We start from the raw sequence: 41,668 nt of genomic DNA, 5'->3' as shown, positions 1-41,668 counted from the left end.
TCTTCCGATCTAACTGCACCGCGACGGCATGGAGCTGCTTGCCGAACTGGGCGAGCACGGCGTGCGCGGTGTGCGGCTGGTCGAGATCGAAGCGCAGGCCCTTGGCCGTCGCGGTCATGGGACCGGAGGCGCCCCAGGCGACGGGGCGGTCGATGTCGGCGAGGGTCAGCTGGATGGGCGGCTCGCGGGGCGTCGCCGAGTCGACCTGGAGCAGGCCGCCGGGCATGCGCTTCGTGCGGCTCGGCTCGAGCCACCAGGCGTCCGCCTCGGCGAAAGGATGCAGTTGCCAGGACAGGGGCGCGAGCGACGGCGCCTTCAGCAGCTGGCGCGCCTGCTCCTGCTGGGCGGCCGAGAATCCGGCGACGCCGAGACGGAGGACGGGAAGCTCGATGGGCATGGTGCGATGCTCTCGCCGCACGGGATGCGCGGCTCGCGCCCAATTTGCCACGCGCCCATTGCCCGATCACCAGACAATGGTCTCATCGATGCCTCGCCCCACCGTGCGGATCAACGCGCGCGTCGCGCTGCCACCGCGGCCGAGAGCGCGTCGAGCACCTGGAGCGAATCGCCCCAGCCGATGCACGCATCGGTGATGCTCTGGCCGTATTCGAGCGTGCCCGCATCGTCCTTGCCCGGCGTGAACTTCTGCGCGCCCGCGACGAGGTGGCTCTCGACCATCACGCCGAACACGCTGCGCGAACCGGCGGCGATCTGCTTGCCGATCTCGCGCGCCACCTCGACCTGTTTCTCGTGCTGCTTGCTGCTGTTCGCGTGGCTGCAGTCGACCATGAGCGTGGGCGCGAGTTTCGCGGCCGCGAGTTCCTTGCAGGCGGCGGCCACGCTGGGCGCGTCGTAGTTGGGCGCCTTGCCTCCGCGCAGGATGACGTGGCAGTCCTTGTTGCCGTTGGTCTGCACGATGGCGACCTGGCCGTTCTTGTGGACGGACAGGAAGTGGTGGCCGCGCGCGGCGGCCTGGATGGCGTCGGTCGCGATCTTGATGTTGCCGTCGGTGCCGTTCTTGAAGCCGATGGGCGCGGACAGCCCCGAGGCGAGTTCGCGGTGGACCTGGCTCTCGGTCGTGCGCGCGCCGATGGCACCCCACGCGATCAGGTCGCCGATGTACTGCGGCGAGATCACGTCGAGGAACTCGCTGCCCGCCGGCAGGCCGATCCGGTTGATCTCGATCAGGAGCTGCCGCGCGATGCGCAGGCCCTCGTCGATGCGGTAGCTCTCGTCGAGGTAGGGGTCGTTGATGAGGCCTTTCCAGCCCACCGTCGTGCGCGGCTTCTCGAAGTACACGCGCATCACGATCTCCAGCGTGTCGGCGTACTTCGTCCGGACCTCCTTCAGGCGGCGCGCGTAGTCGAGCGCGGCGGCGGGGTCGTGGATGGAGCACGGGCCGATCACCACCAGCAGGCGGTCGTCCTGCCCCGCCATGATGTTGTGGATGCGGCGGCGCGTGTCGGCGATCAGCGTTTCCACGGGCGTGCCGCGGATGGGGAAGAAGCGGATCAGGTGTTCGGGAGGCGGCAGCACGGTGATGTCCTTGATGCGTTCGTCGTCGGTCTTGCTGGTCTTGTCGACGGGATGCGCATACCAGGTGTCGCTGGCGGCGGGTTTCGGGCTCATCGCGGGGTCCTCTCGAGTGCGTTGATCGGTGAATTCCAAAGAATCGCGGGCATAAAAAAACCGCCGGGGGTCCGGCGGTTGGTTCGTTCGTTCCTGCGTTACCTGCTGTTCGTACGCGTGGACCTCTCGACCGCCGGTGGCGTGGAGAACCAAAAGTAGGAAAAGAAGAAATGGGACGCGGGACGCATTGCAGGGAAATGTATCACAAGCGCAGACGCTTCCACCACTGGATCGCGCGGCGCACCTGCGGCTCCTCGAGCGCGCCCAAGGCCGACGTGGGTGGCGGGTCGGCAGCGCCCGGCGCGTTCGACTCCTGGCCGATCCACTGCTCGTACATGTCGATCATCAGCATGCCCTCGCCCAGCGTGCGCCAGGCGACGAGTTCGAAATCCTCGGCCGTGAGCGCGAGCTCGGTGCTTGCCGAGCCGCCTTCGAGCAGCCACTGGCCGATCAGCACGCGGAAGTTGTTGAGCGCCTGCAGGTAGCCCGCGTACTCGTACAGCCCGCGCCACGGCAGTTCGAGCGCCACGATCATCTGCCGGTGGGCGCGCAGCACCGTCAGCAGGTCCACGAGCAGCGGCGCGACCTGCGCGCGGATGCGATTGAGCCGCAGCGCCGCGACGATCGCCTCCACGTGCGAGGCAAGCTGGCTCAGGCTCTCGGAGACGCGCCGGCTGTCGTCGTCCGCATTCGCCGCCCGAAGGAACTGGCTCAGTTCCCCGAAGGTGTTGATGCTCGGGAAATTCGATTGCGGGTCGATCCGCAGCCGCGACGATCTCATCGCGGCGCACGCTTCAAGCGGATCACGCCGTGCCGCCGACCGTCAGCGCGTCGATGCGCAGCGTCGGCTGCCCCACGCCCACCGGCACGCTCTGGCCTTCCTTGCCGCACGTGCCTACGCCGGTGTCGAGCCTCATGTCGTTGCCGATCATGCTCACGCGGGTGAGCGCATCGGGTCCGTTGCCGACGATGGTCGCGCCCTTCACGGGATACAGGATCTTGCCGTTCTCGACCCAGAAGGCCTCGCTCGCCGAGAAGACGAACTTGCCGGAAGTGATGTCGACCTGGCCGCCGCCGAAGTTGGTGGCGTACAGGCCCTTCTTGATGCTCGCCACGATCTCCTGCGGATCGCGCTCGCCGCCGAGCATGTAGGTGTTGGTCATGCGCGGCATGGGGATGTGCGCGTAGCTCTCGCGGCGGCCGTTGCCGGTGGGCGCGACGCCCGAGAGGCGGGCATTCAGCGAATCCTGGATGTAGCCGCGCAGGATGCCGTCCTCGATCAGCACGTTGCGCTGCGAGGTGTTGCCCTCGTCGTCGACGTTCAGCGAGCCCCGGCGGTCGGCGATGGTGCCGTCGTCGAGCACGGTCACGCCCTTGGCCGCGACGCGCTCGCCGATGCGGCCCGAGAACGCGCTCGAGCCCTTGCGGTTGAAGTCGCCCTCGAGGCCGTGGCCCACCGCCTCGTGCAGCAGCACGCCGGGCCAGCCGGGGCCGAGCACCACGGTCATCTCGCCGGCCGGCGCGGGGCGCGACTCGAGGTTGGTGAGCGCGGCCTTCACCGCGTCGGACACGTAAGCGTCGATCTGCCCGTCGTCGAAATAGGCGAGGCCGAAGCGCCCGCCGCCGCCGCCCGAGCCCATCTCGCGGCGGCCGTCCTGCTCGGCGATGACCGTGACCGACAGGCGCACCAGCGGCCGCACGTCGGCGGCCAGCGTGCCGTCGGCGCGCGCGACCATCACCACGTCGTATTCGCTCGCGAGGCCGGCCATCACCTGCACGATGCGCGGGTCGCGCCTGCGCGCTTCCTGCTCGACCTTCTCCAGCAGCTTCACCTTGGCCGTGCTGTCGAGCGTGGAGATGGGGTCGACGCCGTTGTAGAGGGAGCGGCTCCGCGCGATCTTCTGCGCGGGCACCTTCACCCGCGCGTTCTTCGCCACGCTCGCGATGGTGCGCACGGTGCGCGCCGCGTCGAGCAGCGACGCTTCGGAAATGTCGTCGGAATACGCGAAGGCGGTCTTCTCGCCGGTCACCGCGCGCACGCCGACGCCCTGGTCGATGCTGAAACTGCCGGTCTTGACGATGCCCTCTTCGAGGCTCCAGCCCTCGCTGCGCGTGTACTGGAAGTACAGGTCGGCGTCGTCCACCTTGTGCGCGTGGATCTCGGCCAGCGCGCGCGAGAGATGGGTCTCGTCGAGGCCGAAAGGCTCCAGCAGGAGCGAGCGGGCGACGGCGAGGCGTTCGATGGTGGGTTCGCGGGCGATCATGGAATCATTCTAGGCGGGTGGGAACCGCGACGCGCTTCACGTCTGCACGAGCCGCTTCGCCTTGGCGATGGACATCAGGATGCCGAGCGCCATGCCCAGCGTCACCATCGCGGTGCCGCCGTAGCTGATGAATGGCAGAGGCACCCCCACCACCGGCAGGATGCCGCTGACCATGCCCATGTTCACGAAGGCATAGGTGAAGAAGATCATGGTCACGGCGCCGGCGAGCAGCCGCGAAAACAGCGTCGAGGCCTCGAGCGCGATGGCCAGCCCGCGCAGGATGAGGAAGATGAAGCCGGCGATCAGGCAGAGGTTGCCGATGAGTCCGAACTCCTCGGAAAACGCGGCGAAGATGAAGTCGGTGGTCCGCTCGGGGATGAACTCCAGGTGCGTCTGCGTCCCCTGCATGAAGCCCTTGCCGAAGATGCCGCCCGAACCGATGGCGATCATGCCCTGGATGATGTGGAAGCCCTTGCCCAGCGGGTCCTTCGTGGGGTCGAGCAGCGTGCAGATGCGCTGCTGCTGGTAGTCGTGCAGGATCGGCCAGCGGTTGCCCTCCGCGCACAGCTGGGGCTCGAAGACCACGATCAGAACCAACGCGACGAGGCCCAGGACCACCGGCGGCACGATGAGCTTCCAGGACAGGCCGGCAAAGAAAATCACCGAAAGGCCGGCGGCGAGCACGAGCAGCGACGTGCCGAGGTCGGGCTGCTTCATGATGAGCCCGACCGGCAGCGCGAGCAGCGCGCCGCCCACGAGGAAATCGAGCGGGCGCAACTGGCCCTCCCGCTTCTGGAACCACCAGGCGAGCATCAGCGGCACGGCGATCTTGAGCATCTCGCTCGGCTGGATCACCACGCCCACGTTCACCCAGCGCTTCGCCCCCTTCTTGGTGATGCCGAAGATGGCCACCGCGATCAGCAGCGCGACGCCCAGCGTGTAAAGCGGAATCGCGAAGCTCATCAGCCGCTGCGGCGGGATCTGGGCGATCACGAACATCAGCACGCCGGCGATGAGCATGTTGCGGCCATGATCGAAGAACCGCGTTCCGTGGTCGAAGCCGGACGAATACATGGTCAGCAGCCCGGCCATGGCAAGGAGGAACACGGCGAACGCGAGCGGGCCGTCGAAGCCCTGCAGCAGGGGTGCGAGCCGGTGGCGCAGCGTGGGGTTCTCGAAGACGGCGGACATCGGAGCCGATTATCTCCGGTGGCATGATCGCCGGGTCGATGACCGCACGCCCCGTTACTCATCTGCTGTACCTCCATGGCTTTCGCTCGTCCCCGCAGTCGACGAAGGCGTTGCAGGTGGCGCAGCGCATGCGCGAGCGCCATCCCGACGTGGTGTGGTGGTGCCCGCAGCTGCCGCCTTCGCCGAGGGCCGCCCTGTCGATGCTGATGGCGGGCATCGCGTCCTGGCCCCGCGAAACCATGGGCGTGATCGGCTCCTCGCTCGGCGGCTTTTATGCGACCCACGTGGCCGAGCGCACGGGCTGCCGGGCGGTGCTCCTCAATCCGGCCGTCCACGCCTCGCGCGACCTGGCGAAGTACGTCGGCGAGCAGGCGTCGTGGCACGATCCGGCCGAGCGCTTCCATTTCGCGCCGGAATTCGTGGACGAGTTGCGCGCGCTCGAATGCGGGCCCGTGAAACACCCCGAGAGTTATTTCGCGGTCATCGCCAAGGGCGACGAGGTGCTCGACTGGCGCGAGATGACCGGGCGCTATCCGGGCGCGCGGGTGAAGTTGCTCGAAGGCAGCGACCACGCGCTCTCGGATTTCGACGACCACGTCGACGAGGTGTTCGCCTTCCTCGGCCTTTCCTGAAAGCCCCGGGTCCCCGCTTTCGCCGGGACGACGACGGCTCGTCATCGCCCCCATGGGAGAATCCCTCATGTACGTTCTGTTCGAAGAAGGCGGCAAATTCCAGGCCGGCCGGGTGTTGTCCGAAGCGGAGTCGTCCCTGCAGGTCGAGCTCGACAGCGGCAAGCGCGTGAAGGTCAAGGGCGCGAACGCCCTGCTGAAGTTCGACAAGCCCCAGCCCGCCGAGCTGCTGCGCGAGGCGGGCGAGATCGCGCAGTCGATCGAACTCGACATCGCCTGGGAATTCGCGCCCGAAGAGGAGTTCGGCTTCGCCGACCTGGCGCGCGACTATTTCAGCGACAAGGCCACGCTCGCGCAGCAGGCGGCCGCGCTCTTGCGCCTGTTCGAAGCGCCGCACTATTTCCGGCGCGCCGGCAAGGGGCGCTTTCGCAAGGCGCCGGCCGAGATCGTCAAGCAGGCACTCGTCGCCATCGAGAAGAAGCAGCAGCAGCAGGCGCAGATCGCGGCCTGGGCGAGCGAGCTGGCGGCGGGCAGCTGCCCGCCCGCGATCCGCGAGCAACTGTTCAAGATCCTCTTCAAGCCCGACAAGAACGCGCCCGAATACAAGGCGGTGGTCGAGGCTTCGCGCGGCACGCACAAGGCGCCGCTCGACCTGCTGCACGACGCAGGGGCGATCGACTCGCCCTACCAGTTCCACTTCCGGCGCTTCATGCTGGAATTCTTCCCGCGCGGCGCCGGCTTCGCGCCGCTGGCCGCGCCCGCCATCGCGGAAGAGCTGCCGCTCGCCCCCGCCGCCGCGTTCTCGATCGATGACTCGGCCACGACCGAGATCGACGACGCGCTCTCCGTGCAGGGCCTGGGCAGCGGGGAGGTCACCGTGGGCGTCCACATCGCCGCCCCGGGTCTCGCCATCGCGCCGGGGACGCCGCTCGACCAGATCGCTCGCCAGCGCCTGTCGACGGTCTACATGCCCGGCTACAAGATCACCATGCTGCCCGACGACGTGGTGCAGACGTACACGCTCCAGGAAGGCCGCGACTGCCCCGCCGTGTCGCTGTACGTCACGTTCGACGAGGCCAGCCTGCTGCCGAAGTCGAGCGAGACGCGTCTCGAGCGGGTCCCCATCGCCGCCAACCTGCGGCACGACCAGCTCGATGCGCACGTCACCGAGGACTGGCTCGCAGACCCCGCTTCGCCCGGCACCGCGCCCGAGGCCGCGGCGCGCTTCCGTCCCGAGCTCTCCTTCCTGTTTCGCCTCGCGCGGCAGCTGAAGTCGCTGCGCGAGGTCGTGCGCGGCAAGCCCGAGACCTTCAACCGCCCCGACTACAACTTCCGCCTCGCGGGCCACGACGGCGCGGAGCCGGTGGGCGACGAGACGGTGGAGATCACGACCCGCCGCCGCGGCGCGCCGCTCGACCTGATCGTGGCCGAGGCGATGATCCTCGCCAACAGCAGCTGGGGCCAGTGGCTCGCCGACCTCGGCGTGCCCGCGATCTACCGCAGCCAGGCGAGCCTCGCGCCGGGCGTGAAGGTGCGGATGGGCACGAAGTCGCTGCCGCACGCGGGCATCGGCGTGAAGAGCTATGCCTGGAGCACCTCGCCGCTGCGCCGCTACACCGACCTCGTGAACCAGTGGCAGATCATCGCTGCGGCCCGGCACGGCCGCACGGCGGCGCTCGCCGCGCCGTTCAAGCCCAAGGACGCCGAACTCTTTTCCATCATTTCCGGCTTCGACGCCGCCTATGGCGCGTACAACGGCCACCAGGCGACGATGGAGCGGTTCTGGACGCTCAAGTACCTCGAGCAGCACGGTCTGGACGAGATCACCGGCGTCGTCTTCAAGGACGGCCTGGTGCGCGCCGACGACCTGCCCCTCGTCGTGCCGGTGCTCGGCGCCAACGATCTGCCGCGCGGCGCGCGGGTTCGCGTGAAGCTGGGCGAGATCGACCCCATCGCGCTGGACGTGCGCGGCACCGTCGTCGAGCGGCTCGACACCGCGGCCGGGACTGCCGAGGCCCTGCCTGCGGAGGAGGAGGACGGCGAGCAGGAACCCGTCGCCGGTCCGATCGCGATCGCCGTCGATGTCGGCGAGGCCGAGGCCGTGCCGGGCGATAATCCGGCCTCGTGAAGCCCCCCAGCACACTGCAGATCGCGCTTGGCGTTTCCGTCGCCGTCCATGCCGCCCTGTTGACGCTGCGCTTCGTCGACCCCGAAGGTTTCAACCGCGTGTTCCAGGACACCCCGCTCGAGGTGATCCTGGTCAACGCGCACTCCAGCGAGCGGCCCGACCGCGCGCAGGCCATCGCGCAGCGCTCGCTCGCGGGCGGCGGCGACGTCGAGAAGGGCCGCGCCACTTCGCCCCTGCCGCCATCGGCGCTTTCCGAAATCGGCGATTCGGCCGAGGAGGCCAACCGGCGCGTCGAGGCGATGCAGGAGCAGCAGATGCTGCTGCTCGCGCAGATCAAGCAGGCGCTGGCCGCCATGCCCCCGCCCGACCCGCTCGTCGCCTCGCAAAACCCGGAGGCGCAGGCGCGCGAGGAGAAGCGGCGGCACCTTGTCAAGCTGCTGGCCGAGATCGAGCGGCGCATCAACGAGGAAAACTCCAAGCCGCGCAAGCGCTACATCAGCCCCGCGACGCGCGAGGAGGTGTATGCGGTCTACTACGACGCGCTGCGCCGCCGCATCGAGGATCGCGGCACGCAGAATTTCCCCGAGGCCGCGGGCAAGAAGATGTATGGCGAGCTGACGATGATCGTCACCGTCAACCACGACGGTCAGGTGCTCGACACCGAAGTGGTCGAGACCTCGGGCAATCTCACGCTCGACCGCCGCGCGCAGAGCATCGCGCGCGCCGCGGCGCCCTTCGGTCGGTTCAGCGATGCGATGCGACGGCGCGCCGACCAGATCGTGGTGGTGTCGCGCTTCAAGTTCACGCGCGAAGAGACGCTCGAGACGAAACTCACCTCGCGCTAGCGCTAGCGCTTCTTTTTTTCGGACACCATGGACTCCTACTACGTGCTGGGCAACCCGGTCGAACACAGCAAGTCGCCGTGGATCCACGCGCGCTTCGCCGAACTCACGGGCCAGGCCATGCGGTACGGCAAGCGGCTCGCGCCGCTCGACGGCTTCGCGGCCACGGTGCGCGAACTCCGCGCCGAAGGCGCGCGCGGCTGCAACGTCACCGTGCCCTTCAAGTTCGAGGCGCACGGCGTCGCCACCGAGCTTTCGCCCCGCGCGCGCCTCGCCGGCGCATGCAACACCCTGCGGTTCGACGGCGACGCGATTCACGGCGACAACACCGACGGCGTCGGTCTCGTCGACGACATCGTGCGCAATGCCGGCGTGGAACTCGCGGGCGCGCAGGTGCTGCTGGTCGGCGCGGGCGGCGCGGCGGCCGGCGTGCTGGGTCCGCTGCTCGAGGCGCGTCCCGCGCGCATCGTGGTCGTCAACCGCACGGTCGGCAAGGCCAACGAACTGGTCGCGCATCACCGTGCGCTCGCGCAGGCGCAGGGCGTGACGCTCGAGGTCGAGCCGATCGAGGCCGTGCGCGAGCCGTTCGACGTCGTCGTGAATGCGACCGCGGCCAGCCTGAGCGGCGCGGCGGTACCCGTTGCGCCCTCCGTGCTGCGCGCGGGCGCGCTGGCCTACGACATGATGTACGGCCCGGCCGCGGCCGGCTTCGCGGCCTGGGCGAGCGAACACGGCGCGGTCGCGCGCGACGGCCTGGGCATGCTCGTCGAGCAGGCCGCCGAGTCATTCTTCGTCTGGCGCGGCGTGCGCCCGCCCGCCGCGCAGGTGCTCGGCGAGTTGCGCGCCACGCTCGGCTGACACTGGCCGCCATGCGCGCCCTCCTGCGTTGGCTCCTGCTGGTGCTCGTCGCCGCCGCCGCATTGCAGCTTTTCTTCCTGGCGCGCATCGCGATGGCCGCCGCGATCGACCCGGAGTCCACGACGTTCCAGCGCTCCGAAGCATGGCGCATCGCTTCCGAGAAGGGGCGGCTGCCGTGGCGGCAGCAGTGGGTGCCCTATGCGAGCGTGTCGGACAACCTCAAGCGCGCCGTGATCGCCTCGGAGGACGATGGCTTCACCGGACACGACGGCGTGGACTGGGAGGCGATCGAGAAGGCGTGGGAGCGCAACGCAAAGGCCGAGGCGCAGGCGGCGAAGCGCGCCTCGCGGCCCAATGCCGCCCCGGCGCGTGCGCCGAAGATCGTGGGTGGATCGACGATCACGCAGCAGCTCGCCAAGAATCTGCTCCTGTCCGGCGAGCGCACGCTGCTGCGCAAGGGGCAGGAGTTCGTGCTGGCGTTCGCGCTGGAGCGCATGCTGTCGAAACGGCGCATCCTGGAGATCTACCTCAACAGCGTCGAATGGGGCGAAGGCGTATTCGGCGCCGAGGCGGCGGCGCAGCACTATTTCCGCAAGCCGGCGGCGCGGCTGTCGGCCTACGAGGCGGCGCGGCTCGCGGTGATGCTGCCCCGGCCGAAGTATTTCGAGAAGGTGCCGAATTCGGGCTACCTGGCGAGCCGCGCCTCGACGATCGTGGCGCGGATGGCAAGCGCCCAGTTGCCCTGAGCGTGCGCCGGAGCTTCAGACGCCGCAGAACATCTGCGAGGACGGCGCGGTCGAGTGCCGTCTCCACAGCGCTTCCATTCCCGCGCGATTGTCGTCCCGGAGAACCTGCATCGACGGCAGCGTCGATGCGCTCGGTGGCGCCTTGTCCTGCAATGGGGGGGTAAGGGGCGAAAAGGGAAGCGCGGTGATCGGGTTGATGGGCACGATTCGATCCTCGAAGAAAAATCTCAGGCGAACTGCCCGACGGACGCGTTGTCCCTCGGGCTCCGGGCGGAGCCATTCGCCGCGTTGTCGACGAAGTCGGCCCACAGGCTCGCGATGCTCGCCAGCCGGGCGATCGCGGACTCGAGCCGCAGGCCTTGCGCCTCGTCGAGCGGGAGGTCGCGCACGACATAGACCGTGTCGTCCGGGCTGCACAGCGCCATGCGCGCGCCCGCCGTGTCGGCCGACATGAAGTTGAACATCATGAGCATCTTGAGGACCTCGGCCGGCCCGCACTGCGGGAAAGCACAGACCTCGACCATGATCTCGACGCGAGGCGGCTCCTCGCGCGCGGAGACGTGAACGCGCCGGCCGCCCTCGTATTCGAGCGCCCAGCTGGCCAGGCCGTCCTGCATCACGATGGTGAAATCGCGCGCGCGCGGGCCGATCTCGTCCATCAGGAGGCAAAGCGTGTCGAAGCGGGGGTCCATGGGTCGGCGACGTCGTTGGGGCGCAGCGTGCGCCTTCGCGAGCGACACCGCAACGATACGGCCGTATGGGCCTAGGCGTACCGGGCGGCAAGCGTCACGACGAGCGCGCCCAGCGAAGCCACGGCGAACGCGCCCACGGCGAGCAGCCAGGCGCCCCGCCGCCACCCCGCCACCGCCTGCGGCGTGCCGGCCGCCCACGCCAGCAGCAGCGCCGGCCCGAGGAAATAGCGGCCCTGCACGCCCTGCACCGTGCTCGCGGGATGGGGCGTCCACGAGACGAGCAGTGCGAGGAACACCATCAGTCCGCTGGCAAGTCCGCAGAACACGAGCAGCGCACGCCAGCCGCCGTCGGGCACGCGGTCGCGCAGGAAGGCGGAGACCACGACGAGCAGCGCGAGGCCAAGCCACAGGGCGGGATAGGCCGGCGACGGCAAGCGCGTATCGAGCCAGGCCAGCACGCCGATGAAGGAGTCCGCATAGAAGCGGCCGAGTTGCGGATCGGCAACGCTTCGCCGCACGACCTCGACGAAGGCGAGCGGATCGCGCAGGTAGAAGGCCAGGATCTGCGCCGCGCCCGCGCCCTTGTCGACGCGCGTGTCGACCGCCGTCGCCATCGCGAACGCGAGCCAGCCGCCGACGGCCGCGAGCGTGACCATGCCCGCGAGGCCTTCGCGTCCCGAGCGCCGCCGCCAGGCCGCGAACAGCGGCAAGGCCAGCAGCGGCAGCATGTGCAGGCGAGTGGTGCAGACCAGCACGCAGCACAGGCACATCGCCATGAACAGGCCACGCTCCGCCCCTTCTGATCTCCCCTCCCGCGCCGGCACCAGGCGCTGGCAGCACGCCAGCGCCAGCAGGGTGAGCGCCATCGTCAGGCCGTCGATGGTGGGCGACAGCGCCTGGAACACCGACATGGGCAGCAGGAGCACGGCCATGGCCGCGGGCGGAGGCCGCGCGATCCGCATCGCGGCGGCAACCAGACCCACGCACACGGCGATGCAGAAGAGGCGCGCGAGCCAGTAGGTATGAAACACGCTCAGGTCGATCGCGCGGCCCAGCGCGAAGGCCGCCACCTGGGGCAGGTACACCGCCGGGAAGTAGAACCCCGCGCCGTGCAGCGGCTGGAACGCGCGCTCGCCGCTCCAGCGCAGCGCCCGCACCTCGGCCTGCTGCGCCGCATCGAGGCGCGCGTCGTAGCGCACCGCGACCGTCTTCAGGTAGGCGTCGAAGAACTTCGGCAGCGCCGCGTCCACGTACCCGCCCGGACCCTGCGCGGGCGAGCCGTTCACCGAAACCTCGCCCGCCGACAGCAGGTACACCCGCGCGAGATGGCTGTGCTCGTCCGGCGACTGAACCGGCGGAATGAGCGCCGCTATGATCCACGCGATGACGAAAACGATGGCCGCCGCGACCCCCGACATCGCGCTGGCCGCCGGGGGCGGACGCTGCGGCATCTGCGCGGGGCCGCTACGCACGGGGCTGGCGCCGTGGCACCGGGAATGCGCCGCCTGCGGCTACGAATCCGCCAGCCTGCGGCCCGCGATCAACACGCACGACACCGAAACCGCGATCGACGAAGCGTCGCGCGAGATCGGCCTGAAGGCGCTGCGCCAGCACAACTTCCGGCTGCTGCTCGATCGCATCTGCGAGCGCCTGGCCGAAGGCGGGCGCACGCCGCGCGAGGCCCGCCTGCTGGACGTGGGCGCGGCCCATGGCTGGTTCGTGCGGACGGCGCGCGAGCGTCTCCAGGCCATCGGCCTCGAGCCCGACGATCACGTGCGCGCGATGGCGCGCGCGGCCGGCGTCGAGCTCGTGGGCGGCTATTTTCCGCAGGCGCTCGACACCGGCGAGCGTTTCGACGTCATCACGTTCAACGACGTCTTCGAGCACCTGCCCGATCCGCACGCGGCGCTCGACGCATGCCGCGCGCACCTCGACCCGGGCGGCCTGCTCGTGCTCAACCTGCCGTGCAGCGACGGCGCGATCTACCGCGCAGCGAAGCTGCTGCACCGCCTCGGCCTGCGCGGGCCGTTCGAGCGAATGTGGCAAAAGGGGTTGGTGTCGCCGCACCTGCATTACTTTAACAAGGACAACCTCGCGCGCCTGCTGGCCGTCCACGGCTTCGGCGAGCCGCGCTTTTCCACGCTGCCCGCCGTGCGGCTGCGCGGGCTGTACCACCGCATGCGGCACAGCGCCTCCATCGGCGTCCCCCGCGCGCTCGCGGCCTGCATCGTGGTGGGCGCCGCGGTGCCCTTCCTGCGCTTTTTTCCGAGCGACATCCTCGTGGTGACGGCGCGACGGAGCTGAAGCGGTGGAGTTTCGAGCGATCCCCGCCGACGACACGTGGCTGACTCGCCACGCCGCCCTCATGGCGGCGTGCTTTCCGGGCACGGCGAAATTCACGGTGCCCTATCTTCGCTGGCTCTACCTCGACAACCCCGACGGACCCGTCGCCGGCTTCGACGCGCACGAGGGCGACACCCTCGCCGCGCACTATGCCTGCATACCCGCCACGGCCATGATCGACGGACGCGCTTCGCGCGTGCTGCTGTCGCTGAACACGGCGACGCACCCTGCGCATCAGGGCCGGGGACTGTTCACGCGGCTGGCGCAGGCGACGTACGACGCGGCGGCGCAGGCCGGGTTCTCGGCGGTCTACGGCGTCGCGAATGCGAACAGCACGCCGGGATTCGTGCGCAAGCTCGGCTTCCAGCTCGTGCGGCCGCTCGACGCGCAAATCGGCGTGGGCGCCATCGGGATCGATGCCGCCGCCATCGCATCGGCGGCGTTTCGCCGCACCTGGTCGCCCGCCGCGGCCGGCTGGCGCGCGTCGAGCCCGGCGAACGAGGTCCATGCGCGCGTCGCGCACGGCGTGCTGCAATGCCACGCGCGTGCAGCGGGGCCGCTGCTCTCCGCGTACTGCGAATATCCGCTCGATCATGCGCCGGACATGGCCCGCTCGCACTCCGCGCCCGGTCCGCTGCGCCTGCACCTCGGCTTGCAGACTCGTGCGCGCCGACCTCGCACGTACGTCGCCATTCCCGAGCGGCTGAAGCCTTCGCCGCTGAACCTGATCTACCTCTCTCTCGACGGACGCCACGCTCGGCTGGCCGCCGACGACGTGAGCTTCACCTTCCTCGATTTCGATGCCTATTGACCTGCCGCACGGCCGCGCGGTCTTCTTCTTCGCGCACCAGGACGACGAGTTCGGCGTGTTCCGCCAGCTCGAGGCGGAGCGCGCCGCGGGGCGCGCTGTCGAATGCATCTACCTCACCGACGGCGAGTGCCGCGGCGTGACTTCACAGGAGCGCGATGCGGAGAGCCTGTCGGTCCTCGCGGCGCTGGGCGTGCGTGCCGATGCAGTGCGCTTCGCGGGCCGCGAACTCGGTATCGGCGACGGCGCGATCGCCGAACGCGCGGCAGATGCGACTCACTGGATCGAGCGACGCCTGGCTGCCCTCGATGGCGACGATGTCGTGTATGTGCCCGCATGGGAAGGTGGCCACCAGGACCACGACGCGCTGCACGCGCTCGTGGTGCAGGCGGCGGCGCGGCGCGGGCTGCTGGAGCGCGTGCGGCAGTTTCCGCTTTACAACAAGCACGGCGTGCCGAAGCCGCTTTTCCGCGTGCTCAATCCGATCGACGCGAACGGACCGGCCACATCTGTCCCCATTCCGCCGCGCGACCGGCTGCGTTACCTCGGTTTGTGCCTGCGCTACCGCAGCCAGTGGCGCAGCTGGGTGGGCCTCCTTCCGTTCGTCGTCTTGAACTATGCGACGCGCGGCGAACAAGTGCTGCAACCGGTGTCGCTGGAGCGCCTGGGTCAAAGGCCGCACGAGGGAGAGTTGCTTTACGAGGCGCGGCGGACTTGCCGGTGGGAAGTGGTCGCGCGGGTGGTGGGCTAGCGGCGTGGTGACCTCGTTGAGCGTTTCCCTAGAGGTGGGCGTGAAGCTGGTCGAGAGCCGATCGCCAGAACTCAGGTCTCAGGACCAGCATGTGGCCGCCTCCGCGAACGGCGTGGAAATCGCCTCGTCCGCCCTTCGAGATAAAGTCGTCGAAGATGCCGCGACAGTGCGCAATGGGATAGTAGTTATCCTTGGTCCCGTACAGCCAGGTCGTGGGTCCCTGGAATCGCGCCGCGTCGCGAAACAACTCGGGATTGATCCGCTCGTATCCGACGCAGCCCTGACCCAGCCAGCCTCCATTGAAGTTGACCACGCCTACCACGGAGTCCGGATTCCGCGACGCGTAAGCCATCGCAAGCGCTCCGCCGCGCGAAGCGCCGCCGATGATGGTTTTGCCTTTCAGTACGTCCGCCCGAAGATCGACGTGATCCATGACAGCGGCAACGTCGTCGAGCGCTCGCTCGGCGCCGCTTAGAGCCACTCGGGCGTCGCACGAGTAACCGACGCGACCCGGCGCCAGACCCTCGTCATAGAGGCCGTCCGACTTCCCCCTGCCGCGCCGCTGGGGGAAGATCACCATCCACCCGCGGCGCAAGAAGTAATCGGCCAGCGCGTCGTGCTTTACCGCGCGCCTGAACATGGCGGGTGAACGGGCCGTACCCGTCGAACCGTGGTTGAAGACCAGCGTGGGGAATGGGCCGGCGCCCTCGGGCCTGGCGACCAGCAATTGCAGCCGCACGGGCGCGACTCCCTCCACGAGGTTTGTCGGAATCATTTCGGAGACGAACGTGATCGGCGCGGTCATGGGCGATCCGCATGCTATCGCGGCACCCGCCCTGCGCCAGGATGGGGCAATCGGTGCCCAGGCGCCAAGAGCAACTCGCGCGAACCGCCAAGACCTGCTCCTACAAACCCTGCCAGCATCTCTCGACAGCTCCGACGCCCCGCGCCTGCAACACTGCAGCGCAATGAAGGAGCACTGGCCCCAGACCCTGTGGATCGCGCGCCATGGACAGAGCGCGGGCAATGTCGCGCGCGACGCCGCCGAGGCCGCGGGCCTCCCGCACATCGACGTGCAGTGGCGCGACATCGACACGCCCCTGTCCGACCTCGGCGTGCAGCAGTCCATCGCGCTCGGGCGGTGGTTTCGCGACATGCCGCTCGAAGCGCGCCCGCAGGTGATCCTCTGCTCGCCGTATGTGCGCGCGCGAGAGACCGCGCGCCTCGTCATGGAACACGCCGGCCTCCAGTCCGGCCGCGACGTGCGCCTGCGCGTCGACGAGCGCGTGCGCGAGAAGGAATTCGGCGTGCTCGACCGCCTGACGAAGCACGGCATCCAGCAACAGTTTCCCGAGTTGCACGAACAGCGGTCGCACGTCGGCAAGTTCTACTTCCGCCCGCCCGGCGGCGAGAGCTGGTGCGACGTGATCCTGCGGCTGCGCAGCCTCACGGAGATGATGACGCGCGAGCACGGCGGCGAGCGCGTGCTCGTCGTCGCGCACCAGGTCATCGTCAACTGCCTGCGCTATCTCGTGGACAACCTCGACGAGGCGCAGATCCTCGCCATTGACGCAACGGGCGACGTGCCCAACTGCGGCGTGACCTCCTGGCAGCTCGATGCGCAGCGCAGCGCGCTCCTGCCCGCGCTCGTGAACTTCATCGCGCCCCTCGTCGAAGCCGGCGCGCCCGTCACGGCGGCGCCCGACCAGCCGGTGGCGCCCAAGCCATGAAGCCGCACATCGAAGTCGACGACGCGCTGCTGTCGGGCTGGCCGCTGCCGCTGCCCGAAGCGGATTGCGACAAGGAAGGGCGCGGGCGCGTGCTCATCGTCGCGGGCAGTCCGGAGATCCCCGGGGCCGCCGTGCTTTCGGGCATCGCGGCGCTGCGCGCGGGCGCCGGCAAGCTCGCCGTCGCCACGACGCGAAGCGCTTGGCCCATCGTCGCCGCCGCCCTGCCGGAGGCGCGCGTCATTCCCCTCGACGAAACGCCCGAGGGCGGACCGGCGCCGGGCGTGGTCGAACAGTTGTGCAAGGTCGCCGAATCCGCATCGGCCGTGCTCATCGGCCCCGGCATGATGGACACGGCCGCGACGGTTGAGCTGGTGCACGCGCTCATGCCGCGCTGCGGCGACGGCGCGCTCATCCTCGACGCGCTGGCGATGGACGCCGTGCGCGACGGCATGCGTCACCGCCGCCCGTTCGCCCTGACGCCGCACGCCGGGGAAATGGCCCATCTCACCGGCGAACGCAAGGAAGACATCGAGGACGACCCGCGCAACGCCGTTGTGCGGCACGCGAACGCCTGGGGCGCCACGGTCGCGCTGAAGGGCGCCGCCACCTGGGTCGCCACACCCGAAGGCGAGCTGTGGCGGCACGAGATGCACGCGCCGGGCCTGGCCACCTCGGGCTCGGGCGACGTGCTGGCCGGGGTCATTGCCGGCCTGGCCGCGCGCGGCGCCACGCTCGAGCAGGCCGTGGTCTGGGGCGTCGCGCTGCATGCGCGTGCGGGGCTCGCGCTGGCCGAACGCCACGGCATGGTCGGCTTCCTGGCCCGCGAGCTGGCCGGTGAGATTCCGTTACTGATGCGGTAAGACGTTTCCTATAGGCATCGGCGGGCGACGACGCCGATGGCGGACAAACGTCGCGCCGCGGACAGGCCAAAGGATGATGGAGGTTCCCCGGTCCGTGTTCCATAGTGGAACCATCGAAGGCAATACCCACCGGAGAAGCATCATGAACATGACGACCGCCGAATACCAGCTGCGCTTCCGTTCCCTGTTCGACGCCGGCCGAGGCTATGCCTTCCCCTGCGATGCCGGTGGCCAAGTGGACCTCGACCACCTGAGCGAGCGCGCCCGCAACAACTACTTCTTCGCACGCGCCATGGTGGGCCGCGAACTCGCGGTTCCCGCCGTCGAGCTGAGCGCCCTGCACTGAGCGCGCCGCGCGCCCCGGCGGCGCGTGCGGCTACTGCATCAGCAGCCGCATCGTGCGCTGGCCCACGCGGCGCCCCGCGGGCAGCCCCTTACGGGCGCGCTCGGCCTCGATGGCGTCGCGCGTGTTGCGCCCCATCACCCCATCGGCCGTCACCAGCGCATGGCCCCGCTGCATCAGCCAGGCCTGCAACTCCTTCACCTCCGCACGCGACAGGCCCGGATCGTCCGTCGGCCACGGCGTGACGATGCCCGGACCGCCGGCCAGCTTGTTCGCCAGCACCGCCACCTCCATCACGTAGCGGTCCGAATTGTTGTAGCGGAAGATCGTGTTGAAATTTCGCGAGACGAGGAACGCGGGACCCGGCAGGCCCACCGGAAGGAAGGGCACGACGACCGGATCGCCCGCCGCCTGCAGGGGCAGCGACGCGCCGCCCGCGCCGACCGCCTGCCAGCCCATGGCCGCCCACTCCGACACCTTCATCGCGCGATCCGTAAGCCGGATCGATTTGCCCGTCGGCGTGAACTCCCGCTGCTGGCCGGCGGGGACCTTCACCTCGATGTAGACGGGCGCGCCCGCGATCCAGCCGCCGCGCCGCCGCAGGTGGTTCGCGGCCGAGGCCAGCGCATCGGGCAGGGAACCGATCACGTCCGCGAGTCCGTCGCCATCCATGTCGACCGCGAGCTGCTCGTAGCTGTCGGGCACGAACTGCGTGCGGCCGAAGGCGGCGGCCCAGGAGCCGACGAAGGATTCGGGCTTGACCTTGTTGTCGCGCAACAGGCGCACGGCGGCGTACGCGCGCTCGCGCGAACCGCAGGTGGCCGCACCGGGTGAGCACGGCCGCAGGCAGGCCAGGCTCACGGCCGCGTCGAGCACCGGAATCCGGCCGGCGGCCGGTCCGTAGTTCGTCTCGATGCCGTAGATGCCGACCACGATTTCCCTCGGCACGCCGAAGCGCTGCTCGATCTTCGCGAGCAACTCGGCCTCGCGCGCCAGCACCTCGCGCCCTTCGGCCACGCGCTGCTCGTCGGTGGTGGCGGCGATGTCGTCCCACCAGAACGTGGGCTCGCCCGTCTGCACGAGCATCGACTGGCGCACGCGGTCGTCGTACTTCGCGGTGGACGCAATGCGCAGGAAGTCGTCGCGCTTCAGGGGCCGGCCCGCGCTGCCTGTGTGCCCGGCCAGGCCCTTCACGCAGGCCGCGAACTGCTCGGGCGGCAGGGGCTGGGCGACGAGCGAGGACTGCGCATGCGCGAGCGGCGCAAAGAAGAATGCGACGGAAAGTAGCAGCAGGAATCGATGAACCATGCCGCGATGCTAGCGGCGAAGACCCTGCGCCGGGTCCCATTGCAACAGGGCGCATATGATCGGCCGCGAAGGAGGCGCGAGTGGTACAGAACAAAGCCGGCCGGTGGTATTTCGGCTGGAACATCGTGGCGGCGGCCAGCCTGCTCACGCTTCTCTCCTCGGGCATGCGGCTCAGCATGGGCCCCTTCTTCCTGCCGATGGCGCGGGACCTCGGCTTCAGCCGCAGCCTGCTTGCCGCCATCGTCGCCGTCGGCATGATCTGCTACGGCCTCGCGATGCCTTTCGCGGGCTGGCTCGTCGCGCGGCGCGGCACACGCTTCGTGCTGCTCGCCGGGGTCGCGATGGTGGCGGTCTCGGTCGTCTGGGCGGTACTCGCGACCTCGCCGACGCCCTTCCTGCTCTCGTTCGGCATTCTTCTGTCCGTCGGCCTCGCCTTTGCAAGCCCGGTGTCGGTCACGCCCGTCATCACCTACTGGTTCACGCGGCAGCGCGGCAAGGCGCTTTTCTTCCTCTCGACGGGGTCGATGGCCGGCATCGCCGTCATGACGCCGGTGCTGACCTTCGCGGTCGAAACCTTCGGCTGGCGCGCCACGCTGCTGGGCTACGGGGCGGCCTTCACCCTGATCGCGATTCCGCTGGCCGTTTTCGTGTTCCGCGATGCCGCGCCCGAGCATGCCGACCTGCTGCCCGCGGAGATCGAGGCCATGGTGGCGAACCCGCCGCCCGCGTCGAAAAGTCTTTCGGTGGCGCAGGTGCTGCGCACCGTGCCGTTCTGGATGATCTTCGCCGGCATGTTCGCCTGCGGCTTCTCGATGAACCTGCTCGGCACGCACGGCGTGCCGATGCTGATGGACCACGGCTACGACGCCTTCACGAGCGCGGCCGGCATCGGCGTGATCGGCTTCGTCGCGATCTTCGGCACGATGGTCCTGGGGCGCATGGCCGACCGCTTCCCGCGCCGTCATCTGCTCGCCGCGATCTACGGCGTGCGCGGCATCGGCTTCTTCGTCCTGGTGGTCGTCGGCACGCACTTCGAGCTGTACCTCGCGGCGACGATCGGCGGCCTGGTCTGGGCCGGCAGCATCGCGCTGTCGTCGGCGATCCTCGCGGACGTGTACGGCGTGCGCACGGTGGGCGTGCTCTACGGCCTGGCCTACGTCGGCCACCAGCTGGGCGGCATGCTCAGCGCGTGGCTGGGCGGCTGGGGCTACGAGACCTTCGGCACGCACTGGATCGCCTTCGGCGCGTCCGGCGCGCTGCTCGTCGCGGCCGCGGCGCTGTCGCTGCGGCTTCCGCCCCGAGGCTTTCGTCTGATGGCGGACGGCGCGACATAGGCTCATCCTGCACTTCGCGCGGGCTCACCGGCCCGCTTCGATGGAGTTGCACGATGAAGCGGCGCTACCCGGTGACCTTGCGGCTGGCCGATGCCGGCGAAATCTCCCTGTCCCTCGACGAGCGGTTCGCCTCCACGGCGCTGCGCTGGTCGTACATCGCACGCAACCGCGAACGGTGGACGGGGACCGCGGACCCCGGCAGCCGCAACGGGCCGCTGCACGACCTCCTCACGCCCGAAATGCTCGAACGCATCGCCGCCTCGGGCGTGGTCGAAGTCTCCTTCGCCTTCGGCCGCAAGGAGTCCGACGACTGGCCGCTGCGGGTGTTTCCCTGGGAATACGCGCTGGCTTCGGCGACGTCGCCGTGGCGCGATGCGCCGCTGGTCGTCGTGCGCCACGCGGCCGGGGGCGCGTCCTCGCGCGGCGGCGTGCGGCTCGCGCGGCCCGCCGTCGTGGAATGCGCAGCCGGCGCGCGCACACGCGAGGGCGGCGTTTCGTCCGAAGGCGAACTGATGCTGCGCTCGCTCGGCGCCGACGCATCCGACGCCGGCGCACGCCTGCGCAACCCGACGCTCGAGCAGCTGCGCCGCTGGATCGCGGGCCGGCGTCCGACGGTGCTGCACCTGGCGGGCATGGACAACCACGCGGCCGCGGCGCTCGGCGCGCCATCGCACCGCGATGCGGCGATACACGACGGCCTCGCCCTGCGCGGTGCGGACGCGCAGGCGCCGCAGCTCGTGGCGAGCGATGTCCTGGCGGCCGCGCTGTGCGGCGACGCAGGCGCGCCGGATCTGATCGTCTGCAACTTCTACAACTCCGCCTCGCGCGTCGCGTCCGAATGCGTGCGGCGCGGCGCGCGATTCGCCATCGGCTACCACGACACGATCCCCGACGAACATGCGGCGCTCTTGTGCGCCACGCTCTACCGGCTGCTCGCGGACAACGGCGGCGACATGCTCGATGCTTTCTCGGGCGCCCTCGACGCACTGCGATGCGAACCCGCGCCGCTGCATGGCGCCTGCATCGTCCTGTGGAGCGGGACCGCGCTGCTGCGCTCTCGCAACGCGCCGCGTCCCCGGAAGCCGGCACGTGCCCGCACGGCGCTGCAAGCGCCCCCGTGGCAACGGATCGCGGTGGAGGCCCGCCCGCTCGACAACCTCAACTACTCGCTGCTGCACAACCGCCAGAGTCCCCTGCAGCGCCTGCGCATCGCGCGCGCGGACGGCCAGGGCGAGATTCGCGACATCGCCGTCACGGTGGAACTGCAGGCGGGGGAAAGCACGGCGCGCTATCGCCGCACCCTCGCGCTCCCCGCCGACCGCGCCTTCCTCGACATCGACAAGGAAGTCGTGCTGCCGCTCACGTCCGCGCTCATCCGCACGCCGACGGAGCGCGTGCAGACCAGCCTGCGGCTGCACGTGGCGTGCGAGGGCGCGACCGTGCTGGAGGAAACGTATCGCGTTGGCCTGTGCCCCATCGACGAATGGCAGGACGGCGCGCGCGACGAGTGGCGCTGGCTGCCCTCGTTCGTGCTGCCGCGCGACCCCGCCGTCGCCCGCATCGTCGCGTCCGCGCAAGGCATCCTGCGCGCGCTCGCCGACGATCCCGCCGCGGGCTTCGACGGCTACCAGGGCGTCGATGCGAACGGCGACACCGATGCGCAGCGCTACGCCTGCGTCGACCGCCAGGTGCAGGCGCTCTGGTATGCCCTGCTCGACGTGTACCGCCTCGACTACATCAACCCGCCGCCCTCGTACGGCCGACGCACGCAGCGCCTGCGCACGCCCAGCCAGCTGCTGGCCGAGGGACGCGGCACCTGCATCGACCTGGCCCTGCTGCTCGCGGCCTGCATGGAAGCGATCGATATCCATCCGGTCATCTTCCTGCTGCAGGGCCACGCCTTCGCGGGCTACTGGCGCAGCGACGCGCTGCACGAGGAGTTCGTGCAGGTGCGCGACGTGGCGTTCGACGCCCAGGCCGCGCCGGACGCCGACTGCGAACGCGCCGAGGAACGCGGCGGCAGCGCGGGCGGCCTGCCCCGCTACGTGCTCGAGAATCGCCACCATGTCGAAGTGCGCCAGCGCGTCACGCAGCGCAAGCTGCTGCCGCTCGAGACCACGGGACTCACCTGCCGCGGCGGCTTCGACATCGCCGCGGCCGACGGTCGCGGCAACCTGCGCATCAAGAGCGAGTTCGAGGCGATGATCGACCTGCGCCTCGCACGGCAGGACGGCGTGACGCCCTTGCCGATGCTGCAGGACGCGACGCTTGCGGGCTGAGCGCGCGCGCTACTTCGCCACGACCGCCGCGCTGGACGAGACCGGCGCGGACACCGAGGCAGGCGTCGGCTCCTCCTGTGCCTCTTCCGAATCGCGCGGCAACTCGATCACGCGGAACGCCGGCTGGTCCGGGCGCTTGCGCAGCAACAGCGGCCGCGCGACGTTGAACACGGGCACGCCATTCATCGTCCTGCCTTCGAGGCTGCCGCGGTGCGCGTGCCCGTGGAAGACCGCATCGACCGGGTAGCGCAGCAGGGGCTCCTCGAGCCGGCTGCTGCCGAGGAAGGGGAAGATGTCCATCGGCTCGCCTTCGATCGTGCCGATCACCGGCGAGTAGTGCAGCAGCGCGATGCGCCGGCGCGTGCGCAGCTTGGCTAGCGCCGACTCCAGCTTCAGCGCCTCGTTGAGCGCCTCCTGCACGAACAGCTTGATGGCCGGCTCGCCCCAGCCGCCGAGCGAGCCGCGGCCGAAGCCGCCCGCGAAGCCCTTCGTGCCGGCGATGCCGACGCCTTCGATCTCGGTGGCTTCGCCATCGAGCACCCGCACGCCGGCCTTGGAGAGGACGTCGACCACAACCTCCGGGGTGCCCGATTCGAAGTCGTGATTGCCCAGGATCGCGACGATGGGAATCTTGACGACACTCAGTTCATCGGCGAGCACCTTCGCTTCCTCGGCCGTGCCGTAGTCGGTGAGGTCGCCGCACAGCAGCAGCACGTCGGCCGCCTCGGACGCCTGCGCGAAGAGCGGCCGCAGCGCGCCGCCGGAGTCCTTGTTCGCGTGGAGGTCGCCCACGGCAGCGAAACGCACCATGGCGGGAGAACGGTTCTGCATGCCGACGCTTCTTGTTGATGAGACATTCCCATGCTGCCGCGTCCCGGACCGGGCAGTTATCGTCCATCCCCCCCGGGATTTGTAGGCGCGGGCCGACGACGGGTGAGGCATTGCGGCGCCTGCACGAGGGCGTGCCGGCCGAGTCGCCATCCGCACGCCGCCGGCTTACCTTCGCCGCATGTGCATCACCAACCTCGCTCCATCCCTCGAAGAGGAAGTCGATCCGCAAACGGCCGACTTCTATCGGAGAGCGCTGCGCACCCTTGCCGACCACGGCATCGAGTTCCCGGTCGGCGGCGCGTTCTCGCATGCCTGCTTCACCGGCATTCGCCGCGCCACGAAGGACCTCGACCTCTTCATCCGCCACGAGGACTACGACCGCATCGCCGCGCTCATGCAGGCGCAGGGCTGGCGTACCGAAATGACCTATCCGCACTGGCTCGCGAAGGTCTATGCGGGCGACGAATTCATCGACCTCATCTTCAACTCCGGCAACGGCGTCACGCCCGTGGGCGACCGCTGGTTCCACGACAACGCCGATGCGGACGTGCTGGGCGTGCCGGTGAAGGTGGCGAACGTGGAGGACAGCCTGCTATCTAAAGCCTTCATCATGGAGCGGGAGCGCTACGACGGCGCCGACGTCGCGCACCTGATCCAGGCCGTGGCGGAGCAGCTCGACTGGAAGGGGCTGGTCGAGCGCTTCGGCCCCAACTGGCGCGTGCTGTTCGCGCATCTCACGCTCTTCGGCTTCATCTATCCCGGCGAGCGCGACCGCATTCCCGCATGGGTGATGGAGGAGCTGATCTCCCGTCTCACCGCGGACGTGCGCCGGCCGCCGGCGGAAGACGCGAAGATCTGCGCGGGCACGCTGCTGTCGCGCGAGCAGTACCTCCACGACGTGGAACAACTCGGCTATGTGGACGGCCGGCTGACCGCGGCGAGCACGATGACGCCGGAAGACGTCGCGGTGTGGACGGCGGCGATTCCGGCGCGGCAGGCGGCCCTGCCGGGCGCGTCCGGCGCCTCGGCCGGCGGCGCGGCTGCGACTCACTAAGAACGAAGCGACAAAGAAGCGCTCAGGGCGCCGGCAGGTCGATCGCGACGCTCGCGCCGCCGCTCGCGCTTCGGCCCAGCGACAGCGTCCCCTTGTGGCTCGCCACGAGGTCGTTCACGACCGCAAGGCCGACGCCGTGTCCCGGCACGCGCTCGTCGCCGCGCACGTGCATCTGCAGCACGGACGTGGTGTCGGCGAAGCCCGGGCCGTCGTCGTCGATGCGCAGCCGCAGCGTATCGCGCTCGGTCCAGATGCGCACGGCAACGCGAGCCTTCGCCCACTTCGCGGCGTTGTCCATCAGGTTGCCGAGCATCTCGAACAGGTCGCCCTCGTCGATCCGCCACGAGAGTTGCGGCGGGCTCTCGACCTCGATCGCGATGCCCTTGTCCGCATACACCTTCAGCAACGCATCGCGGATGCGGGCCGCGACGGGCGCCACGTCGATGCGCGGTGCGAACCGTGTCGCGCCGCCCGCTGCCGCGCGGCCGAGCTGGTGCTGCACGATGTCGTCCATGCGCGCGACCTGCTCGCGCACGGCAGGCCGCAGGTCGCCCGGCTCCTGCACCGCGCTGTGCAGCACCGCCAGAGGCGTCTTCAGGCTGTGCGCGAGGAAGCTCATGGCCTCCTTGTAGCGCGTCTGCCGGTCGCGCTCCTGGTGGATCAGCGCATTGAGGTTGCCGGTGAGCCCGGCGATCTCGTCCGGGTAACGACCCTCGATGGCCGGCTGGGTGCCCGCCTCCACGTTGCGGATCTCCGCGGCGACGCGCGCGAGCGGCGACAGCGCCCATTGCAGCAGCGCGACCTGCGCGAGCAGCAGCAGCACGCTCATGCCGCCCAGCCACATCCAGAGCGTGCGCGAGAACACGGCCACTTCGCGCTCGAACTCGGCGCGGTCCTGCAGCACCGACAGCACGAGCGGCGCCTGCTTGCTGCCCGCCGCCCAGTTCACCGCATAACTCACCGAGAGATAGCCGCGGCCCGGCGCGGCTAGCGTCTCGCTCAGCCACTGCCCGCGCGCGACGCCTTCGCGCCGGAACGGCACGTCGACGCCGACGCTCGATCCCGAGCGCCAGAGCTCGTTGCGGTTCGCGTTGTAGATGCCCGCATACAGCCCCGAGGCGGGCAGCGACAGGCGCGGCTGCGCGAGCTCGGGCGGCATCGCGAGCGCCCCCTGCTCGTCGAGCTCCGTGCGCGCGAGCAGGAGGTACACCGTGCCCTGCAGGCGCGCGAAATACGCTTCGCGCACGCTGTCCTCGTGCGCGCGATGCACCGCGAACCCGGCCGCCGCGACGAAGGCGACGAGCACCAGCGCCGCCCCCAGCAGCAGCCGCGCGCGGATCGAATAGCCGGGCGGCGCCAGGGCGTTCACTGCAGCGCGAAGCGGTAGCCCCGTCCGCGCACGGTCTCGATCGGCGAGCGCGTCCCGTCGGGATCGATCTTCCTGCGCAGCCGCCCGATCAGCACCTCGAGCACGTTGCTGTCGCGGTCCTCGCCGTGCGGATAGAGATAGTCCGTGAGGACCGGTTTGGACACCACCTTGGGCCGCTCGCGCACGAGGTATTCGAGCAGGCGGTATTCGAAGGCTGTGAGCTCGAGCGACGCGCCGCCCAGCCGCGCCGACTGCGAGGCGAAGTCGATGGCCAGGTCGCCGAAGGCAAGCACGTCGCCGGTCGCCTTCATCGAGCGGCGCAGCAGCGCCTTCACCCGCGCGGCGAGTTCGGGATAGTCGAAGGGCTTCACCACGTAATCGTCGGCGCCGGCTTCGAGGCCGGCCACCTTGTCCTGCCAGCTGCCGCGCGCCGTGAGGACCAGCAGCGGCATCTCGCTGCCCTTCGCCCGCAGCCGCTGCACGATCCCGAGACCGTTGATCTTCGGCAGGCCGAGGTCGACGATGGCGAGGTCGAAGGGATACTCCTGCGCGAGGAAGAGGCCCTCTTCGCCGTCGCCCGCGGCGTCGACCCGGTAGCCCTCGGCCTCGAGCTGCCGCGCGAGGCTTTCGCGCAGGGCCTTGTCGTCCTCGACGAGCAGCAGGCGCATGGGCGGATCGCGCCTAGAGCGACTTGCCCGACGCGACGTCGACGAGGAGGACGCGCACGTCGCCGCCCGGCGTCACGACCTTCACTCGCCACACCGCACGGCCCTGCACCTCGGCACGCTCCACGGCGAGCACGCGGCCGCCCGTCTCGCGCTTCACCACGGCCGCGGCATCGTCGCGCGACACGTCGGCGAAGGCTGGCCCCGCCGCGGCGAGCGCGCCGCCCGCCATCAGCGCGGCGAGCAGCGCGCGCAGCGCAGCGCGGCCGCCGCGAGCGGGCGGCACGCGGCGCGGCCCGGAGGTCGGTACGCCGGAAGGGAGGCGGTGCGGCTTCATCGTTCAGCGCCGATGGTACTCGCGCTCGTCGATCGGCGTGACCGACACGCGAACCGGCAGGCTGTTGCCGGGCTGCTCGCGCATCTGGGTCGTGTAGAGCTGGCCCCGGTATTCGTAGGTCACGCGATAGCCGGCGGCGCGCTGCTGCGTCTCGTAGACCGTGCGGCATTGGCGCACCTCGCGCGCGCCGTAGACCGGCGCCGCGGCGTCGCGGCTCGCGATGCGGTCGCCCGCGATCGCTCCGACCACGGCGCCGGCTGCCGTGGCGACGTCCTTGCCGCTGCCCTTGCCGACCTGGTGGCCGAGCAAGCCGCCGGCGACGCCGCCGATGAGCATGCCGGGCAGCGACGTCCCGGCCACCGGCGGCCGCGCGTCGTTGACCCAGGCGCTCGTGCATTCCTCGCGGGGCACCTGCACGCTCTCGTATTGCGGCTCGACCGACTGGACGCGGGCGCGATCGGTGAAGGTCGGCGCGCCGGCCGGCGCAATGGACTGCGCCTGGGCGCCGAAGGCGGCAAGCAGCGCGGAAAGGATCGCAAGTTTCTTCATGGCCTCTGACTCCTTGTGTGCAATTGGAAGTGGATTACCAGCGCTGGCCGATCACCTGCGCGCCGCTGCCGTAACCGTGGCGGCGGTCCGGGTCGACCACGTCGAAGCTCCAGCTGCGCCGGGTGGTGTTGCCGGCCTTGTCGCGAACGGTCAGCTCGGCGGTGTGACGGCCGGTGCCGAGGTCTTCGCGGTACTGGATCTCGTCGTTGTCGAAGCGCGAGAAGCGCGTCACGTCGCGGCCATTCAGGCGAAGCTGGACCGACGCCATGTCGATGCCGCTGCGGTCGTCGGAGAAGCGCGCCGAGATGCGGGTGCGGCCGCGCTCGCTCACGCGCTCGCCCTGCGACGGCGTGACGGCGGCGATGTCCGGGCCGCGGTTGTCGCGGTTGTCGCGGCGGTCGTCCCAGCGGTCGCCGCGCACGTCGACCTGGGCGGTCACGCGATGGCCCGCGCGGTGCAGCGTCGCGACGGCGCGCGAGAAGCTCTGGGGGTTGTCGCGCCGGCGCACCGTGTACTCGGTTTCATAGACACCCGGACGGGCTTCGCCCATGGCGAGGTTGTTCGCGACGCCGGGGATGTCGAGCGTCACGCGCGCGCCAGGCACGCCGACCAGGCGGAATCGCACTTCTCGGCCGGGCTCGACGCCGCCACGTGCGTTGAGCACGAAGCGCTCGATGGCGGGCGCGCTCGCTTGCGCGACCACGGCGGGCTGCACGTACACGTTGAGCTGCGCATTCGCGGGACTGGCCGCGACGGCCGCGCCCAGGGGGACGAGGAGCATCGAAAGGGTGGCGAGACGGGAGCGGAGAACGGTTTGCATAAGTCACCTCACATGGAATGGCGTTGATGTGGAAGTGAGTCTGCGCCCCGGTGCGTGAACGGGAACTGAACTGGAAATGAACGGTTCCTGAACGGAGTCGGTGACAATGCCTCTGCATCTCACACGCTCAGGAGACATCCCTCATGAAAAAATTCGCATTGACCGCCATGCTGGCCGGAGCCGCCGCCATTTCGCCCGCCGTCCAGGCGCAGTCCCCGCAGGTCCCCGGCACGGTCCGCCTCGTCGTCGGTTACTCCGCCGGCGGCCCGGTCGACCAGGCCGCGCGCATGGTGGCGCCGGTGCTCGCGCGCGAGCTCGGCGTGACCGTCGTCGTCGACAACAAGCCGGGCGCGAATGCCACGACCGCGGGCGACAGCGTCGCGAAGGCTTCGCCCGACTCGGGCCAGCTGTGGTTCGCCGCGAGCCCGACGGTCACGATCAGCCCGCACCTGATGAAGATGGCCTTCGAGCCGACGAGGGACCTCGTCGCCCTCGCCCCCATCCTGAGCTACTACAACGTACTCGTGGTGAACAAGGACCTGCCCTTCCGGTCGCTGAAGGACGTGGTCGACCACGCGAAGGCGAACCCCGGCAAGGTGTCGTACGGCTCCGCGGGCCTCGGCGGCTCCAACCACCTCTCCGGCGAACTGCTGGCCGTGCGCACCGGCACGAAGCTGCTGCACGTGCCGTACAAGGGCAACGCGCCCGCGATGGCCGACGTGATGGGCGGCCAGATCACGATGATGTTCGACATCATCAGCACCGCGCGCACCTACATCACCGGCGACAAGGTGCGCGCCATCGCCGTGACCTCGCCGCACCGCAACCCGTCGCTGCCCAACGTGCCGACGATAGCCGAAGCCGGCGTGAAGGACTTCGAGGTGGGCGGCTGGTTCGCCGTCTACGGCCCCGCGACGCTGTCGAAGCCGCTGGCCGCGCGCTACACCGCCGCGTTCGCCAACGCGTTGAAGGATGCCGAACTGAAGGCCAAGCTCGACGCCGCCGGCTTCGAGGTGTGGACGGGCGCGGGCGATGCCGTGGACGTTCGCGCCCGCAAGGAGCGCGACATGTGGGGCACGGTCACCAAGGGCATCAAGATCGAATGAGCAGCGCCATGTCCGAGCGGATCCACGACCTCTTCGACGGCTGGCTGGCGCGCAGCCCCGACCGGATCTTCCTGCACCTGCGCGGCGGCGACGGCGAGCCGCGCACGATGACTTACGCGGAGGTCGGCGCCCTCGTCGCCACGCTCGAGGCCGAGCTGCGCGCCGACGGCGTGCAGCCCGGCGACCGCGTGTTCGTCGTCGCCGAGAACTGCCCCGAGCACCTCGCGCTGGTCGTCGCATGCAGCCGCGTCGGCGCGTGGTCGTGCGGCGTCAACGCGCGCATGGCGCCCGGCGAGATCGCGGGCTTCGCGGCGAAGGCCGATGCGCGCATCGCGTACTTCACCACGGGCGTGTCGAAGGCGGCCACCGCGCACGCGGCGCGCTTCGACGCCTGTCCTTCCGCCGCCCATGGCCTTTCTCGCAGCACGCCCCGCGCGGACGCGGTGGCCGAGACCGGGCCGCTGCGCGACAGCGTTGCCGCGATCATCTTCACCTCGGGCACGAGCGGCACGCCCAAGGGCGTGCTGCTGACGCACGAGGGCGTGACGCTCTTCGGCCGCGTGTCCGCCGCGTCGCGCAACCTCGGCGAGGACGACCGCTCCTACGCCTACCTGCCGATGACGCACATCTTCGGCCTCGGCACCGTGCTCATGGCATCGCTGTACGCGGGCGCGACGCTGCTGATGCGCGTCGCCTTCGATCCGGCCGATGCGCTCGACGATCTCGCGAACCACGGCATCACGCAGTTCCAGGGACCGCCGGCGCTGTTCTCGCGGCTGCGCGCGCACATGGAGCAGATCGGCGTGAAGCATCCGCCCGCGCCGAAGCTGCGCTACATCTACACGGGCGCCGGGCCGCTCGACATGGCCTTGAAGCAGCGCGTGGAAGCCGCGTTCGGCAAGCCGCTGCATCACGGCTACGGGCTCTCGGAGTACGCGGGCTCGGTCCACCTCACGCGACTGAACGTGTGGCGCGAGGACACCTCGTCGGGCTACGTCGTCGAAGGCGCGGAACTCGTGATCGCCGATCCTTCAACCGGCGAGGCGCTGCCGGCCGGGGGCCGCGGCGAAATCTGGATTCGCGGCAAGGGGTTGATGCCCGGCTACTTCCGCGATCCGGCCGCGACTGCTGCCGTGATGCGCGAAGGCGGCTGGTATGCGAGCGGCGACATCGGCGAGCTCGCGCCCGACGGCGCGCTGTTCGTCGTCGGACGGCTGAAGGAGATGATCATCCGCTCGGGCTTCAACGTGTACCCGGGCGAGGTCGAATCGGTGCTCAATGCGTTTCCATCGATCGAACGCTCGGCGGTCGTGGGGCGCGCGGTGGAAGACGGCAACGAGGAAGTGCTTGCCTTCGTCCAGCTGCGCCACGGCACGGCGCTCGACGACGCCGCCCTCGCCGCGCACCTGCGCGAGAACCTCGCGCCGTACAAGCGGCCGAGCGCCGTGCGCGTGGTGAAGGAGATGCCGATGACGGGCAGCGGGAAGATTCTCAAGCGGGAGTTGCTGGCAATTCGATGAATGTCCCCGAGCCCGCCTCCCTCTTCAAGCCGGTGCGCCGTCGCACCTTCGAGGACGTCGCCACGCAGATTCGCGACCAGATCGCCAGCGGCGGCCTGAAGGAAGGCGACAAGCTGCCTCCGGAGCGAACCCTCGCCGAAGCGCTCGGCGTCAGCCGCAACACGGTGCGCGAAGCCTTGCGTTCGCTGGAGTACGCCGGCCTGCTCGAACTCAAGCCGGGGATGGCCGGCGGCGCGTACATCCGCAATGGCAGCAGCGGCGCGATCCGCGCCGCCTTCGACGACCTGATGAGCCTGGGTGCGCTCAATGCCAGCCAGCTCACCGAGGCCCGCGTCGGCATTGCCCGCGAGGTCGCGCGACTGGCCTGCAAGCGCTATACCGAGGCCGAGTTCGCGGGCTTCGAGGACAACTTCAGGCTCATGCGCGAGGCCGCGAGCGCGGGCGACCTGCGCGCACGGGTGCGGCACAACGTCGAGTTCCACCGCTTGCTGGCCGCGTCCGCCAGGAACCCTGTACTTCTGATCATGACGGACGTCCTGGTGGACCTCACGATGAACTTCGTGCGGCAGCTCGGCGAGATGCCCAACGAGTTCGTGGTCGAGTCGCGGGAGCGGATCATGGCCGCGCTACGCGACCGCGACGTGGAGCGGACCATCGCCGAATACGAGGCCTACCTGCAGAAGACGGTGAATCAATACTTGCGCGACACCGAGATCGACACCAGCAAGATCGCGCTGAAGAAGCCGCGTTGAAGAAGAAGGCGCGCGGATGCCGCGCGCCTTCTTCCGGCGCAATCACTTCTTGCCGGCCCTGGCGATCGCCGCCGCGCGATCGGCTTCGCGCGTCATGGTCGACACGAAGTCCGCCGGCGACGACGCCGAGGACTCGAAACCGAGCTTCTTCACCTCATCCACCACCTCCGGCATCTGCGCGGCCTTCAGAATGGCGGCATTGATCCGCCGCACGACGTCGGCCGGCGTGGCGGCAGGCACGACGATCCCGTACCAGACCTGCGCCTCGTAGTCGCGCAGGCCCGAAGCCTCGCTCACCGTCGGCGTCTCCGGCAGTGCGCTGGTGCGCTTGAGCGCGCCCACCGCCAGCGCCTTGAGACGGCCGCCCTGGATGTTGGCCAGCGTCGTCGACTGCACCGTGTAGTACATGTCGACCGTGCCCGCGATGGTGTCGGTGAGCGCCTGCGCGTTGCTCTTGTACGGAATCTCGCGGATGTCCACGCCGAGTTGCGCCTTGAGCACCTCCATCTCGAGCTGGCTGGGCGTGCCCGGGCCGGACGACGCATACGTCAGCTTCCCGGGATTGGCCTTTGCATAGGCAACGAGTTCGCGCAGGTTCTTCGCCGGCACGTTGGGATTCACCGCGAGCGCGAGCGGATTGGTGGCGATGCGCGCGACGGCCGCGAAGTCCTTGAGGGGGTCGTAGCCCGCGTTGCCCTGCGTGATCGGGCCGACCACGAACGGCGTCGTCGCCAGCAGCAAGGTGGTGCCGTCGGCTGGCTGCTTCGACGCATAGGCCGCGCCGATCATCCCGCCGGCGCCGTCGCGATTCTCCACGACCACCGGCACGCCGAGCTGCTCGCCCAGCACCCGCGCATAGATGCGCGAGATGGAGTCGACGCCGCTGCCGACGCTGAACGGCGCGACGATCTTGATGGGCTTGCCCGCGCCCTGGGCGCCGGCCATGCCGGGCACGAGCGGAAGCGCGAGGCCAAGCGCCAATGAGGCTGCGGCGAGCAGGCGAATGCGGATGCGATGAGTCATCGGTTGTCTCCTTCGGTGTGACGTGACGGGGCGCCGGCCCTGCGCTCCAGGATGCCGGCGATGAGTTCTCGTTGCGCTGCGGGCGCGCCGAGCAGCGATGCGTTGCCTCGCGCGCGCTTGAAGTACAGGTGGTTCTTCATCTCCCACGTGAAGCCGATCGCGCCGAACATCTGGATGCTGCGGTGCGTGGCATCGCGGTAGGCTTCGCTGGCGAAGCTCTGCGCCAGGGCCGCCGCGAGCGTGGCCGTCTCGTCGTCCTGCGACAGCGCCCACGCGCCGTAGAGCATGGCGGTGCCGGCGCACTCGGCCTGCGCAAGCATGTCCGCCAGGCCATGCTTGATCGCCTGGTAGGCGCCGATGGGTCGGCCGAACGCGACGCGCTCGCGCGCGTAGGCGGCGGTATCGTCCAGCACCGCCTGCAGGCCGCCCGCGCTCTCGGCGGCGAGCAGCACGAAGAGGCGGTTGCGAATGCCTGGCCATGCTTCGTCCCACCCCACCGGCAAGAGTTCGGCCGGCGCGGCGTCCCAGTCGACATGCGCGACCTGGCGCGTGATGTCCCGCCATTCGAGCAGCCGGGTGCGCACGGAGACCTCGCCCGCATCGGCGAGGAAGAGCCTGCGCTGACCTTCCAGCATCGCGGCCACCACGAAGCGGTCCGCGCCCACGGCATCCACGACGTAGTGGCTGGTGCCTGTCAGGACGTGGCGACCGTCGGCGTGTGCCGCCGCCTGCACGCCCGAAGCGGCCGCTTCGGCGTCTCCGCTCGCCGGCAGGTACGCCAACGCCAGCCGCGACGCTCCGGCGGCCACGTCCGGCAAGACGCGCGCCTGCTGCGACTCACTCGCTGCCGCGAGCAACGCCCATGTGCCGGCGAAGGCGCCGAAGAGCGGCGCGGGCGCGAGAAAGCGTCCACACTCGCGCGCGACCAGCGCCAGGTCGATGTCGGTCATGCCGAGGCCGCCATGCGCCTCGGGAACGGCCATGCCGGGCCAGCCCATCTCGCGGACCTTGGGCCACAGCTCCGCATACGGGGCCTGCGCCGCACCGGCGCCGGGCACGAGCAGCGGGGCGAGGTCCACCTCCTTGCGCAGGAATGCATGCGCGCTGTCGCGCAGCACGATGTGGTCGTCGTTCAGGGTGAAGTTCATGCGCCCTGCTCCCCGGCACTCGCGCGACCGATCTGCGAAAAGGGCGCATGCCGCGTCGGGTCCTTCTCGCGCGGGAGTTCCAGCACGCGTTCGGCCACCAGGTTCTTCAGGATTTCCTGCGTGCCCACGCCGAGCGTGACCGCGGGGCTCCACCAGAACGCATGGTCCCAGTTCGAAAACGGACCGCGCTCGGCCTTGGCCATGGGCAGCACGTCGCGATCCTTCACCATGCCCGCGACGCCCTGGCTGCGCTTGGCGAGATCGAGGAGGCGCTGGCCGTGCGGCGCCGCGATCATCTTGCGCACCGCCCCTTCGTGGCCCGACTCGCGCGCGTTCATGCGGTCGCTCAGCGAACGGAAGGCCAGCAGGCGCAGGATTTCGCCTTCGATCCAGATCTTCACCGCCTCGTCGCGAACCAGCGGGTCGGCGAAACGACCCGCGGCGACGAGCCCATCGACGAGATCGCGCGCCGTCGGCCCCGAGCCCCAGATCGCGCCGGGACGGGACAGGGCCACCCGCTCGGTCTGCAGCTGCAGCATGCTGAGCTTCCAGCCGTCGCCCTCCTTGCCGAGCAGGCGGTCGGCCGGCACCTTGACGTCGTCGAAGAAGACCTCGTTGTACTCGCCGCTCTCGCCGGTCATGTCGGCGATGGGGCGGACGGTGATGCCCGGGCTCTTCATGTCCACCAGGAACTGCGAAAGACCTGCGTGCTTGGGCACGGAGGAATCCGTTCGCGCCACCAGCACGCCGAGGTGCGCGCGGTCGGCGAGCGAGGTCCACATCTTCTGGCCGCGCACGACGTAGTGGTCGCCCTCGCGCCGCGCCGTCGTGCGCAGCGCGCCGACGTCCGATCCGGCGGACGGCTCGCTGAACAGCATGCACCAGATTTCCTCGCAGGCGAGCGCGGGACGGAGAAAGCGTTCGCGCTGCGCCTCGGTGCCGAACTTCAGGAGGCTCTGCCCGCAGTTGTTGATGGGGACGGGGTTGACGTGGTGCGGCGCACGCAGGCCGGCGCGGGCGATCTCGTCGTCGATGATCAGTTGCAGTTCGGCATCGGCGCCCAGGCCCCACGGACGCGGCCAGTGAGGAACGGCGTAGCCCCGGTCCGCCAGCTGCGCGGGCGTCGCGCGCGGATGCTCGGCGAGCCACTGGCGCACTTCGAGCCGGCGCGGGTCGTCCTGCGCGGGGAGGTTGAAATCCATCAGTCCTCCTCGGGCTTGCGCGTCGTGTCGTAGAACGCTTCGCGGTCGTGCGTCGAAGCCCGCACGCCCTTCACGCTGCGTTCCTTCATGAAGTTGTATTCGCCCGGCTCCCAGCGCATGTTCGTGGCGAGCGAGTGCAGCACGTGGCCGTAGGTGAACTGCGCGGTGACGCCCAGCGACTGCATCGCCATCGCGGTGGCCGCCTTGCCGATCGCGATGCCGTCGCGCGGCAGGCGCACGATGCGTTCGGCCCATTCCTCGCCCTTCGCGTCGAGCTCGGCGAGCGGAACGACCTTGTTCACGAGCCCGTTCATGCGCGCCTCCTGTGCATCCCACACTTCCGCCAGCAGCAGGAGTTCGCGGGCCTTGCGCGCGCCGAGCGTGACGATCTCCCACGCGTCGAGGTACGCGGCGCCCGACAGGCCGAGCTTCTGTTCGGGGTGCCCCAGTTTCGCGTTGTCGGCGGCGATCACGAGGTCGGCCGACTCCGCCATGTAGAGGCCGCCGCCGAGGCAGTAGCCCTTGACGAGCGCGACCGTCGGCTTGAGGAAGGTGAAGATGCGCTGGAAGCGCTCGATGTACTGCTTGTCGTACTGCAGGCGCGCACGCTGGCTCGCCCTGCGCTTGCGGCCGTCGGGATCCGTTCCGCCGGCATACTGGTTGCCCACTTCCGACAGGTCGTGCCCCGCGCAGAAGTCGTTGCCCGCGCCGCGCAACACGACGACGCGCACGTCGTCGTCGGCCTCCGCGCGGTCGTACGCGTCCATGAGCTGCTCCCACATGGGCTGGCTCATCGCGTTCTTCTTCTGCGGGCGATCGAGGGTCACGTAGGCGCGCCCGTCGCGCGCTTCGTAGGTCACACGTCCAGGTTCGCTCACTCTGCCGTCTCCGTGGATTGCGCCGCGCATTCGGCGAGGATTTCCCGCGTGTGCTCGCCCAGGAGCGGCGGCGGACGGCGGATGCTCATCGGGTTCGCGCCCATGCGCACCGGCGTGCGCAGCAGCGGCAGGTCGCCCACGGTGGGGTGCTTCACCGTCTCGACGAGCGAGTCGCGCACCACGGGGTCGGAGAACACCGCGTCGAAATCGCGCACTTCGGAGAAGAGCACTTCGGCCGCCGTCAGTCGCCGCGTCCAGCTCTCCAGCGTGTCCTGCGCCAGCGCCTGCGAAATCGCCGCGTCGAGCGCGGGACGGTTGCGCATGCGCGCCGCGTTGGTGGCGAAGCGCTCGTCGGCGACCAGTTCCGGCTGGCCGATGGCCCGCGCGAGATTGCCCCAGAATTTCTCGGTGTGGGCCACGATCATCAGGTACTTTCCGTCCGACGTGGCATACGTGTTCCAGGGCGCCATCTGATAGTGCGCGTTGCCCAGGCGCTCGGGCGTCTTTCCCGTCGAGAAGTAGTACTGCTCGCGCGGCACCAGCGAGAAGACGGTGGCGTCGAGCATCGAGATCTCGACGCGCTGGCCGATGCCGCTTGCATCGCGCTCGCGCAGCGCGGCCAGGATGCCGATGGTGCCGAAGAGCGGCGGCACGAAGTCCGACAGCAGCACGCCCGACTTGAGCGGGCCACTCTCCGGGGTTCCGTTGAGCTGCATGAGGCCCGACATCGCCTGGATGACGGGGTCGAGCGCCGGCCGGTCGCGATACGGGCCCGAGCCGCCGAAGCCCGACAGGCTGCAGTAGATGAGACCGGGGTTGGATTCCTTCAGCGCGTCGTAGCCGATGCCCAGTTTCTCCATCGTGCCCGGCCGGAAATTCTCGACCACGACGTCGACGCCCGCGGCCAGCGCCCGGATCGTCGCGACACCTTCGGCCGTCTTCAGGTCGAGCACGATGCTGCGCTTGTTGCGGTTCATGCTCAGGAAGTAGTCGCTCTCGCCGCACGGCCGGTTGCGCCCGATGTGGCGTGCGCTGTCGCCTTCGGGCGGCTCCACCTTCACGATGTCGGCCCCCATGTCGCCGAGCAGCAGCGTACACAGCGGACCGGCCACCATCTGCGTGAGGTCGAGCACGCGCACGCCGCGCAGCACGCCGGCGTTGCCGCCGGAATTCGATGGTTCGTTCATGCCTTCACCGCTTCCTCGGATTGCGCGGGCCAGAGCGCCAGCACTTCGCGCTTCACCACCTTGCCGGTGGCGTTCGTCGGCAGCGGCTCGTGCGTGATCCACCAGCGCGTGGGCACCTCGAAGCGCGCGAGCTGAGCCGCCGCATGCCGTGTCAGTTCGTCGACGGTTGCTTCCTCGCCGGGACGCAGCACGATGGCCGCGCCGACTTCCTCGCCCAGGTCCGCATGCGGCAGCGGCACGACGGAGGCCTCGGCGACCTTGGGATGCGTGCGCAGGCAACGTTCGACATGGACGCTGGCCACGTTCTCGCCGCCGCGGATGATCATGTCCTTCGAACGACCCACCACGTACAACCGGCCTTCGTCGTCGAGCCGGCCAAGGTCGCCGGAGGGGATCCAGCCCTCGCCGTCCGCCAGGGACTTGCCGTCGCCGAGGTAACCGGCTGTCGCCAGCGGCGAGCGGGCCATGATCTCGCCGACGCCTTCTTCGTTGGGGTTGGCGATGCGGATTTCCACCGTCGCGAGCGGCGTGCCGACACAGCCCGGACGTCCCTCGACATCCTTTCCCGCGCCCATCGACAGCACGCCGCCGACTTCGGTCAGGCCATACATCGTTCCCACGCGGCGGCTCGAATTGGGGAAGCCCTGGGCGACCGAGGCGCGCAGCTCGTAGGGGATGGGCGCGCCCCCCATCTGCACGCTGGAGACGCTGGACGTGTCGAACTCCGCGAAGCGCGGATGCTGCAGCACGCGCGACACCATGGTGGGAACGCTCCCCCAGGCGCGCACCTTCTCCTGCTGGATCACCTCGAGCGCTTCGAGCGCGTCGAACTTGCCCTTCAGGTACACCACTTTCCCGCCGGACAGCATGGTCATGATCGACACCTGGAAGCCGCCGATGTGAAACAGCGGCATGGTGACCAGGCTCACCGTCCCCGGATGGTCCGGCGACAGGTCGCTCGGAAGCCGGCCCGTCATCGCCATCAGATTGTGGATGTTCGCGATCACGCCTCGATGCGACATCACGACGCCGCGCGCCTGGCCCGTGGTGCCGGAGCTGAAGATCACGACGGCGGGCGCCTCTTCGTCGACGGGATCGAGCGTGAGTTCCGCGGATTCGCCGGACTCGGCGATGGCGCGGATTTCATCGAAGTAGATCACCTGCGCGTCGCCGGCGAATGGCGCCTTCGCGAGCTTGCGGTCCATGACGACGAAGGAGGGATCGACGAGGGCCGTCGCGTCGGCAAGCTCCTGCGGACTCCACCACGCGTTGCCGAGGGCCACCATCGGGCCGATGCATTGCAGGGCCCAGAAGCTCACCAGCCAGTCGATCTGGTTGAAGCCGAGCAGCATGACGCGGCCTCCGGCACGAACGCCACGCGCGCGAAGGTGCTTCGCGACGCGGGCCACGGCCTGCGCGTGTTCGCGGCCCGTGAGGCGTCGCTCGCCCTGCACGAGGAAAGGGCGGTCCGCCCAGCGCTGCGCATCGAGCAGGAGTTCGCCCATCGAATGCGGCCGCTCGGAATACATGCGGCAGGGGTGGCCGTTGGCCGTGCCGACTTCGACCCGGGTGCCCCACCGGCGGGGCGCCGCCGCTTGCGCCGCGCTCATGGCGCCGCCCCGGGCAGGCCGGCGAACTTCGGCTCGCGCTTCTGGGCCATCGCGGCGACCGCCTCCTTGTAGTCGGCCTGCTGCATGTGCTTGCCGATGAGCCGCTTGGAGTCTTCGATGCAGGCGCCGATGTCGTGCTCCATCAGCTCCGCGTAGAGCTGGCGCTTCGTCGTGAGCGCGGCCTCGGGCGACACGGTGCGCGCCATGCCGCGGGCGATCCCGGCGATGCGTTCGTCGAATTCCTCGGCCGGGAAAACACCGTTGAGGAAATTCATCGCGAGCGCTTCCTCGGCGGTGAACACGCGGCCGGTGAGGAGGATGTCCGCCGCGTGGGTCACGCCGACCTGGCGCGGCAGCACCCAGCCGAGGCCGTACTCGGCCGGCAGGCCGAGCCGCGCCGCGACCGTCGTGAACTTGGCGCCGGCCACCGCATAGCGCAGGTCGCAGTACGCGGCGATGGCAACCGCGATGCCGGCGCAGGCGCCGTTGATCGCGCAGATCACGGGCTTGCGCAGTCCCCACAGCCAGACGAGATCGTGGTCGAACTCGGCACGCACGCCGTAGCCGGGTTGCGCGGCCTCGCGCATGTCGACGGTGGAGAGATAGTCGCGCTCGTCCTCCGCGTAGAAGTCCAGCGCCTTGAAGTCCGCGCCCACGCAGAACTGCTTGCCGGCACCGCGCAGCACGATCACGCGCACGGCGGGATCGGCATCGAGCCGCGCCATGATCCAGCGGTACTCGACGTTCATCCGCCCCGTCCACGAGTTCCCACGCCCCGGCCGGTTGAATCGGACGGTGGCGACGCCGTCCTCGTCGACCGAGTAGTCGGTTACCTTGAGTTCGAGTTCCATCAGTCGCGCCTCACTTGGTTGGACCAAGAATTAAGATGCGCGAATATTACCCCCAATGAAACTTGGTCGGACCAATATCCCCTAGTTTATTTAGGGCTTTCCCACAGGGAACAGATCGGCGTGAAGCATCCGCCCGCGCGGCACCTGCGCTATGTGTACACGGGCGCCAGTCCGCTCGACATGGCCTTGGAGCACCGCGTGGAGGCGGCGTTCGGCAAGCCGCTGCACCACGGCTACGGCCTGGCGGAGTACGCCGGCTCGCTCCACCTCGTACGCCCGAACGAATGGCGCCAGGACACCTCGGCCGGGTACATCGTCGAAGGCGCCGAACTCATGATCGTCGATCCCGTCACCGGGCAGGCGCTGCCCGCGGGAGGGCACGGCGAGATCTGGATGCGGTGCCGCGGACCCATGCCGGGGTATTTCCGCGATCCCGCCGCAACCGCCGCCGTGATGCGCGAGGGCGGCTGGTACGCAAGCGGCGACATCGGCGAGCTTGCGCCGGACGGCGCGCGGTTCATCGTGAGACGGCTGAAAGAGATGATCATCCGCTCGGGCTTCAACGTGTACCCAGGCGAGGTCGAGTCGGTGCTCAATGCGTTTCCCTCCATCGAGTGTTCCGCCGTGGTCGGCCGTGCGGTCGAACACGGCAACGAAGAGGTACTCGCGTTCGTGCAGTTGCGCCACGGCGCGGCGCTCGACGACGCCGCCCTCTCCGCGCATCTGCGCGAAAACCTCGCGCCCTACAAGCGGCCGAGCGCGGTGCGCGTGGTGAGCGCAATGCCGATGACGGGCAGCGGGAAGATTCTCAAGCGGGAATTGCTGACGTTAATTCCGCAGGGGTGATCGCAGGAACGATCAATAGACGCCTAACTATAGGCGCCACCGGATTCAACTCAGACCATGAACTGTTGAATAACGCCACGCTGGTAGTCGGCCGCAAAGACAGGGTGTGCGGAGAGGTCCGCGCTGACGCTGGCGTGAGGATGACGTCCAAGTCTGCACGTATCGGGAATGCACTGGACAAAAGCGACGGGGCCAATGGAGGCTGCGTTACCCTTTACCCAGGAATGCTTCGACCCATGATGGGGAACCTGCACGACAGCAAGCTCGTCCCACCGGGGACCAAAATGCGACTTCATCGCTGAGATCTCCGAAGACGACATCGCGAGATCTCCCGTGAGAAGCAATGTCTGTCGACTCGCCGGAACACAGCCAGCCTCGGAGGAACAGGGGAAAAAGTTCCAGCTTCGCGACTGTGGCCGAATCATCATGCAGAGCGAAATGTTGTTCCTCGCGGGTCCGGTTGCGCCAAAGTGCCGGTCGTAAAACGAGCGGAGTGCAGGCCGCCATACGCGTGTAGGCAACCTCCCCCCAGAATTTATTCCCAGTCCTTGGAGCAGTTTCTGGAGAGCAGCACGAACTACATCCAAAGAAAGCCCGGACGAAGGAGCGACCTCGTTGGGAAGGGTTGAATTGAAGAACACGAATTCAAGTGGCAACTGATTCACGAGCTTGACCGAATTCGAGTGAGATTGCAGGTGAATTGCAGGTCCGTCCGGTTCTGAGTTCAGGAGGCGAAAATTCGCAGCCGCACCTTCTTCCGCTCGCACTCCTCGATCGGGAAGCGGAGGCTCCGGGAACATGACTTGGCTATCACCATCTGCAGCGTCCGAGCCACCCCGAACCAGAACGATCTGGTCCACACGCTCGCCTAAGCCACGAGCCAACAGCCAAGCTGGCGGGTCGAACTGGAATGCGGCCGTCGTCGAAGACATCGCGCCACCGGCGCGACCAGTGGCATTGAACAGGCTTTGGCGCAAAGGCATGTACGGAAGGGCAAGGTGCTCGACTCGGCGCTCCTGCAAAAGCGCTTCCACGCCGTGGACGTGATCATCGTCAAAGTGGGAGATCGCTAGAAGCTTGATGGGATCGGCATCACTTGCAACCGAACTCAGTTCGCCTGCGAATCGATGGACCATCGCTTTCACCTGAGTTGGTCGCTTCGATCCGCAATCGTATGCCCAACTT

General features: G+C 69.3%; 41 protein-coding genes and 1 pseudogene. 18 read left to right on the top strand and 24 right to left on the bottom strand.

Annotated features, from left to right (window positions below):
• The 5 genes from AB7E83_RS22175 to rodA form a co-directional block, all read right to left on the bottom strand.
• A partial coding sequence (locus tag AB7E83_RS22175) for a hypothetical protein (RefSeq protein ID WP_428572994.1) occupies positions 1–397 on the bottom strand: 397 nt, incomplete at its 3' end.
• A 110-nt stretch (positions 398–507) separates the two neighbouring features.
• Positions 508–1,629 carry a 3-deoxy-7-phosphoheptulonate synthase gene (locus AB7E83_RS22170; protein ID WP_428572993.1) on the bottom strand — a complete coding sequence of 374 codons (1,122 nt, stop codon included), beginning with the start codon at positions 1,627–1,629 and terminating at the stop codon, positions 508–510.
• A gap of 202 nt (positions 1,630–1,831) precedes the next feature.
• Positions 1,832–2,410 carry a hypothetical protein gene (locus tag AB7E83_RS22165; protein ID WP_428572992.1) on the bottom strand — a complete coding sequence of 193 codons (579 nt, stop codon included), beginning with the start codon at positions 2,408–2,410 and terminating at the stop codon, positions 1,832–1,834.
• A gap of 22 nt (positions 2,411–2,432) precedes the next feature.
• Complete coding sequence (gene tldD, locus AB7E83_RS22160; protein ID WP_428572991.1) at positions 2,433–3,893, bottom strand: metalloprotease TldD; 1,461 nt, start codon at positions 3,891–3,893, stop codon at positions 2,433–2,435.
• A 36-nt stretch (positions 3,894–3,929) separates the two neighbouring features.
• Complete coding sequence (gene rodA / locus AB7E83_RS22155) at positions 3,930–5,084, bottom strand: rod shape-determining protein RodA (protein ID WP_428572990.1); 1,155 nt, start codon at positions 5,082–5,084, stop codon at positions 3,930–3,932.
• 38 nt (positions 5,085–5,122) lie between these two features.
• On the opposite strand from rodA, the gene AB7E83_RS22150 reads away from it, so the two are divergent.
• The 5 genes from AB7E83_RS22150 to mtgA all read left to right on the top strand — a co-directional run bounded on the left by AB7E83_RS22150 (position 5,123) and on the right by mtgA (position 10,287).
• Positions 5,123–5,716 carry a YqiA/YcfP family alpha/beta fold hydrolase gene (locus tag AB7E83_RS22150; protein WP_428572989.1) on the top strand — a complete coding sequence of 198 codons (594 nt, stop codon included), beginning with the start codon at positions 5,123–5,125 and terminating at the stop codon, positions 5,714–5,716.
• Between the two features lie 67 nt (positions 5,717–5,783).
• A complete protein-coding gene (locus AB7E83_RS22145; RefSeq protein WP_428572996.1) occupies positions 5,784–7,841 on the top strand; it encodes an RNB domain-containing ribonuclease in 2,058 nt (685 codons plus the stop codon).
• A complete protein-coding gene (locus AB7E83_RS22140; RefSeq protein ID WP_428572988.1) occupies positions 7,838–8,686 on the top strand; it encodes an energy transducer TonB in 849 nt (282 codons plus the stop codon). The genes AB7E83_RS22145 and AB7E83_RS22140 overlap by 4 nt, the downstream gene beginning before the upstream one ends.
• Before the next feature lie 27 nt (positions 8,687–8,713).
• Positions 8,714–9,541 carry a shikimate dehydrogenase gene (aroE, locus tag AB7E83_RS22135; protein WP_428572987.1) on the top strand — a complete coding sequence of 276 codons (828 nt, stop codon included), beginning with the start codon at positions 8,714–8,716 and terminating at the stop codon, positions 9,539–9,541.
• 11 nt (positions 9,542–9,552) lie between these two features.
• The gene (gene mtgA, locus AB7E83_RS22130; RefSeq protein WP_428572986.1) at positions 9,553–10,287 is read left to right on the top strand and encodes a monofunctional biosynthetic peptidoglycan transglycosylase; all 735 of its coding nucleotides are present in this window, start codon (positions 9,553–9,555) and stop codon (positions 10,285–10,287) included.
• Between the two features lie 15 nt (positions 10,288–10,302).
• Here mtgA and AB7E83_RS22125 read toward each other — a convergent pair whose 3' ends face one another.
• From AB7E83_RS22125 to AB7E83_RS22115, 3 genes are all read right to left on the bottom strand, one after another.
• Positions 10,303–10,491: a hypothetical protein gene (locus AB7E83_RS22125; RefSeq protein WP_428572985.1), complete on the bottom strand. Its 189-nt coding sequence runs from the start codon at positions 10,489–10,491 to the stop codon at positions 10,303–10,305.
• 23 nt (positions 10,492–10,514) lie between these two features.
• Positions 10,515–10,979 (bottom strand): type III secretion system chaperone, encoded by a 465-nt coding sequence (locus tag AB7E83_RS22120; RefSeq protein WP_428572984.1) that lies wholly within the window; start codon positions 10,977–10,979, stop codon positions 10,515–10,517.
• 71 nt (positions 10,980–11,050) lie between these two features.
• The gene (locus AB7E83_RS22115; RefSeq protein WP_428572983.1) at positions 11,051–12,397 is read right to left on the bottom strand and encodes a DUF2142 domain-containing protein; all 1,347 of its coding nucleotides are present in this window, start codon (positions 12,395–12,397) and stop codon (positions 11,051–11,053) included.
• On the opposite strand from AB7E83_RS22115, the gene AB7E83_RS22110 reads away from it, so the two are divergent.
• The 3 genes from AB7E83_RS22110 to AB7E83_RS22100 are packed head-to-tail and all read left to right on the top strand — an operon-like array spanning position 12,375 to position 14,881.
• Positions 12,375–13,283 (top strand): class I SAM-dependent methyltransferase, encoded by a 909-nt coding sequence (locus tag AB7E83_RS22110; RefSeq protein ID WP_428572982.1) that lies wholly within the window; start codon positions 12,375–12,377, stop codon positions 13,281–13,283. The two genes, AB7E83_RS22115 and AB7E83_RS22110, sit on opposite strands and share 23 nt — an antisense overlap.
• Positions 13,284–13,287: 4 nt before the next feature.
• The gene (locus AB7E83_RS22105; RefSeq protein WP_428572981.1) at positions 13,288–14,133 is read left to right on the top strand and encodes a GNAT family N-acetyltransferase; all 846 of its coding nucleotides are present in this window, start codon (positions 13,288–13,290) and stop codon (positions 14,131–14,133) included.
• A complete protein-coding gene (locus AB7E83_RS22100) occupies positions 14,123–14,881 on the top strand; it encodes a PIG-L deacetylase family protein (protein WP_428572980.1) in 759 nt (252 codons plus the stop codon). Before AB7E83_RS22105 ends, AB7E83_RS22100 begins: the two co-directional genes overlap by 11 nt.
• A 28-nt stretch (positions 14,882–14,909) precedes the next feature.
• On the opposite strand, the gene AB7E83_RS22095 is transcribed toward AB7E83_RS22100, so the two are convergent.
• A complete protein-coding gene (locus AB7E83_RS22095; protein ID WP_428572979.1) occupies positions 14,910–15,686 on the bottom strand; it encodes an alpha/beta hydrolase family protein in 777 nt (258 codons plus the stop codon).
• 163 nt (positions 15,687–15,849) lie between these two features.
• Between AB7E83_RS22095 and AB7E83_RS22090 the strand changes: the two genes are divergently transcribed.
• From AB7E83_RS22090 to AB7E83_RS22080, 3 genes are all read left to right on the top strand, one after another.
• A complete protein-coding gene (locus AB7E83_RS22090; protein ID WP_428572978.1) occupies positions 15,850–16,611 on the top strand; it encodes a histidine phosphatase family protein in 762 nt (253 codons plus the stop codon).
• Complete coding sequence (locus AB7E83_RS22085; protein ID WP_428572977.1) at positions 16,608–17,471, top strand: NAD(P)H-hydrate dehydratase; 864 nt, start codon at positions 16,608–16,610, stop codon at positions 17,469–17,471. The genes AB7E83_RS22090 and AB7E83_RS22085 overlap by 4 nt, the downstream gene beginning before the upstream one ends.
• Positions 17,472–17,613: 142 nt before the next feature.
• Positions 17,614–17,817, top strand: a complete 204-nt coding sequence (locus tag AB7E83_RS22080; RefSeq protein ID WP_428572976.1) for a hypothetical protein — start codon at positions 17,614–17,616, stop codon at positions 17,815–17,817.
• A 30-nt stretch (positions 17,818–17,847) separates the two neighbouring features.
• Here AB7E83_RS22080 and AB7E83_RS22075 read toward each other — a convergent pair whose 3' ends face one another.
• A complete protein-coding gene (locus tag AB7E83_RS22075; protein WP_428572975.1) occupies positions 17,848–19,122 on the bottom strand; it encodes a lytic murein transglycosylase in 1,275 nt (424 codons plus the stop codon).
• Positions 19,123–19,202: 80 nt separating this feature from the next.
• On the opposite strand from AB7E83_RS22075, the gene AB7E83_RS22070 reads away from it, so the two are divergent.
• Positions 19,203–20,456, top strand: a complete 1,254-nt coding sequence (locus tag AB7E83_RS22070; protein WP_428572974.1) for an MFS transporter — start codon at positions 19,203–19,205, stop codon at positions 20,454–20,456.
• Between the two features lie 53 nt (positions 20,457–20,509).
• On the top strand, positions 20,510–22,735 hold the full coding sequence (locus AB7E83_RS22065) for a hypothetical protein (RefSeq protein WP_428572973.1): 2,226 nt from the start codon (positions 20,510–20,512) through the stop codon (positions 22,733–22,735).
• Positions 22,736–22,744: 9 nt separating this feature from the next.
• Here the strand turns inward: AB7E83_RS22065 and AB7E83_RS22060 are convergent, their stop codons facing one another.
• Complete coding sequence (locus tag AB7E83_RS22060; protein ID WP_428572972.1) at positions 22,745–23,566, bottom strand: metallophosphoesterase family protein; 822 nt, start codon at positions 23,564–23,566, stop codon at positions 22,745–22,747.
• A 178-nt stretch (positions 23,567–23,744) separates the two neighbouring features.
• Between AB7E83_RS22060 and AB7E83_RS22055 the strand changes: the two genes are divergently transcribed.
• Positions 23,745–24,620, top strand: coding sequence for a nucleotidyltransferase (locus tag AB7E83_RS22055; protein WP_428572971.1), 876 nt, complete (start codon positions 23,745–23,747; stop codon positions 24,618–24,620).
• Positions 24,621–24,642: 22 nt separating this feature from the next.
• Here the strand turns inward: AB7E83_RS22055 and AB7E83_RS22050 are convergent, their stop codons facing one another.
• From AB7E83_RS22050 to AB7E83_RS22030, 5 genes are read right to left on the bottom strand one after another with little or no spacing between them, the layout of a single operon-like run.
• Positions 24,643–25,989 carry an ATP-binding protein gene (locus tag AB7E83_RS22050; protein ID WP_428572970.1) on the bottom strand — a complete coding sequence of 449 codons (1,347 nt, stop codon included), beginning with the start codon at positions 25,987–25,989 and terminating at the stop codon, positions 24,643–24,645.
• Positions 25,986–26,657: a response regulator transcription factor gene (locus AB7E83_RS22045; protein ID WP_428572969.1), complete on the bottom strand. Its 672-nt coding sequence runs from the start codon at positions 26,655–26,657 to the stop codon at positions 25,986–25,988. Before AB7E83_RS22045 ends, AB7E83_RS22050 begins: the two co-directional genes overlap by 4 nt.
• Before the next feature lie 13 nt (positions 26,658–26,670).
• Positions 26,671–26,991: a PepSY domain-containing protein gene (locus AB7E83_RS22040; RefSeq protein WP_428572968.1), complete on the bottom strand. Its 321-nt coding sequence runs from the start codon at positions 26,989–26,991 to the stop codon at positions 26,671–26,673.
• Between the two features lie 3 nt (positions 26,992–26,994).
• A complete protein-coding gene (locus AB7E83_RS22035) occupies positions 26,995–27,540 on the bottom strand; it encodes a glycine zipper 2TM domain-containing protein (RefSeq protein ID WP_428572967.1) in 546 nt (181 codons plus the stop codon).
• Positions 27,541–27,574: 34 nt separating this feature from the next.
• On the bottom strand, positions 27,575–28,360 hold the full coding sequence (locus AB7E83_RS22030) for a hypothetical protein (RefSeq protein WP_428572966.1): 786 nt from the start codon (positions 28,358–28,360) through the stop codon (positions 27,575–27,577).
• Between the two features lie 143 nt (positions 28,361–28,503).
• Between AB7E83_RS22030 and AB7E83_RS22025 the strand changes: the two genes are divergently transcribed.
• The 3 genes from AB7E83_RS22025 to AB7E83_RS22015 are packed head-to-tail and all read left to right on the top strand — an operon-like array spanning position 28,504 to position 31,738.
• Positions 28,504–29,466, top strand: coding sequence for a Bug family tripartite tricarboxylate transporter substrate binding protein (locus AB7E83_RS22025; RefSeq protein WP_428572965.1), 963 nt, complete (start codon positions 28,504–28,506; stop codon positions 29,464–29,466).
• An 8-nt stretch (positions 29,467–29,474) separates the two neighbouring features.
• On the top strand, positions 29,475–30,986 hold the full coding sequence (locus tag AB7E83_RS22020) for a class I adenylate-forming enzyme family protein (protein WP_428572995.1): 1,512 nt from the start codon (positions 29,475–29,477) through the stop codon (positions 30,984–30,986).
• Positions 30,983–31,738: a FadR/GntR family transcriptional regulator gene (locus tag AB7E83_RS22015; RefSeq protein ID WP_428572964.1), complete on the top strand. Its 756-nt coding sequence runs from the start codon at positions 30,983–30,985 to the stop codon at positions 31,736–31,738. Before AB7E83_RS22020 ends, AB7E83_RS22015 begins: the two co-directional genes overlap by 4 nt.
• 42 nt (positions 31,739–31,780) lie before the next feature.
• Here AB7E83_RS22015 and AB7E83_RS22010 read toward each other — a convergent pair whose 3' ends face one another.
• Genes AB7E83_RS22010 through AB7E83_RS21980 form a run of 7 tightly spaced genes read right to left on the bottom strand, consistent with a single transcriptional unit; the run spans position 31,781 to position 39,637 of the window.
• Positions 31,781–32,761 (bottom strand): Bug family tripartite tricarboxylate transporter substrate binding protein, encoded by a 981-nt coding sequence (locus AB7E83_RS22010; RefSeq protein ID WP_428572963.1) that lies wholly within the window; start codon positions 32,759–32,761, stop codon positions 31,781–31,783.
• Complete coding sequence (locus AB7E83_RS22005; RefSeq protein WP_428572962.1) at positions 32,758–33,909, bottom strand: acyl-CoA dehydrogenase family protein; 1,152 nt, start codon at positions 33,907–33,909, stop codon at positions 32,758–32,760. Before AB7E83_RS22005 ends, AB7E83_RS22010 begins: the two co-directional genes overlap by 4 nt.
• Entirely contained in the window at positions 33,906–35,111 is a 1,206-nt protein-coding gene (locus AB7E83_RS22000) for an acyl-CoA dehydrogenase family protein (protein ID WP_428572961.1), read from the bottom strand. The genes AB7E83_RS22005 and AB7E83_RS22000 overlap by 4 nt, the downstream gene beginning before the upstream one ends.
• On the bottom strand, positions 35,111–35,989 hold the full coding sequence (locus tag AB7E83_RS21995; protein ID WP_428572960.1) for an enoyl-CoA hydratase/isomerase family protein: 879 nt from the start codon (positions 35,987–35,989) through the stop codon (positions 35,111–35,113). Before AB7E83_RS21995 ends, AB7E83_RS22000 begins: the two co-directional genes overlap by 1 nt.
• Complete coding sequence (locus AB7E83_RS21990) at positions 35,986–37,176, bottom strand: CaiB/BaiF CoA transferase family protein (protein WP_428572959.1); 1,191 nt, start codon at positions 37,174–37,176, stop codon at positions 35,986–35,988. The genes AB7E83_RS21995 and AB7E83_RS21990 overlap by 4 nt, the downstream gene beginning before the upstream one ends.
• The gene (locus AB7E83_RS21985) at positions 37,173–38,786 is read right to left on the bottom strand and encodes a class I adenylate-forming enzyme family protein (RefSeq protein WP_428572958.1); all 1,614 of its coding nucleotides are present in this window, start codon (positions 38,784–38,786) and stop codon (positions 37,173–37,175) included. The genes AB7E83_RS21990 and AB7E83_RS21985 overlap by 4 nt, the downstream gene beginning before the upstream one ends.
• Positions 38,783–39,637, bottom strand: a complete 855-nt coding sequence (locus AB7E83_RS21980) for an enoyl-CoA hydratase-related protein (RefSeq protein WP_428572957.1) — start codon at positions 39,635–39,637, stop codon at positions 38,783–38,785. Before AB7E83_RS21980 ends, AB7E83_RS21985 begins: the two co-directional genes overlap by 4 nt.
• Before the next feature lie 96 nt (positions 39,638–39,733).
• On the opposite strand from AB7E83_RS21980, the pseudogene AB7E83_RS21975 reads away from it, so the two are divergent.
• Positions 39,734–40,483, top strand: a pseudogene (locus AB7E83_RS21975) (class I adenylate-forming enzyme family protein); the annotation flags it as partial.
• 50 nt (positions 40,484–40,533) lie between these two features.
• Here AB7E83_RS21975 and AB7E83_RS21970 read toward each other — a convergent pair.
• Positions 40,534–41,668, bottom strand: a 1,135-nt coding sequence (locus AB7E83_RS21970) for a hypothetical protein (RefSeq protein WP_428572956.1), incomplete at its 5' end; no start/stop codon positions are given.

Origin of the sequence: Ramlibacter sp., assembly GCF_050250995.1 — a bacterium.
Classification (GTDB): domain Bacteria; phylum Pseudomonadota; class Gammaproteobacteria; order Burkholderiales; family Burkholderiaceae_C; genus Ramlibacter.
The sequence above is the reverse complement of the archived record's forward strand: the minus strand, read 5'-3'. Positions and strand labels throughout refer to the sequence as shown.

Bases quoted from the DNA above. Each gene is read 5' to 3' on its own strand.
- AB7E83_RS22170 (WP_428572993.1), bottom strand. From the start codon at position 1,629: ATGAGCCCGAAACCCGCCGCCAGCGACACCTGGTATGCGCATCCCGTC.
- AB7E83_RS22165 (WP_428572992.1), bottom strand. From the start codon at position 2,410: ATGAGATCGTCGCGGCTGCGGATCGACCCGCAATCGAATTTCCCGAGC.
- tldD (WP_428572991.1), bottom strand. From the start codon at position 3,893: ATGATCGCCCGCGAACCCACCATCGAACGCCTCGCCGTCGCCCGCTCG.
- rodA (WP_428572990.1), bottom strand. From the start codon at position 5,084: ATGTCCGCCGTCTTCGAGAACCCCACGCTGCGCCACCGGCTCGCACCC.
- AB7E83_RS22150 (WP_428572989.1), top strand. From the start codon at position 5,123: ATGACCGCACGCCCCGTTACTCATCTGCTGTACCTCCATGGCTTTCGC.
- AB7E83_RS22145 (WP_428572996.1), top strand. From the start codon at position 5,784: ATGTACGTTCTGTTCGAAGAAGGCGGCAAATTCCAGGCCGGCCGGGTG.
- aroE (WP_428572987.1), top strand. From the start codon at position 8,714: ATGGACTCCTACTACGTGCTGGGCAACCCGGTCGAACACAGCAAGTCG.
- mtgA (WP_428572986.1), top strand. From the start codon at position 9,553: ATGCGCGCCCTCCTGCGTTGGCTCCTGCTGGTGCTCGTCGCCGCCGCC.
- AB7E83_RS22120 (WP_428572984.1), bottom strand. From the start codon at position 10,979: ATGGACCCCCGCTTCGACACGCTTTGCCTCCTGATGGACGAGATCGGC.
- AB7E83_RS22110 (WP_428572982.1), top strand. From the start codon at position 12,375: ATGGCCGCCGCGACCCCCGACATCGCGCTGGCCGCCGGGGGCGGACGC.
- AB7E83_RS22115 (WP_428572983.1), bottom strand. From the start codon at position 12,397: ATGTCGGGGGTCGCGGCGGCCATCGTTTTCGTCATCGCGTGGATCATA.
- AB7E83_RS22100 (WP_428572980.1), top strand. From the start codon at position 14,123: ATGCCTATTGACCTGCCGCACGGCCGCGCGGTCTTCTTCTTCGCGCAC.
- AB7E83_RS22095 (WP_428572979.1), bottom strand. From the start codon at position 15,686: ATGACCGCGCCGATCACGTTCGTCTCCGAAATGATTCCGACAAACCTC.
- AB7E83_RS22090 (WP_428572978.1), top strand. From the start codon at position 15,850: ATGAAGGAGCACTGGCCCCAGACCCTGTGGATCGCGCGCCATGGACAG.
- AB7E83_RS22085 (WP_428572977.1), top strand. From the start codon at position 16,608: ATGAAGCCGCACATCGAAGTCGACGACGCGCTGCTGTCGGGCTGGCCG.
- AB7E83_RS22080 (WP_428572976.1), top strand. From the start codon at position 17,614: ATGAACATGACGACCGCCGAATACCAGCTGCGCTTCCGTTCCCTGTTC.
- AB7E83_RS22075 (WP_428572975.1), bottom strand. From the start codon at position 19,122: ATGGTTCATCGATTCCTGCTGCTACTTTCCGTCGCATTCTTCTTTGCG.
- AB7E83_RS22065 (WP_428572973.1), top strand. From the start codon at position 20,510: ATGAAGCGGCGCTACCCGGTGACCTTGCGGCTGGCCGATGCCGGCGAA.
- AB7E83_RS22060 (WP_428572972.1), bottom strand. From the start codon at position 23,566: ATGCAGAACCGTTCTCCCGCCATGGTGCGTTTCGCTGCCGTGGGCGAC.
- AB7E83_RS22055 (WP_428572971.1), top strand. From the start codon at position 23,745: ATGTGCATCACCAACCTCGCTCCATCCCTCGAAGAGGAAGTCGATCCG.
- AB7E83_RS22045 (WP_428572969.1), bottom strand. From the start codon at position 26,657: ATGCGCCTGCTGCTCGTCGAGGACGACAAGGCCCTGCGCGAAAGCCTC.
- AB7E83_RS22040 (WP_428572968.1), bottom strand. From the start codon at position 26,991: ATGAAGCCGCACCGCCTCCCTTCCGGCGTACCGACCTCCGGGCCGCGC.
- AB7E83_RS22035 (WP_428572967.1), bottom strand. From the start codon at position 27,540: ATGAAGAAACTTGCGATCCTTTCCGCGCTGCTTGCCGCCTTCGGCGCC.
- AB7E83_RS22030 (WP_428572966.1), bottom strand. From the start codon at position 28,360: ATGCAAACCGTTCTCCGCTCCCGTCTCGCCACCCTTTCGATGCTCCTC.
- AB7E83_RS22025 (WP_428572965.1), top strand. From the start codon at position 28,504: ATGAAAAAATTCGCATTGACCGCCATGCTGGCCGGAGCCGCCGCCATT.
- AB7E83_RS22020 (WP_428572995.1), top strand. From the start codon at position 29,475: ATGTCCGAGCGGATCCACGACCTCTTCGACGGCTGGCTGGCGCGCAGC.
- AB7E83_RS22015 (WP_428572964.1), top strand. From the start codon at position 30,983: ATGAATGTCCCCGAGCCCGCCTCCCTCTTCAAGCCGGTGCGCCGTCGC.
- AB7E83_RS22010 (WP_428572963.1), bottom strand. From the start codon at position 32,761: ATGACTCATCGCATCCGCATTCGCCTGCTCGCCGCAGCCTCATTGGCG.
- AB7E83_RS22005 (WP_428572962.1), bottom strand. From the start codon at position 33,909: ATGAACTTCACCCTGAACGACGACCACATCGTGCTGCGCGACAGCGCG.
- AB7E83_RS22000 (WP_428572961.1), bottom strand. From the start codon at position 35,111: ATGGATTTCAACCTCCCCGCGCAGGACGACCCGCGCCGGCTCGAAGTG.
- AB7E83_RS21990 (WP_428572959.1), bottom strand. From the start codon at position 37,176: ATGAACGAACCATCGAATTCCGGCGGCAACGCCGGCGTGCTGCGCGGC.
- AB7E83_RS21985 (WP_428572958.1), bottom strand. From the start codon at position 38,786: ATGAGCGCGGCGCAAGCGGCGGCGCCCCGCCGGTGGGGCACCCGGGTC.
- AB7E83_RS21980 (WP_428572957.1), bottom strand. From the start codon at position 39,637: ATGGAACTCGAACTCAAGGTAACCGACTACTCGGTCGACGAGGACGGC.